We start from the raw sequence: 57087 nt of genomic DNA, 5'->3' as shown, positions 1-57087 counted from the left end.
TCGCCGAACAGACTAACCTCTTAGCACTGAATGCCGCGATTGAAGCGGCACGTGCGGGAGAACACGGGCGCGGATTTGCCGTCGTGGCCGATGAGGTTCGAAAGTTGGCGGAACGGACTCAAAAAAGTCTTGTGGAGATACAGTCGACGATCAATGTGATCGTGCAGGCTATTATCGAGGCGAGCGAAGAGATGAATGAAAACTCGAAAAAGATGGAGCACCTCTCTATTATCTCGGATGAGGCGGAAGCCGAAATCGCGTCGGTAGCATCCGCTATGGTCGAAGCGACGCAAACGACGGAAACTACTGTGGGCGTATTCAACCATACGGCCGGTATGATAGAGGACATAGCCAAAGAGGTAAAAACGATCAATGATCTCGGAGTTTCAAATGCACGGAGTGTCGAAGAGATTGCATCGGCAGCGGAACACTTAAGCACGATGACACAAAACCTAAACGGGCAGCTTTCAAAGTTTAAATCGTAAGAATTTCTTTTTTTTGCTTTCAAATATGAAAGTTGTGAACACTTTTTGCTATATTGTCGCCAGAAGATTATCAAACATGTTTTCAAAGGGTTAGTTTGCTCGATTTTTTTAAAAAGAAAACCGAAGAGACTCCTGTCGCTATTGTCGAGGAGGCTCCCCGAGATTTTACCAATTCGATCGGGATGGAATTTCTCTACATCGACGGCGGAGAGTTTTCGATGGGACGCAATCCGCAGTATAACGAAGGGGGTGACGTCGAAGCCCCTGTTCATACGGTGAAAGTGGGAGGATTTTGGATTTCAAAATATCCGGTCACCCAAGAACAGTATTTTAAACTGACACGTCTCAACCCTTCGTATTTTAAAAACGATAAGGTCGAAGAAGAGAGTTCCCGTCGTCATCCGGTCGAACAGGTGAGCTGGTTTGATGCCAAAGCCTATGTCGAACTGCTCAACCGCTACGAAGGGAAAACCCGATTTTATGCGTTACCGACTGAGGCGCAATGGGAATACGTCGCTAAAGCGGGGGGGAATACCCGATTTACTTTCGGCGATTCGGAAGCGTTGTTGGACGAATATGCCATTTATGAATACAGCTCCAACGGAAAAACGGCGGTCGTAGACAGTAAGTCTCCGAACCGTCTGGGAATCTACGGATTGCTCGGTAATGTCTGGGAGTGGTGCGAAGACGACTTTTTTGCCAACTATAACGGAGCCCCGAGCGATGGGAGCCCGCGTATCGGCGGAGCGGAAGGGGAATCGTTCAAGGTGCGCCGCGGCGGAAGCTATAAAACCGGCTATTTGTGTTTGCGCAGTTCGTTTCGCGGCTATTCGCGCCCCGATCTGGTTGCGAACGATATCGGATTTCGTCTCGTGATTAACGGCGATCCGTTTAAATAATATTATTGAAACTCGCCGCTTTCGTATAACCATTTGCCGTTCTCTTTGAGAAAACGGCTTTTCTCCCGAAACGGAGTGTCGTTGAGTATCGCTTCGAATGTGACGTAAGCAACGCTTTCTCCATCGACAAATTCTATGATCTTCAATCCCGAAAATCGGGTGTTCAGACTAAATTCCCGAATGCTTTCTTTCCACGCAGCGGTCTCTTCCGTATAATCGATATTCGCACGATGGGTCGTCGCAATAATATAGTGGGGCAGATCCAACGCATAGGCGCAATAACGCGAGCGCATCAGTTTAAGAACATCGGAAGGGAGCATCCCTTTATGATAGGGGAAACAGCACCGTTTGTATTTTTCACCGCTATGACACGGGCAGGGGGCATTTGCAGATAATTTCATGGCGCAATAATAGTGTAGATACTCTTGGTTTATTCTGATGAAAATTTATGTATCAGGAGAGCATAAGGGGGATCAATGTACTCTTGTTGAAACACAAAAGGATCGCCATGTCGTATTATATTTGGCTGATACTCGGAGTACTCGCGTTTGTCATCGAAATGATGCTTCCGACATTTTTTGCGTTATTCGCGGGAGTCGGCTTCATATCGGCGGCATTGGTCGCATTTTGGCTTCCGGAATCGCTGTTTTGGCAGTTGGTCATTGCGGCAGTTTTTATGATTATCGGTGCCGTTGTCTTTAAAAAACGGGGAGTTGGGGACGATGAACGCGATACGGTAGGGACCCATAACGAATTCGTAGGGATTTTGGGGGTGGCGATAACTCCCCTATCACCCCATCGTGAGGGCGAGATAGAGTTATACGAACCGATCGTAGGGACGCGCCGATGGCCGGCAATCACCGAAGAAGGTGATATCGATATCCAAACGGAAGTTCGCGTCGTCAAACTCAACGGCAACACGGTTGTCGTCGAAAAAACTACATTAGAGGGATAAATATGGATGTAAGTATCGTTTTTTCTTTAGTTTTAGTCGCCGCGGTGGTATATACCCTCTCGCAAATGGTTCGGATCGTTCCGCAGGGGGAAGAATGGGTAGTCGAACGGCTCGGAAAGTATCACAAGACTCTATTGCCGGGACTTCATCTGCTGATACCGATTGTAGACATCGTCGCGTATAAAATTGTGACCAAAGAGTTGATACAGCAAACCAGAGAGCAGGAAGTCATCACGAAAGACAATGCCGTCGTCATTATCAGTGCGGTCGTATTTTACAGGGTCACCGATCCGGGAAAAGCATCGTATTCGATCAGTAATTTCGAAAGTGCGGTCGCCAACATGACGACGACGACACTCCGCGCCGTAATCGGGGGGATGACATTGAACGAATCGCTCTCGCAACGCGATCAGATCAAAGCCCAGGTAGCCGGGAAAATCCGCGATTCGCTGAGCGGATGGGGATTGACGCTCGGAAATTTGGAAGTGCAGGATATCCGTCCGAGCCAAAACCTTCAAGAAGCGATGGAACGCCAAGCGGCGGCCGACCGTGAACGTGAAGCGGCGATTTTGATCGCTGACGGGCAGAAGAGGGCGGCTATCGCACAGGCGGAAGGTTTGAAAGAGTCGGTGATTTTGGAGGCGCAAGGGCGATTGGAAGCGGCAAAATTGGAAGCTCAGGCAAAAGTAGAGTTGGCAGAGGGGGATCGCAAAGCGATGGTGATGATAGCTCAAGGGCTCGTAAGCGGGGAAGCGGCTCCTCACTATTTGTTGGCGCAGCGCTATATCGACAGTGTGAAAAAACTGAGCGAAGCGGACAATTCCAAGGTGGTCTTTATGCCTGCGGATTGGCAGCAAAGTCTTGCCGGAGCAGTCGGATCGCTGGGATATTTGGGAAATATACTCGGTGAGAAAAAATAGGGCAATCTGTCATCTATTTCGACAGCTAAGGCTAAATTGTTATAATGGCTTAAAAAGTTGACAGCCATGCTTTATCCGATTCTCTTTATCGCGGCACTCTTAAGTACCGTAATTACGGGGTGGGCGCTGATGCGTTCGCGCCAAAATCTTCTTTATCTCCAATCTCAAAATGAGCAGCTTCAAAATGCTGTTTCCCAAGAATATACGGCACGGATGGAAATCCAAACGAAACATGAGGTTCTTAACCGTGATTACCATGCGCTTGAACGCGATTACGCGATTTTGCATACGCGTCATGAAGAATCCTCCCGTTCTTTTGAAGAGAAAATCCGCCTCCTCGACGAAGCTAAAGCCCAGATGAAAGTGCAGTTCGAACAGCTCGCCGCGCAGATCTTCGAGCAAAAAGCAAAAACGTTTGACGAAGCCCATACCAAAGGACTGGACCTCCTTCTTAAACCTTTCCGCGAACAGATCGCACAGTTTGCGACACAGAGTAAAGAGCAGTTTATCCATGATGCCAAAGAGCGCCAAAGCATCAAAGACGAAATCCTCCGCCTCAAAACCCTCAACGAACGGCTCAGCCAAGATGCAATCAATCTCACCCAAGCTCTTAAGGGAGAGAATAAAACCCAGGGTAACTGGGGGGAGATCGTTCTTGAACGGATTTTGGAAGAGTCGGGGCTTCGTGAAGGGCATGAGTACGAAGTGCAAAGCACCCTCAGTGACGAAGAGGGGAAAAAGTTTCGTCCCGATGTCATCGTCCATCTTCCGCAGAACAAAGACATTATTATCGATTCGAAAGTCTCATTGGTTGCGTATGATGCGTTTGTCCGCGCGGAAAACGACGAAGAACGCTCTCAAGCGCTAAAACAGCATCTACTCTCGATCCACGCGCATATCAAAGGGCTGAGCGGGAAACGGTATGAACAGCTTAGCGGAGTACGTACTCTCGATTTCGTCTTGCTCTTTATGCCGATTGAAGGGGCTTTTCTTCTGGCCTTGGAACAGGATAATACCTTCTTCAAAACGGCGTATGAACAAAACATCGTCGTCGTCTCTCCCTCAACCCTTCTTGTCACGCTCCGCACCATTGAACATATCTGGCGAAGCGAGTATCAGGAGCGCAATGCGAAAGCGATTGCGGAATCGGCCGAAGCGCTGTACGATAAATTGGTAGGATTCGTAGATGACATGGAAAAAATCGGTGATCAGATCGGACGAACCCAAAAAAGCTATGAGAGTGCAATGACTAAACTATCAGGCAAAGGAAGTCTTATCCGTCGAGTTGAAGCAATGCGGAAACTCGGATTAAAACCGAAGAAATTGCTTCCAACTTCACTAACCGATGCCGAAGAAGATGAAGAGATACTATAAATAACATTTATTGTTGTTTTAAACCTATAAAAATTATTTTAATTGTGAGTTAAAACTATAATTTTTAGATAAAATAAACTTAAATTAATCGAAAAAGATAAATGGGTTCTTATGGGTGAAAAATCATCGTCGCTAAATTTAAAATATATTGACATATTTTCAGGCTGTGGCGGCCTTGCATTAGGCTTGCATAATGCAGGATGGCAAGGTACATTTGCTATCGAAAAAAGTGCTGATGCCTTTTCAACTCTCAAATACAATTTAATAGATAAAAAGAATAATTTTGATTGGCCTGACTGGTTACCTAAAACCAATCATGATATTAATGCAATCATTGCTACATATTCGAAAGAACTTGAATCATTGAGAGGTAAAATATCTTTAATCGCAGGTGGCCCACCTTGCCAAGGTTTTTCTATGGCAGGGCGAAGACGTGAAGATGATGAACGCAATAAACTAATCGATTCTTATATCCAATTTGTCAAATTTGTCGAACCCGAAATCTTGTTTTTTGAAAATGTAAAAGGTTTTACGATTGGATTTAAAAAAGACAATAAACGCGGCGAAGCGTATTCTGTCTATGTTGTTAAAAAACTAGAAGAATTGGGTTATGATGTAAAAGGTCAGATTATCGATTTTTCTGAATACGGAGTTCCTCAAAAAAGACAGCGTTATATCTTAGTCGGGACGAAGAAAGGAAAATCTGATTTCTTTTTTGATTCAATCGTACAGAACAGAGCCAAGTTCTTTAAAAGTAAAAAGCTTGATGATAAGACATCGTTAAGTGATGCGATTTCCGATATCTTACAATCAAACGGCAGTGTTGATTCACCTGATAGCAAGAATTTCAAAGCAGGTGTGTATTCAGAGGCAAATAGCAACTATCAAAAGCTTATGAGAAAAGGTGTTAAGTCATCAAGTACAGTTGTTGACAGTCATCGTTTTGCAAATCATAAAGAGGATATTGTTCAACGGTTTAATTATGTAATTAAGCATGGTAAACCAAATAAATCGTTTTCAGATGAACTCAACAAAATGTTTGGGCTAAAGAAACATACAGTAGTTCCACTGTGTGAAAAATCTTGTACGCCAACTCTTACGACTCACCCCGATGACTATATACATTACAGTGAACCAAGAATCTTAACAGTTCGAGAATATGCACGAATACAATCTTTTCCAGATAGTTATGAGTTTAAAGGTAAATATACGACAGGTGGTTTGCGGCGAAGAGTAGAAGTTCCACGATATACGCAGATAGGTAATGCCATTCCTCCGCTTTTTGGTGAGCAAGCCGGACTTGTACTCAAGGATATGATTTAATGGAATTTAGGATCAGTTCAGAATTAAAAAACATTATTGGAAAAGATTTAATTATTAACGATGAAGTAGCTATTTTTGAATTGGTTAAAAATGCTTATGATGCACATGCTACACGAGTCGATATAACGTTTGAAAAAGATAAAATTATTATCCAAGATAACGGTAAAGGTATGGATCTTAATGACATAGAGAATAAATGGCTGTTTGTGGCTTATTCTGCTAAAAAAGACAATACCGAAGATAAAGAGTTAAAAGAAGATACTAGATACCAAGACTATCGAGATAAAATTAATCTAAAAAGAGGTTTTGCTGGAGCTAAGGGGATTGGTAGATTTTCTTGTGATAGACTTGGTTCAAAATTGAAATTAATTTCAAGAAAAGTATCTTCTTCAGATTTTCACCAATTAAATGTTGATTGGGATGATTTTGAACAAGATGCACAAAATGATTTCATAAATATACAAGTAGAATATAGCTCACCGAAAACAGTTCCATATGATCTACAACAGGGCGTAATACTTGAGATTTCTCAGTTACATACAAAATGGGGTGATAAACAAATACAACTACTGAAGCGTTCACTAGGTAAACTTATTAACCCCTTTGAAGTAAATACTGTATCGAATAATTTTCAAATTTATATTAAATCAATAGATTCTATGTTTCCGGTTCCAGTTGTTAATGAAATAATAAAAGTATTAACAATGAAAACAACAAGAATCGATGTAGCGATTAAAGAAGGTTATATTATTACTAGTTTGTCTGATAGGGGCACATTAATTTATAAAATTGGAGAAAAGAGTCACTATAAGCATCTGAAAAATTCTTCTGCAACATTGCTATATTTAAATCAAAAAGCTAAACATAATTTTTCTTCAGTAATGGGTGTAGCACCACTCCGTTTTGGACATGTTCTACTGTTCAATAATGGTTTTAGAGTGTATCCTTATGGAGAAGAAAATGATGATAGCTTTGGTATTAATACAAGGCACCAACAAGGGCATAGTCGATATTTTGCAACAAGGAATATTATTGGTAGTATTAACATCAATGAATATTCTAACCAATTTAAAGAAAAAAGTAGTAGAGATAGTGGATTAATTGCAACAGAAGGTTATTTGGAATTAGAAGAGTTTTTTTGGGAAAAAGTTCTTAAAAGATTAGAAAAGTATGTTGTTGGAATACAGTGGGAATTAGATGGGATCATCAGAGATCGTGATAATGAATCAGAAAATTTAACTGTACTTAATACTTTAGAAAGCAAATCCAAAATTATTCATTTAATAAAAAAACTCGCAGATGCTCCAGATGTTAAAATATTTGAGTTTGCAAGCGATTTCTTAAATATCCTGCAAGAAAAAAATGATCTGACTGATCCTATTGTAAAGAATTTGATTGATATAGCACGAAAATCTAATAACGCCGAATTATTAGATGAGATAGATAAGATTAAAAATCAAATGAATGGATTATCGCAACAAAAAAATGAATTAGAAAAAATTCTTTATGAAGTAGAAGAAAAAAATACGGTACTTTTTCAGGAAAACAAACTAGTAAAAGAAGCTCTAAATTCAGAAAAAGAAAAAGTCGTTGTTGTTTCACAAGCATTAGAACAACAAATGAAAAGAAATATATTCCAAAGCTCAATAATTGGGATGGAAAAAGAACAAATTCTTGGGTTGCAACATCAAATAGATCACTCTTCAAGCCGGATTATTCGGAATGTAAATCTCTTCACCAAATCTTTCGATATAAATACATTGACAGAGAAGCAAAAAAAATATATTAGTGTTATCCTGCATGAAGCTGAAAAAATAGCGTCAATATCAAAATTTGTAACCAAAGCCAATTTTAACCTAACAGCTACAGATGTTCCAGTGGATATAATTAGTTTTATTAGAGAGTATATCAATGAGTTATATCTATCCGATAAAAAAATTATCGATTCTGATATTGAAATTTTAAATATAGGGTCTACGGCTGATAAGTATAATATGACTATTCGACCGCTTGAAATCACAACTCTAATTGATAATTTAATTCAAAATGCAGACAAAGCCGGGGCAAAAAAAATTGTATTTAAGTGTAATATTGATGCTGGTGAATTGGTGCTACATATAGAGGATAATGGTAAGGGTATCTTGAAAGAAAACATTGGTCATATCTTTGAATTAGGTTATACAACTACTGATGGATCAGGAATAGGGCTTTTCAATATATTATCAACCGTAAAACGAATGAAGGGAACTATAGATGTCGATTCTGAAGTTGGTAAGGGCACGATCTTTATAATTAGGGTAAAAAATGCAAATTGAATACAAAATCCTATGGCTTGATGATCAAATTGATTCTTTTATTGACGATGAGTATGTTGATGAAATCAGAACATACTTGGAAAATGAAGGCTTTGAAGCCATTGTACATACCACCAATACTGCTACAGACTTCTTTTCTCAACTTGATGATTCTTATGATTTAATCTTAACGGATTATCATATGGGTGAAATGAATGGCGATAAAGTTGTTGCAAAAATTAGAAATGAAAGCAAAATTTTTGCAGAAATTTTGTTTTACACGGCTAGAGCTGATTTGCAAGATATAATAAAATTAGATCGAATCTCTTTTTTGGAAACTTCTTCTTCTGGTACAACACATGAAAATGCTGTTGTGGAAAAAATTAAAAAACTGATTGATCTTACATTACAAAAATTTCATGATATAGTCGTTATGCGTGGGATGATTATGAATGAAACAAGTGATATGGATAATCAAAAACTCACAATGATTCAACAGTTTATTAAAAAGTATGAAATAGAAAAAACTAGAGATTTAAAAGTAGAAATTTTAGAACAAATAAGTCAACTATTTTCTGATAAGCTTAAGTATGTAGATGGGGATTGGAAAACTAAAGACAATGGTTTTAAAGAGCTAATGAAAGATAATTTTGTATTCAGTGCTGATTACAAAATAAAGACACTTGCATGGATTTTAAATGAATTAAATGAAAAAGATTTTTCTAGTGAGTATCAAGATGAAATTATTAAAATTAGAAATAAGTTTGCCCATGCAAAACTAGAAGAGGATAGAGATGCAGAAGGAAAAGTGATTAGAAAATATTTTAAACATGCTGAAGATGGAATAACATTTGATGCTGAATTGTGTAAAAATATTCGTAAAAATATTCAGAAGCACAAAGCAAATCTTAATAATCTCAAATTAAAGATTAATGAATAAATTAATAATTTATGGCGATATTCATGGATGTTTAGACGAATTTCAAAAACTTCGTCAGCAAATCAACCCTCAAAATAATGATATTGAAGTATGTGTCGGTGATATAATCACTAAAGGCCCTCATTCGATTGAAACACTCCACTATATCCAGAAAAATGGCATCCTCTCAGTCCTCGGTAATCACGAAGACAAAATCATCCGTTATTTAAATCATCAAGAATCCCCTAAAAAAAATCCTATCATTTTAGATAGTGATGAACAGCAGATAATTGATAACTTAATGCCTAAAGATATAGAGTTTCTACGATCTCTTCCGCTCTTTTTACGTTTCGAACACATTACGATTATACATGGTGGATTGCAGAACTCTATGTTTTTAGAAAATCTATCTAAACGTGAACAACAAAAACTGCTTAGGCTTCGTTATTTAGATCAAAATGGTCATTTTGTAGCTCATGGCGAGGAAACAGAAGATTCGATTTTTTGGGCAGATGTGTATGATGGGAATCAAGGATTTATAGTCTACGGTCATCAGTGGTTTGATGAACCAAATATCAGTAAACATGCTATTGGAATCGATACAGGATGTGTTTATGGGAATAAACTCAGTGCAGTAGTTTTTGATTCAAATATGAATGAGAATTTTGTAATAGTTAGTGTGGCAAGCAACAGCATAGCACAATAATAAAGAAAGAAAATTTCCGAAAAAGTTCCTCTTTTTTGATATTACTTTTACAGATACAATTTCCTCATATCATTGTAAAGGAGAAAAACACATGGCTAAATCAGGCGGATGTACACCACCAAATGGACCTAGTACAACAGGTAACCCATCAGGTGGCGGTAGAGGCAATTGCGCTCTAAAAAGATAAGCGATTAGCCAAAGATGCTTTGAGCATCTTTGGTAATCAACTCTTCAATTTCTACATATGCTTCCTCAAAATAATTATCATAGAGTGTTTTTATCCACTTGACTAATTCGCGGTCAGACTTAAAAAGATCAATATCATCAATTTTACTTTTCAAGGAGTCTTGAAAAAGATTATGTAAAAAGAGTGCATAGTAATAGAGTAGGGCCGAATAATTAAGACCAATCTCGTCTAATTCCGGTTCAAGAGTGCGAAGTATATTTTTGATCTCATCATAAGATGCTCGCTTTAGTTTTTTGCTTTCTTTACTCCGCCAAGTTCTAAACTTTCTTTTTTTAGAGGCTAATTGCTCTTTTTCATCTGGATTATTAGTATCGACATTTATCGATTTTGCCATTTCAGTATAAGTAGTTTTATAGTGATCTTTTAGGAGTTTAAAAAATGATTCAATAGGATTGATATAGTTGTCTTGATCGAACTTCGGAAGTATTTTTTTAATAAATGAGAATCGATCTCCTCTGTCCTCTTTTCGGCTGATACCGTATTCGGCATCGATATAGGCAATGCAGTAGAGAAGTATATTAAGGTGTAACTTGGTGATAACGATTTTTTTATTCGTATTGAAATCGCTTCCAGTCGTGATAATGGATATATCATTAGGTGTTAAAAAAGAGTGTATAAAGGGATGATTAAATACAAATTGCATCCGTTCATCTTCTGAAGCGTAATTACGTACTTCTTTGATTATAGATGCTTCTTCAATTGCCAAAGTTGCAAATTTCTTTTTAAAATAGGGAAATGGAAGATCTTCATAACTTGGCGAATAAACAAAAAATTCCCAACCCGTCATATAGTTTGAAAATTCGTGAGTATGATCCCAATCCACAAATGGTATCATCGAGGATAATTTATCGAGCGTCTTAGGAGTTGGCTGTTTTTCCCCATTTAAGAGATTCCGGAATGTTCGCTCGCTTAGCGGTAATTTATCGAGAGCATCTTTTTCAATATTTTTATAAAGTAGAGCGGGGATAGACTCGATTCCGAAGAGATCGGCTATCGATTTTAGTGGGAAAAGAAATAAGTTTGCCATTCAGTATTATAAATGCGGAATCTTTACCTTCGAATTCAGCAACGCTCCGATGATGATCATCAGAGCCAAAACGCCGACCCATCCGATAAATCCCGACCCGAGCCATACAATCCACAATAAAATGGCACCCAGCGGCGTCGGAACTCCCGTAAAATGTTTTGCCACTTCTCCGGCATCGGAGTTGATATTGAACTGAATCAGGCGACGCAGTCCGCTGATGACGTAATAGATCGAGGCGATAGAAGTGATGATAAGCGGCAATCCGGTGAGATGGGAGTACACGCCCTGAAAGATAAAAAACGTCGGGACAAGGACGAAACTCAGAAAATCGGCAAATGAATCGAGCTGAATGCCGAATTCGTTGGAAAGGGCATATTTGCGGGCGATTTTTCCGTCGAAAATATCAAATGCTCCTCCCATCCATGCGAGGACAACGGCATACGTAAAATGGTTTTGGGTAATGAAATAGGTTGCGAGGAGACCGCAGGTGATATTTGCCATCGTAATCAAGTTGGCCAGATTAAAGTGACTGGTAGAACGCCATAAAAAGTGCATTAACGATCCTAGTTTTGGGTAATTTAACTATAATTATAGCGCAGTTCATAAAATAAAGATTCTTTTTGAAAAGAGTTATCATTATTAAGGGGTGTATAAGTTGATAGCTATTATGATTAAAGTATTACTATTAACAGCATGAATGACCCATATTTATCAATATAAGAATGTATAAAGGCAGTTTTATGAAAACCGATACGATGACGCTATTGAGCGCATGTACCAAAGGCGGGGTCGCTACCGTTGTAAAAATCAACGCGACAGGCCCTTTGAAACAACGATTGATCTCTTTTGGGTTGATGAAAGGCGCTGAAGTCAAAATGCTCGAATGCGCACCGGCAAAAAGTACGTTTGAGATCAAGGTGGGAAATGTCGCTTTGGCTTTACGTAAAGAGGAAGCGGCACTGATCGAGGTATGTAATGTCCGATAAAAAAATCAAAGTCGCGCTTGTCGGGCAGCCGAACGTCGGAAAAAGCATGTTGATCAATTCGATCAGCAATGCCCGTTTGCATGTCGGGAATTTCACCGGAGTCACCGTCGATAAAACCGAAGTGATGTTTGAATACGACGGATTCGATTTTAATGTCGTCGATTTGCCGGGAACGTATGCGTTTACCGATTATTCGATCGAAGAGCGGGTCACCCATGAATTTTTGACCAACGAATCGTATGATTTGATTATCAATGTCCTTGATTCAACCAATATGGAGAAAAATCTTCAGCTTACTGCCGAATTGATGACGATGAGCAAAAAAATGGTGATTGCGCTGAATATGAGTGACGAAGCGGAAAAAGAGGGGATAGAGATCAATACCGCGTACCTTTCGCAATTGCTGGGTATTCCGTGCGTATCGGTTTCCGCTGCGGAGAAAAAAGGGCTTGAGCCTTTGATGAAAGCGGTTATAGACGTTCACTTGAGCCCGTTTCAGGAACAAAAACTGATTTTTAGCGAAGCGGTCGAAGAGGAGATCGTTCTCATTGCCGATTATCTCGACAAACATCGGTTTAAGGCGAGCATTACCAATCGAAATATTGCGATCAATTTGTTGCAGCAGGAAAAAAAGACCTATCGAACGTTGCATGACAACCCGATATGGACGGAATTACAGCCGATGTTGATCGAAGCGGATCGCCATATCTCGCTACACCATGACAGCGATGATATCAAAGAGATTTTTGCGGAAGAGTATCTTTCGTTTAACCGCGGTATCATTGCCGAAGCCGTCCGAATCAAATCGAAAGCGTCAGAACAGAAAACGACGACGGAAAAGATCGATTCGGTTCTGATCCATCCGATTTTCGGTATTCCGATTTTTCTCTTTTTCATGTGGGGATTGTTTCAGCTGACATTCGAGATCGGAAGTATTCCGATGGATTGGATTGATGCATTTTTCGGATGGCTCGGCGGAGCTGTCGGTGCCACAATCGCCAATGATGAAGTCCGTTCACTCATCGTTGACGGGGTGATCGCAGGAGTCGGTGCCGTAGTCTTGTTTATCCCTAATATTGTTATTCTCTTTGTTGGTATCGCTTTGCTCGAGGCGACGGGATATATGTCCCGCGTTGCGTTTTTGTTGGACGGATTTTTTCATAAGTTCGGTTTACACGGCCAGTCGTTTATCCCCCTCGTGACGGGTTTCGGATGTTCTATTCCGGCCTATATGTCGGCACGGATTCTAAAAAATGACCGTGATCGCCTGTTGACGCTGTTTGTCATCGGATTTATGAGCTGCGGGGCGCGTTTACCGGTCTATGTCCTCTTTACCGGAGCATTTTTCGGACCGGAAATGGCCGGAAACGTCCTTTTCGGTATTTATATCCTCGGGGCGATCATCGGTCTGATTGCGGCAAAAGCGCTTAAAATGACGGCCTTTAAAGGAATCGATGAACCGTTCGTTATGGAGATGCCGAAATATCGGCTCCCTTCGGTAAAATTGGTGTGGCATACCGTACTGACCAAAACGATGATGTATCTGAAAAAAGCGGGAACGTTTATCGCGGCGGCTTCGCTGCTCGTATGGTTTTTGAGCACTTATCCGAAAAGTGCGCTACTGGATCAAGAATATGCGCAGAAAATCGAGACGGCGGCAACGGAACAAGAAGCTAAAAAATATGAAAATGCTCTTGCCGAAGCGCAGCTATCCCAAAGTTTCTTGGGGCGTATCGGTCATGCGATCGAACCGGTATTCACACCGCTGGGATTTGACTGGAAAATGGCGGTTGCGCTTCAGACGGGATTGGCGGCAAAAGAGGTCGTCGTCTCGACCATCGGTGTATTGTATTCATTGGGAAGCGATGCAACCGAAGAGGATAACTCTTTGATCCGGGCGATAAATTCGCATATCCCTTTTGCTTCGGCCGTCGCGTTTATCGTCGTTATCATGACTTATTTACCGTGTCTTGCCGCATCGGTCGTCTTTACACGCGAAGCGGGGGGGATCAAATATTTCGGTTATTTGTTTCTGTTTACGACAATCGTCGCGTACTCATTGGCGTTTATCGCTTATCATGTGGCACTTTGGCTCAGTTAGGTAATGATTAACTGTTACTAAGCTACAATTGCGGTATGAGTAAAATATTAATGATTGAAGATGATCTCGAACTGGCCGAGATACTGACCGAATTTTTAGAACAGTACGACTTTGAGGTGACGACGGAAGACGATCCGTTTAAGGCATTGAGTATTCTTAAACTCGAAAAATTCGATGCGGTCATTTTAGATTTAACCTTGCCTGGGATGGACGGGTTGGAGGTATGCGAGGCGATCCGTGCCCGGCAAAACATTCCGATTATCATCTCTTCGGCACGTTCGGATGTGACGGATAAAATCAATGCTCTGGAGTTGGGGGCGGACGATTATCTTCCCAAACCGTACGATCCGAGGGAACTCGAAGCCCGCATCCATTCGGTATTGCGCCGTTACGATGCCGCATCGGCGCTTGCTTCCGAGAATGCATGCGATTTCAAACTGAATGAGTCAGCCATGCTGATCAGTTATAAAAACCGTCCGCTGGAGCTTACGAACGCGGAATACGGAATTTTGGCCCACATGATCAAAAAGCAGGGTATGGTCGTCTCCCGTGAAGATTTGATCCATAACGTCAGTGCGATCAACGAGGATTCGTCCAACAAAAGTATTGACGTGATGATGGGACGTATCCGCAATAAACTGGGGGATAAAACTCTGATTGAATCGATCCGCGGGATCGGCTACAAACTCTTAAAATAGTCCCGATGATAAAAAATAATGCCGTTCTCGCGACCGTCGTATTTGCGTTGCTGGTGACGGTATCGAGTGTCAGCTACACCTTCTATCAGCTGTATCAGACCAACCGCGCAAAACATATCGACAACATCTTCTCCAAACATGCCCTTATCAGCCAAATCTATCATACGTATCTTCTTAAACAGCTCTCTCAGCCGATGTTCGAAGCAAATCTGGCATTGTATGATCTGGATGAAATCAGCTCGAAAGAGCGGTATGAAAAGATCATACGTTTCGGGAAAATTCTAAAAACCGACGGAACGACGGATGACCCTGTCGTCAGCAATTATTCAGCATCTATGAATATCTCTTATGACACGCAAAGCGTCCATCCGATTATCACGTCGATGATCGAATATCGGGGAAAAATCTTTTTTTGGGTCGAGTCTTCCCGTCATACGGTATTGCTTGAGGATCACAGTATCGAAGCGTACAGCGGAGTGAATCTCTTGTCGGCATATGGGACGATCATGACGATTCTGATCGTCTCATTTGCATTGATTATTTACCGTTTGAGCCCGTTGCGAAGCCTTCGTCGACAAATCGCCCGTTTCGGAGAAGGGGAGATGAGTGTCAGTTTTAGAATGGAAGGGAGTGACGAGATTGCATTGATCGCGAACGAGTTGGAGAGTACACAGCATAAAATCCGCTCTTTGATCGAATCGCGGACCCTTTTTCTGCGTAACATCATGCATGAGCTCAAAACACCGATTGCCAAAGGACGGATAGCCAGTACAATGCTTGCTGACGAGAAACAGCAGGGGCGTTTTTTAGGGATATTTGAGCGTTTGGAATCGTTGATCGGAGAGTTTGCCCTTATCGAGGAGATCACATCCGGGAATCAGCATTTGGAGAAGAAGGAATACCGTCTAGTCGATATCATCGACGGTGCGATCGATTCAGCCATGGTTGAATACGAATCGGTCGTATGCAACATCGATACGGCGGAGAAGCTTAAAGTCGATTACCGTCTTTTTGTTACAGCGGTGAAGAATTTAATCGATAATGCGATTAAATACTCTCCGGATAAGCAGATGGAGATATCGCTCGAAGGAGCGGAGATCGTTTTCAGCAATACGGGACCGGCATTGAAAAAGCCCCTTTCGTATTACATCGAACCGTTTACGAAAGATCAGCCTACCAAAGACAGTTTCGGATTAGGGCTTTACATCGTGGATGCAATCTTGAAAGAACACGGTTATGTTCTCGCTTACGAAAGACGGGGAGAACGGAACTGTTTTATCTGTGTCCCTCTCAAACCGACGAAAAGGAACCATAAATGAAAGAGATCCTCATCAGTAATGACGATGGATATGAATCTCCGGGACTTCGCGCCCTGATCAGTGCCTTGGAAGGGCTTGGACGCATTACCGTCGTCGCCCCCTCAACCGAAAAGTCGGCATGCGGACACTCGCTGACGTTGACACGACCGCTAAGTTTTATCAGTGTCGAGGATGATTTTTACAAACTCGACGACGGAACACCGAGCGATTGTGTCTATCTGGCATTACACTCGCTTTTTGAAGAGCGCAAACCCGATCTCGTCATCAGCGGGATTAACAAAGGTTCCAATATGGGAGAGGACATTACCTATTCCGGAACGGCCGCTGCGGCAATGGAGGGGGTTTTACAGGGGGTTCCCTCGATCGCGATCTCGCAAGTGATGGATTTCACTCAGCCGATGGGGGATTTCGCATTGGCGAAAAAAGCGATCCGTCATCTGGTAGAGAAAATTTTTGACGGTGAGTTTCCGCTGAATGAGCGGGAATTTTTAAACGTCAATATTCCGTATGACGCGGATGAACTGAATTTTGCCGTAACGTATGCGGGATACCGTTATTATGCGAACGATGCCCATTTACACCGAAATCCGAGAGGATTGGAATATTACTGGCTGGGACTCCATCCTTTGGAGTATAAAGCGCGCGAACACGGACTCGGGCTCTGTGATTTCGAGGCGATCGAACAGGGATTTGTCTCGATCACGCCGATCAAGCTGGATTTGAGTGCGTATGAATCGATGGAAAAATTGCGGGAGTGGCTGTGAGAAATACCCGTACGCGGTTGGTTTTCGGGGAAGAGGCGTTCGGCAGACTCCAAAATGCCAAAATTCTCCTTCTCGGTGTCGGCGGAGTCGGAAGTTTCTGTCTCGATTGCCTCTATCGTTCGGGGGTGCGTGATATTACCATCATCGATTTTGACCGATACGATCTGACCAACCAAAACCGTCAAATGCATTCGGAAGAGCACGAAGGGGAATTGAAAGTCGAAGCGTTGCAAAAACATTATCCCGAAGTGACCGCAATCGCAGAGAAGATTACCCCTGAATGGGTCGAGGCGTTTGATTTCGAACCGTATGATTTGGTGCTTGACGCTATCGACGACATGCGCGCCAAACTTGCCCTTATCCAAAAATGCTATCCGAAACTGATTTCATCGGTCGGTTCGGCGAAACGGCTCGATCCCACTAAGATTGAAGTGCGCTCTATCTGGAAGACCGAAGGGGACCCGTTCGCTTCCAAAATCCGCAATGAATTGCGAAAGCGTAAATTCCGGGGCGATTTCAGCTGTATCTGCTCTTCCGAACTCCCCCGTATCAAAGAAAAAGGGAGTTTTGTGGGAGTAACCGGAGCCTTCGGTTTGGCGATGTGTTCTCTGGCATTGCGGAAGATCGCACTGCAATAGTTAATAGTCTACATAAAATTATAATTACTATAATTTTCACATATAATTAATCTACGCTTGGATACAATCCGCAAAATTTTGTAGGAAAGTTTCCGGTATGTTTTATTTTGCCCTTTTTATCGCATCTCTCTATTTTAAAATCGCCCGCGTTCAAAAAAAAGAGGAGAGACTCTCCTCGGCGGTTTTAGTGCAGTATTTTGTCGTCGGTGCCGCAATCGTCAGTTTGTTGGTATATGGCTTCATGTATGAAAAAAGCGTCGTGTTTTTGCCGTTGTTAGTTCTTTTTGCCGTTATGGCGTCTCTCATGATAACGGCGATTCAATTAGGAATATTTGTGAACGGCAAACCTCTGCTGGGATTAACCCGAATATACCGTTATTTGCCTGTTTTAGGTTTTTTAGTCGTTTTTATGATCTCTTATTTATGGTTCGGACAGATACGATAATGTCAAGTTTAAGCTGTCTCTCCAGCAATTAAAACCGATCTCCTCGGAGATAAAAATACTCTGAAACCCCGCTCTGTCCGCAAGTTTTAAAAAGATGTAAATATCTATGCCCGATTTGCCGTTTTCTTCGTTACAATTGCCCAAGAAATTTATGAAGGAAGCGCTACATGGGTTTATTCGGTAATGATAAAACGTTGGAAGAAAAAGTCTCCAAAATAGAGGCTGAAAACAGAGACCTTAAGTCGCAGATCGAAGCTTTAAATGCAGAACTCTACAAAGCGCGCCAAGAGATCGACGAGCATAAAGAGGACGCCGTATTATTGAAAATCAAAAACGATGTACTTGATACGGTGCTTCTTTCTTATAAAAGCGGTGTCGGATTCGTTCAGGGGATCATGCAGTCTAACGTCGAGGCATTGGAGCACGCGACGACGATGAACATCAGCTCGGCGGCGAGCATCGATGCGGTCAAATCGAAACGTGACAATGTAATTACCAGTGTCGATTCGATTTCAGAAGAGGCGACAAGTCTCGAAAACGGCGCAAACTCGTTAAACAACAGCGTCGGTTCGATCGGCGCTATCATCAGTTTGATCAAAGACATCAGCGATCAAACCAATCTTCTGGCATTAAATGCCGCCATCGAAGCGGCACGTGCCGGCGAACACGGCAGAGGATTCGCCGTCGTTGCCGATGAAGTACGAAAACTTGCCGAACGAACCCAAAAAGCGACGCAGGAAGTCGAGATTAATATTTCGCAACTGAAACAAAACTCGGTCGAAATTTTGGATATGACCCAAAAATTCCGGGAAAACGGAGAGAGTATTTCCAACACATTAAACCTCTTTTTCGATGAGTTGGACAATGTTATCCGAAATTCGGATGCGATCTCGAACATCACTGAAAACATCACGCGCGAGATCGGTATCGGAAACGGAAAAGCCGATCATATTCTTTTCAAATTGACCGGTTACAACTCCTTCATCAACGGCGGTATTCCGACACTGCAAACCGAAAACGAGTGCCGATTCGGGAAATGGTTCGGTGTCAATCAGGAAGTTATCAAAAAAGAGACGGCATTTTTGTCTTCGCTGCATAAACATCATGCCAATGTTCACCAAGGGGTCAAAGAAGCAATTGAGCTATGGGTGAACAAAAAAGACTATAAAGGTGCCTTGGAACGGATGAAAGATGTCGAGAAATCGAGCGAGACCGCGTTCGAAGAGCTTTACGAGGTCTTTAAGCGTTACCGAAAATAGATCCGGATTTCGCACAAGAGCGCGTTTTGTAATCTTGCTGTGACACAGGAGTTTTATACTCCTGACATGGAACCTTTACACCCCTTATATCACCATTTTCTCGAAATACTCGACATTGCTTTTCAACCGATTATTGACATCCATTCCGGAGCGATTTTCGGTGTCGAAGCATTGCTGCGCGGAACCGATACATTGGGCTTTGAAACGATCGAATCGTTTTTCGACCGTCTCTACGAAGAGAATATCCTTTATACGTTCGATCTGCGTTTGCGGGAAAAAGTTCTCGAAAAGTTTTGCATGATTGAGGAGTATAAGGAGCTGAAGCTTTTTTATAACGTGGATAACCGCGTTTTAGAGATGCTCGATTTTTCAAAAGGGAACACTTCGCGTTTGCTAAGACGTTACGGATTGGATTCCAAAGCGATCGTATTTGAACTTTCAGAGCACAATGAAATCGTCAATTTCGACCATTTTACCGATTTGATGCAACATTATTCGGAAGAAGGGTTTTGCATCGCTATCGACGATTTCGGAATAGGACAATCCGGCTACAAACTGCTCTATCACTGTGTTCCCAATATCATTAAAATCGACCGTTTCTTTTTAGCCTCGATTGATACCCATCCGAAAAAAAAGCTCCTTGCCCGTAACATGGTTCAGCTGGCAACGTTGATGGGATGCCGTGTCATCGCCGAAGGGGTAGAGACAGAGCAGGAACTGTTGGTGTGCAAAGAGATCGGCTGTCATATGGTTCAGGGATATTTTATCCAACGCCCGACATTGGATTGTACGCAAATTCAGAGCAAATATACGCAGGTGATGAGTGATTCCGTATTGGATAAACGTTCAAAAAGCGATCAAAATATCATATTGAAACGGTTAGAACCGCTTCGTCCCATTGTCATCGGGGAAAGTATGGAATCGCTGCTGGATCTGCTCAAACAAGATGAGAAGATTTTTTTGGTTCCGGTTGTCGATGCTTCGTATCGGCCGCTGGGAATTATTCATGAACATCGGCTAAAGTCGGTGGTTTATTCACCGTTTGGGCGGTCGTTGATTCAAAACCAATCCTCCAACTTTTCGGTATTGGATACTTACATCGAGTCGATTCCGATCGTCGATTTAACCATGCGTCTGGAAACGATTATCGAACTCTTCTCTCTATCGCATACCGCGCCCGGCGTTATTGTCGTCGAATCTTCCCGTTATATCGGCTATCTCAGTGCGCGCGAAATGATCGAAGTGATCCATGAACGTAATCTGATCCGTGCACGGGATGAAAATCCGCTGACCCGATTGCCGGGAAATTTCAGAATCAATGAATACATCGCCCATACGATCGAACATAACACCGATTCGGTAGTGGCTTATTTTGATTTTGACCATTTCAAGCCCTACAACGATTATTACGGATTCCGCAACGGGGATAGAGTTATTTTGCTGTTTACCGATTTGATGCATAAAAAACTCTCTCCTGAATATTTTAAAGGGCATATCGGAGGCGATGATTTTTTCTTAGGGGTAAATCTAAACGAAAGCTGTACTTTCGAGAGAGTGTGTCGTGAGATTGAAAAGCTGATCGCCGCATTTGAGTACGAGGTTCGCGATTTTTATGAGCCCAAAGACCGTGAACGCGGATGTATCGTAGCCGAAGACCGTGAAGGCAATCAGCGTGAATTTAAACTTCTCGGGGTCAGTTCGGTGGTGATTCGGATGGGGGCTGATTCGTCGATCCGATCGGCAGAGCAATTGCAGCGGACTTTCGCAATCGAGAAGAAAACGGCTAAAAAGTCTCCGAACCATTTGAGTATCATCGGAAATTGAGCCGATACCTTTGGTATAATGTCTCATTATTATTTCTCCGGAGAGAACAGTGGAACAAAAAGAACCGATGACCAAATACGGCTTTCAGCGATTGTCTGATGAGCTAAATACCTTAAAAAACGTCGATTTGCCTGCCGTAAATGCAGAGATCGAACGCGCCAAAGAATACGGCGATCTCAAAGAAAACTCCGAATACCATGCCGCACGCGAAAAGCAGGCGTTTATCGGTACTCGTATCGCGGAGCTCGGAGATATCATTTCACGTGCGCAGATTGTCGACCCGAGTGAACTTGAACATGCCCGTGTCAGTTTCGGTTCTACGGTCGTATTGTGCGATTTGGATACGGATGATGAGGTGACTTACACTATCGTCGGAGGATGCGAGAGCAATCCGGATCGCGGATTGATTTCGTTTAACTCTCCACTGGCCAAACAGCTGCTCGGACGGGAAGAGGGGGATGATTTTAAAGCACGTCTTCCCGGCGGCGAAAAATCGTTCGAAGTGTTGTCGGTGAAATATCAGGAGATCGTTTTTGAAAGCCATTAATGTCGGAATCATCGGAATCAGCGGATATACGGGTCTTGAACTCGTCAAAATGGTGATTGAACATCCTATTTTCCAGCTGACGTATTGTGCGAACACGGAAGGGGCTACTACCTTAGGCGAATTGCATCCCGCATTGGCAGGAGTATGCGATCTGGCGGTTGAAAAGGTGGATTTGGATCGTGCGGCATCGTTATGTACGTTGGTCTTTTTGGCTCTTCCGCATAAAGCGGCGATGAATACGGCCAAAGGGTTGCTGGAACGTAACGTGCGGGTTGTCGATCTCTCTGCCGATTATCGGTTGAATCAAACCAATTATGAAGCATTCTATTGCGAACACGAAGATATAGAAAATTTGGCACATGCGGTCTATTCGATTCCCGAACTTCACGGTAAAGTAGCCGAAGGAGCGCGTCTCATTGCAAATCCGGGATGTCACGTTACGGCATCGCTGATGGCTTTGGCACCGTTTTTGGATAAAATCGATCTAAACGCTCCGATTTTCATCGATTCGAAAACCGGGGTATCGGGAGCGGGTAAATCGCCTTCGGCTACGGTTCATTATGTCAGCGTCAACGACAATATCAACTGTTATAACATCATTAAGCATCGACATGCCACTGAGATCGAGCAGCATGCATCGTCGTTTTGCGGCGGCGACGTGAAAGTGACTTTTATCCCCTCCCTCGTACCGATGACGCGGGGGATGCTCGCATGCGTCTATGCGACACTGAAATCCGAATGCGATCCGCTTTTAGAGATGGAAAGCTTTTATACGTCTAAGCCGTTTGTCCGGGTTCGTAAAGCTCCGCCGCATACGAAAATGACGTCCGGGACCAATTTTGCCGATGTTTATGCCGCCCGTCACGGCAATGCTTTGGTTGCGATGTGTGCAATCGATAATCTGATGCGCGGAGCGAGCTCGCAGGCGATGGTCAATGCCAATATCATGATGGGGTTGGATGAAACATTGGGCATACCGAAAATAGCGTATGTCCCGTAACTCTTCTCTGCTTCCGGGCGCGATACTGATTACAGACGCCCACTGCGCTCCGTGGCGCACCTCTTTCATCGACTTTTTACAGGCGCTAGAGCGAGGAGAGGTTCAAACGCCTCAGCTTATTTTGATGGGGGACGTCTTCGATATGCTTTATGGCCCTATCCGTCGTACTTACGGCTACAACACGGAAGGGATCGAGCTCTTAAATCGTCTTGCCAAACGGTTAGAAATTATCTATCTCGAGGGGAATCACGACTTTCTTCTTGGAGATATTTTCCCCGACATTCATATAATCCGCAGAGAAGATCAGCCTTTGATATTGACGTATGGTGATAAAAAAGTCTCGCTTTCACATGGAGATACGGTTATGGGATGGGGGTATGAACTCTATACGGCTTTGATCCGAAGTCCTTTCGTGTTAGGGATACTTCGCAGAATCGATGACCTCGGAGATGGGTTCATTGTCCGATGGCTGGAAAAAGAGATGAAAAGAAAACACCATTGCCGGACGATCGAAGGATTCGAAGACATGACTCGAAGCCGTTTTAATACGATGAAACGCGACGGAATCGATATCTATATTGAAGGGCATTTCCATCAGAATCGCGAATTTGAGATAGAAGGAAACGACTATATCAATGTCGGTGCTTTTGCTTGCAATGAAAGATACTTTAGTGTACAATCAATCCCAAATCAGCCATTATTGCGTGAAGCAGTTTTTCGTAAGGAGCCCCTATGAAGGGACATGGAGACATATTAAAAGTCGGCACGAACGAGATGGAATTGGTCGATTTTCGTATATTTAAACGTGAAGGCGATGCGATATACGAGGGGATTTACGGGGTCAATGTCGCTAAAGTGCGCGAAATCATCCGTTTTCCGAAATTGACCGAGCTTCCGGGCGTTCCTCCGTTTATCGAGGGAATCTTCGATTTGCGCGGCGTTGTCATTCCCGTTGTCAATTTGGCCAAATGGATGGGAGTGGATGCCCCCGAAGAGATGGCGAGAGAAGCACGGGTGATTATTACCGAGTTTAACAATATTCTGATCGGGTTTGTCGTTCATGAAGCCAAACGTATCCGCCGCATCAACTGGAAAGATATCGAGCCTGCCTCTTTTGTCTCGGCACAGGGGGGAATGGACGGTTCGAAAATCACCGGTGTTACGCGAATCGAAGACGACACGGTATTATTGATTCTCGATTTGGAAGGGGTCGTTCAGGAATTGGGGCTCTTTCAACCTTCCAGCGGTAAACTGGAAGAGGGAAAATACCAATTCAGCGGTTTAGTCCTCCTTTTAGATGACAGCGCGACGGCGCGACGCATTATTAAAGAAGCGCTGGAACAGATGGGCTTTGACGTTATCGAAGGGACCGACGGGGAGCAGGGACTTAAAATTCTCGAAGATCTGTACCAAAAATACGGCAGTGATCTTCCCTCCAGACTTCGACTTATCGCTTCAGATATCGAAATGCCGCTGATGGACGGATTTCATTTTGCCGCAAATGTCAAAGATGACGATCGCTTTAGAATGATACCGATCGTTTTTAACTCGTCTATCAGTGACCATTTCAGTGAAATCCGCGGAAAAGAAGCGGGTGGAGAGGCCTATTTGGTCAAATTCGATTCAAATTTATTTTACGATGAAGTAGCACGTGTCGTACGTGCTCATATTCAATAGGGGTAGCGGAATGGATGAATTTCAAGAGATATTACAAGATTTCCTGGTTGAATCGTTTGAACTGATCGAGCAGCTTGACCAAGATCTTGTCGAGCTGGAATCACGGCCCGACGACTTGGATTTGCTCAACCGTATTTTCCGGGTAGCCCATACGATCAAAGGCGCAAGTTCATTTTTGAACTTTGACGTTTTGACTCATTTGACTCACCATATGGAAAATTTGCTTAATATGGCACGCCACGGGGATTTGGTTATTGACGCGAACGTCATGGACGTTATCCTCGAATCGATCGACTTAATGAAAGCATTGCTGGTGCGAATACGCGACAGCGGTGAAGATGGCGGACTGGATGTCGCAGGTTGTGTTGCCCGTTTGGATGCCGTTGCGAACGGCAAACCGATGGAAAATGCCGCCCCTGTCGCAGAACCGGCACCGCAACCCGAACCGGTGGCTCCGGTCACATCATCTGTCGAAGAGGATGAACCGGATTACTCAGGGATGAGCGATGCCGAGGTGGAAGCGGAGATTGAACGTCTTTTAGCCAAACGTCAGGCTGAAGATGCGGCTAAACGTGCCAATGCAAAACCTCAGACTTCCTCAGCATCTGAGGAAGATGAGCCGAACTATGAGGGGATGAGCGATGCCGAGGTGGAAGCGGAGATCGAACGCCTTTTAGCCAAACGCCAGGCTGAAGATGCCGCAAAACGGGCAAATAAATCGTCTGCGGAGGAGACTCCTGCGCCGGCGGCTCCTGCAGCGGCGGTCGTGCCGGTTACGCCGACACCTGCTCCGCAAGCAGAAGCGGCCCCTCAGCCAAAACCGGCAGCCGCTCCGGTAGCGCGTCGCAGCGAAGCGAAAGAAGAGGGAGACGGAGCCCGCGGTGCGGCCGCAGTCGAGCAGACGATCCGCGTCGATGTCAAACGCCTCGATCACCTTATGAACCTTATCGGGGAATTGGTACTCGGGAAAAACCGTCTGATCAAAATCAACGACGATGTCGAAGAGCGCTACGAAGGGGAAGCTTTCCTCGAAGAGCTTAACCAAGTCGTATCGATCGTCTCTTTGGTCACCACTGATTTGCAAATCGCGGTTATGAAAACCCGTATGCTTCCGATCGGAAAAGTATTTAACAAATTCCCGCGTATGATCCGTGACCTTTCACGGGAGTTGAACAAAAAAATCGAGTTGGAAATTACGGGGGAAGATACCGAGTTGGATAAATCGATCGTCGAAGAGATCGGGGATCCGTTGGTACACATTATCCGTAACTCATGTGACCACGGTGTCGAAACGCCGGAAGTGCGTTTGGCGTCCGGAAAAGAAGAGACCGGAACGGTTCAGCTCAAAGCATACCATGAAGGTAACCATATTGTCATTCAGATTATCGATGACGGTAAGGGACTCGATGCCGATATGCTTAAACGCAAATCGGTTGAAAAAGGGATTATTACCGAGAAAGAAGCCGATTCGATGACCGAGAAAGAGGCATTCGGCCTTATTTTCCGTCCGGGCTTCTCTACCGCGGCACAGGTCACCAGCGTTTCGGGACGCGGTGTCGGAATGGATGTTGTTAAAACCAATATCGAAAAACTAAACGGAATGATCGATATCGATTCGGAAGTGGGACAAGGGACTTCGATGAAGCTCAAAATTCCGCTTACCCTTGCGATTATCCAAGCGTTGCTTGTCGGAGTACAGGAAGAATATTATGCTATTCCGCTTGCTTCGGTACTGGAAACAGTCCGTATAAGCAAGGACGAAATTTATACGGTTGAGAGCCGATCAGTTATGCGTTTGCGTGATGAAGTCCTCTCTCTCGTCCACATCGGCGATATTTTCGAGGTTGAACGCGTATTCGACAACAGCGAACATGCGTATGTCGTCGTACTCGGGCTTGCTGAGAGTAAAATCGGGCTTATCGTCGATTCGTTGGTCGGTCAAGAAGAGATCGTTATCAAATCGCTCGGCGAATATCTCAAAGGGATCGACGGAATCGCCGGTGCAACAATCCGCGGCGATGGAGGTGTTACGTTGATCGTTGACGTTGCAGCCCTAATGCAGATGGCAAAATCGGTTAAATCGACGGTAGGACAAGAGAGTGCAGACGGAAAAGGGCGCGGCGGTGCCAAAACGTCACCGAGCGACTATTGTGTCATGATCGTCGACGACTCTAAAACCGACCGCACGATTATGCGTAAATCGCTTGAACCGATGGGGATAACTCTGGTAGAGGCGACGGACGGAGTCGAGGCATTGAATATCCTCAAACAAGGCGATCACCTTTTCGACGGCATGTTGATCGATATCGAGATGCCGCGTATGGACGGTTATACCCTTGCGGCTGAGATCAAAAAATACAACAAATACAAAAATCTTCCGCTGATTGCCGTCACGTCACGTACCGGTAAAGCCGACCGTATGCGCGGTGTCGAGTCGGGAATGATCGAATATATCACCAAACCATACTCTCCGGAGTATTTGATGAATGTTGTCAAACGTAACATCAAGTTTAATGAGGGGCTATAACAATGAGTGAAAAACTTCAACAAATTATCAACAAACAGCATAAAACCCTCTCAGGAGAAGATACGAAAATCGACGAAGTGATTCAACTCGTCGGTTTCATCGTGGGGGACGAAGAGTTTTCGGTACCCATTTTGAGCATTCAAGAGATCATTAAACCGATCTCATGGACCCGCGTACCACAGACCCCGAATTACATTTTGGGTGTTTTCAACCTGCGCGGTTCGGTTATCCCGTTGATCGATTTGCGTTCACGCTTCGGCCTTGAGATGATCAAACACACCGAAGAGACCCGTTTTATCGTCATGAAAAACGGCGATGATGTCGCAGGATTTGTGATCGATCGTCTTACCGAAGCGATACGTCTTCCGAAAAAAGACGTCGGTCCGGCACCCGATACGATTTCCGAAGAAGAGAGTATGATCGACGGTGTCGGCAAACAAGCCGATCGGATTATTACAATCTTAAAAGTTGGAAAACTGCTCGAACGAAATTTTTAATTAAATAGCATTTATGGCACAATAACGCCATGAATGAAACACACTTTTTACATCGCCGCACCCGACTCCTCGACATAATGGACGAAGGAGTGGCGATCATCACCTCCGCACCTCCGCAAACCCGTTCTAACGATACCGAATATTCATACCGCCAAAACAGCGATTTTTATTATTTAAGCGGCTTTAATGAAGACAATTCTGTTCTGGTCTTGATCAAAACACCCGAATCGACGAAAACAATCCTCTTTGTCGAAGCGTACAATGCCGAACATGCTCTATGGAACGGTGCCCGTTTGGGGGTAGAAGGGGCACGGGAGCGCTTTAGCGTCGATGAAGTGCATGCGACTGTCGAATACGCGGAGCGGATCAAAGAAATTTTGCGAGAGCATATCAGTCTCTATATCGATTTATACAGTGATTCCGAGCGATTGGTCGAAGCTAAAAACGCTGCACAGTCGCTCCACAGTACGCGGGGTATCAAACGGCACATCCGCTCGATCCGCGATGTGACGTATATGATCCGCACGCTGCGTCTCATTAAATCCGAAGATGAGATAGAGACGATCCGTCATGCGATCTCGATCACTGCGGAAGCACATCATGCCGCGATGCGTGAAAGCCGTGCAGGGATGAGGGAGTATCAGCTTCAGGCACATATGAGCTATGTTTTTTTAAACAGCGGTGCGATGAATGAAGCCTACGGTGCAATTGTAGCCGGCGGTAATAACGCTAATACACTCCATTACGTCGATAACCGTGACGAGCTTCATGAGGGTGATTTAGTCCTGATCGATGCAGCATGTGAGTGGGAACTTTATGCAAGCGATATTACCCGCACGTTTCCGGTAAACGGAAAATTCAGCGCTGCGCAACGTGAAGTATATGAAAAAGTTTTAGATGTCCAGCTGCGTGTGATCGATGCGATCAAACCCGGTGTCAAACGCGACTGGCTTCAAAAATACAGTGAAGAGCTTTTATGCGATGCACTGATCGACTTGGGGATATTGAACGGTAAACGTGAGGCGCTGATGGAAGCCAAAGAACATAAAAAATACGCTCCACACGGAATAGGCCACTGGATGGGACTGGATGTCCATGATCCGTGTCCGTATGTCGATGAATCGGGAGAATCGTTGGTATTCGTCCCGGGGATGGTAATGACGATCGAGCCGGGGCTTTATTTTCGCGCTGATGATGAGTCTGTTCCTGAGAAATATCGGGGAATCGGTATCCGCATAGAAGATAATATCCTCGTCACAGAAAACGGATATGAGAATTTATCGGCGATGATTGCCAAGAGTGTGGAGGAGATAGAGGGGATGTACCGAAATTAATTGTGTAAATTTATAGTAAAAAATTTATATCATTTTCAAAAAAGTCGATAGCTTTTTTTTCGGTAACTTTAGCACCATTAAAAATATAATTTTTAAGCTCATTGATAAATATTCTATTAGATTTTTTATCATAATCTTTTAATGATCGTGGAAAGTTTAAATCAATTCTTTTTAATATCGTAAAATAGTCCGACTCTAAAGTATAATAGTCTTTATCAAATAAACCCGTTTCTATATATTCTGAGTATTTTTCTTCAGCTTCATTCTTATTAATAAAACTAAACCCATATGAAGTATTGTCACAATGTAAAAAATATTTTACATAACAGCCATCTTTTGGTTTAATATTTCGGGCTCTTTGATAAACAAAATCAGCTTCTTCTCCATAAGTTCTTTTTAAATAACCATTTTTAAGTTTATATTGATAAAAAAACCAATCAGGATCAATAAATAAAATTTGTGGAAGTGTCTTATTTTGGACTTTATTATTTTTACCAAAATTGATTTTACTCCATATCATTCTTTACTCCATTATTTTTTAATTGATATTAGATAACCTCATACCCCTCTTCAATCACCCCTCTAAATTCCTCCGAAATACTATTCCAGTCGAGTATATCGATCCGTATAGGCAGGGTTGATTCTTGCAACGCTTCTTTGAGACGGCTCATCGTTCGTCGATCAATTGGTGAGCCACATTTGAGAGCGATATCGATGTCCGAGTAGGGTTTTGCCGTTCCATTTACTCGTGAGCCGAAAACGCGTATTTCACACTCTGGGATATACTCGGAGATAATCTTTTTGAGTAGGGTGAGGTTTTCGGTTGAGAGATCAATCATTGCGTGATTGGATGGCATCGAAGAGTGTTTTGACTTCGATTAAAAAAGGTTTGGCATCGGCGAAAACTTCGCTGGCGGTCGCTTGGTCATAGGTATGAGAGGTTTCGTTTCGAGAGGAGTGAAATCTCATCCACAGTTCGACATCGGTGATAAGGCGATTTTCAGCGGCGACACGAAAGAGCTCTCGTCGCGTAACACCATCGACATATGCACTGCCTATATGTGTTTCAATCCACCGTTTCATCATTTTCCATGATTGCTCATAGCACACTTCGAAATTTTGGATCACCCCTGCGCGGATACTTTCGCGTATATCATTGGAAAGGTTTAACTCTTTAGCATCTTCATCGGCTTGGAGAGAACGCTCCAGTGCTTCGATTGCTTTTAAAAAATTGGTGAGGACGAGTGCCATCGGTTTCCTTGAAAATCTGCTAGAATGATTTTAAGGTGAAGCCACTTAATTATAGCTATAACTCCACCCGCTAAGGCCGTCTTTGGCCTCTTTGAATCCGCTCGAATCGCCTAAAAAATCGATGATGTGCATGGGAACCCACGGAATCGTATTGGCTTCGGCAGGATCGATGAGATGGCGGGGCATCGGTGTCTCTTGTGATGTCAGGGCAAAGGCGACCCGTTCGACGTTGCTGAGCAGATGGCTGGTTGCGTTGATCGCATGTTCTTTACAAAATTTCTCCAGAATAAGCGGTTTGATCTCTTCGGGAATCGGATCGGATGTATTTAAAAAGATCGTAAAATGGAGCGGATGTTCCGGCGGTGCCATCAAGGATGGCGCTGCCATGATGATAAATTCCACTCCCTCGAGCAGTTTTTGAATTTCACTTTGGGATAAGTAACTGTGTACTTTGAGCGGTTGCATTTCCTGCATTAGATGTTTCCTTCGAGAATTCTAGTGAGTAGGGATGTCATCCCGATATGGAGATTATAGTTGGTAATCGGAAAATCGATCCATTCGTCGATCAGATTGACGCTGTATCCGCTGAGATAGGTTCCCAGTATTTCCAGATCGATCGGCTGATAGGTATTGCAACGTTCGGATACGAGTTTGGTGCGGACCAGTTTACCCTCTTTATTGCTGGCAGTGAGTATAAAAGCAAGCGTTTTTAGGCTGAGGAGATCACACCAGCGTAAAAACAGTTTAGGGGTTAATACTTCGTGGGAATTTCCCTCGGGATCAAACAATAGGTTTTGTTCTCGCAGAGGAAGGAGAATACTCAAAATAGCTTCGCAAAGCGGCAGACTTTTCTGACGCCAGAACGGTGCTTCGTCACTTCGCTCCAAAGTGGAAGATATCGCTCCTAAAATAGCTTCGGAATTCTCCTGCTTTAGTAGTGTCTCCATGCTGTGCAATTGCATACTACCTCTTTGTTTTTGGGTGTAACTGTAACCTTTTTTGTATAATACACGTATTAACAAAAGGAGATGTTTAGATGGATAAAGGATGGGTAACCAATGCAATCGCTGTCGGATTGGTAGGGGCATCGTATGCAGTGGAAGGAATGGGTTCTTCAGCGCTTCGCAGTGCGGGATTGTTTGCCCTCTCCGGAGCGGTGACAAACCAGCTGGCAATTCATATGCTGTTTGAGAAAGTACCGTTTCTTTACGGTTCGGGAATTATTCTCGATCGGTTTGAATCGATTCGAGAAGCACTGAAAAGTCTCATCATGGAGCAGTTTTTTACTCCTGAAAAAATCGAAAGTTTTATCCAATCCCAGGAGAAAAAGATCGATTTGACTCCGATTATCGAAGAAACCGATTTTACCCCTGCGTATGACGCACTCTTAAAAAGCGTCATGGAGTCTCCGATGGGGGGGATGATCGGTATGTTCGGCGGCGAAGCGCTGATTGCCAAACTTAAAGAGCCGTTTTTGGAAAAAATAAAAGCCTCTACGATTGAGATTTCGCAAAGCGAATCTTTCATGAATGCGCTCAATACCCACTTGCATGAGGGAAGCGGGGCAATGACGGACAACATCGATTCAATCGTTACGGCACGTTTGGCAGAACTGACTCCGGTGATGGTAAAAGAGATGATACATACCCTGATCGAAGAACATTTGGGATGGCTTGTCGTATGGGGAGGGATCTTCGGCGGAGCGATAGGGCTCATCTCTTCATTGCTCCTATGAGAGATTTAACTTAAAAGACTTGACATTAATAGACTCAAAGTATTATAATTCTTGTAACTCAATTTAGGAGAATTTTTATGTCAGCTAATATTTTTGAAAAACTTACCCACCAAATGACCGAGATGATCGAATCGTCGATCTCTTTGGCCCTCCATAATAAAAACAGCGAAGTAGAACCGATCCATTTTCTGTGGGCGTTGTTGGCCAACAGCAATTCGCCTCTAAATCAGATGCTTAATAAGATGAGCATCGATAAAACCGCGATCGAACTCGATGTCAAAAGTGTGGCGGGAAAACTGCCGAGCGCATCACATGTGAGTAAAGAGAATATCCGCCTCTCCAGAGCGTTTGCCCAATCCCTGGAAAACGGTTCAGGCGAAATGGTCAAAAACGGAGATTCATTTTTAGCGATCGATACTTATATTATCGCCAATCTTCAAAACGACCCGTACAAAGCGATTTTAGGCAAATATGTCGATTTACGGGAATTGGCCAAAACATTCGAAGCATCCCGTGCGGGGCAAAAAATCGAATCGCAAACGGCGGATGAGAATCTTGAATCGCTCTCCAAATACGGAATCGACTTGACCAAAGAGGCGATCGAGGGGAAACTCTCTCCGGTCATCGGACGGGATGAAGAGATCGGACGGATGATGCAGATCCTGATCCGTAAAACCAAAAACAATCCGATCCTCCTCGGAGAACCCGGTGTCGGTAAAACGGCATTGGTCGAAGGGTTGGCTCAACGGATCGTCAACAAAGAAGTTCCGCTCAGTCTCCAAAATAAAAAAGTGATTGCATTGGATATGAGTGCATTGATCGCCGGAGCCAAATACCGCGGTGAATTCGAAGACCGTCTTAAAGCGGTTATCGACGAAGTGAAAAAAAGCGCGAATATCATCCTCTTTATCGATGAAATTCACACCATTGTCGGTGCGGGTGTTTCGGAAGGTTCTATGGATGCTGCGAATATTCTCAAACCGGCACTGGCACGCGGAGAGCTCCATACGATCGGGGCGACGACGCTTAAAGAGTATCGCAAATATTTCGAAAAAGATGCGGCGTTGCAGCGCCGTTTCCAACCGGTCAATGTGGATGAACCGAGTGTCAACCAGTCGCTTCAAATCCTTCGCGGATTAAAAGAGCGTCTCGAAGCGCACCATAACGTCACGATCACCGATTCGGCGCTGGTGGCGGCGGCGAAACTCTCCGATCGTTACATCAACGACCGTTTTCTGCCGGACAAAGCGATCGATTTGATCGATGAAGCGGCAGCCGAACTGAAAATGCAGATCGAATCGGAACCGAATGCTCTTGCGAGCGTGAAGCGTAAATTAACACAGCTCCAAGTGGAAAAAGAAGCGCTCAAAATGGAAGAGAGTACCGCCAACACCAAACGTCTCGAAGAGATCGAACGCGAACTTGCCGATGCGGGAGAAGAGAAAAGAAGCCTCGAATCGCAGTTTGCCCATGAAAAAGAGGTTTTTGAACGGGTCGCTAAAATCAAAGGGGAGATCGAAGCCAAACGGCGTGAAGCGGAATCGGCAAAACAAGCGGCCGATTTCAACAAAGCGGCAGAGATCGAATACGGCCAAATTCCGAAACTCTTTGAAGAGGAAAAAGCGCTTCAAGAAAAATGGAAAGAGATGCTTCAATCGGGAACATTGTTGAAAAACAGCGTCGATGAAGCTTCTATCGCCGGGATCGTCAGCCGATGGACGAAGATTCCGGTGAACAAAATGCTCCAAAGCGAAAAAGAGAAAATCCTCCATATCGAAGAGGAACTCAACCGCGAAGTCGTCGGACAGGAACGTGCAACCCATGCCGTAGCGCGGGCGATCAAACGTAATAAAGCGGGTCTATCGGATAAAAGCCGTCCGATCGGATCGTTCCTCTTCCTCGGTCCTACCGGGGTCGGAAAAACGCAGACGGCAAAAACGCTGGCGAAATTCCTCTTCGACAGCAGTGAGTCGATGATCCGTATCGATATGTCCGAGTACATGGAGAAACATGCGGTGTCACGTCTCGTGGGGGCACCTCCGGGGTATGTCGGATTTGATGAAGGGGGACAGCTTACCGAAGCGGTACGACGCAAACCCTATAGCGTTATTTTGTTCGATGAGGTCGAAAAAGCGCATCCCGATGTTTTCAACGTACTCCTTCAGGTACTCGATGACGGGCGTCTGACCGATAATAAAGGGGTCGTGGTCGATTTCACCAATACCATTATCATTTTGACCTCTAACATCGCTAGCGACAAGATTATGGCGTATCAGGGAGATGCGGGATTGGAAGATATGGTACTCGATGAGCTGAAACGCCATTTCAAACCGGAATTTCTGAACCGTCTGGACGATGTCGTCGTCTTTAATCCGTTGGGCGAAGCACAAATCCTCAGTATCGTCGATCTGTTCTTTGCCGATATCGCAGCCAAAGTGGAAGAGAGAGATATTACCCTTACCCTCACCGATGCAGCGAAACGCTACATCGCAAGTGCGGGATTTGACCCGGTATACGGTGCGCGTCCATTAAAACGGGCATTGTACGAGATCGTCGAAGACCGTCTGGCCGATTTGATTCTCGGCGGCGAGGTTGAAGAGGGCTCATCGGTCACCTTTGATGCTTCAGGAGACGAGATTAACGTAACTGTGGCATAATCCGAGTTATGAAACGTTTACTCTTTTTTGTATGTGTATGGACTTTGCCGATGTGGGGGTGTACGGGAGACTGTATGACTTGCCATCCGGCATTGCTCAAAAATATCGATGCCGATAAACGGCATAAACCGATGACCACCTGTATCAAATGCCATGCGGCGAATCCTGAAAAAATGGCCGATTGCGGAAGCGACTGTTTTGCCTGTCATCCTGTTGCGAAGATCGAAGGGGTACGGGTTGCGGAACATGCGGTAATACGTGAATGCCGTGATTGCCATATGAAACTGAAACCCTCTCTCTCTATCGATTCGTTGCCGCAGGGCCAGTCGGTACAGCCAATCCTGAGAGATTTTTTACGCCCTTAGGCGTAAAGAGGTTCGAATGTTTTGTCAAATCCGTCGATGATTTTTTGGAGTAGTTTTTGCGCTTCATCGATCATTTTTTGACTGCTTTCGGTCGTTTTTAGAGCCTTGTCAAATACATCGGTTATCCCTTTTTTGGCGGCATTTTTGACCGGATCGTCACTGTTTTTCAGGTTTCCGATCAGTTTAGTGACGTCGGATGCGACTTTATTGATCGGTGAGGTCTGGTTCTGATCCGCCAACTCTTTCATGAAATTATCGATATACGGCTGTGCCGTTTTCATAAAATTATCGATCTCTTTTTGGTCTTGTTCGGAAATGCCGTTACTGTCTATATCAAACGAAAACGCTTGCATCGACGAATAGGAGAAAGATTGTTCCTGTGAACTATCGGATGATTGTTGATTATACGAGAGCGCTTGTTTATTTTGAAAATTGAGGGAAAGGGTATCGCCGCTGCTCGTTTGCATCTGTATGCTCAGTTCATGCGAACGATAGGCATTGAGTGAAGTGGCAGATGTCATTATGGTACCTTCCGTAGTATGAGATGGTAGTAATATCGGACAATCGGGAAATAAGTTTAGGAAGCTTTTGTGAAGCTTAACCCTTCTTTAAGTAAGATTTGTCTATTATTGCGTGCTAAAAATTTCTAAAGGGAATGGCTATGAAAAGAACATACCAACCGCATAATACGCCACGTAAACGTACTCATGGTTTTCGTGCACGTATGGCGACAAAAAACGGCCGCCGAGTATTGAACGCTCGTCGTGCTAAGGGTAGAAAACGATTGGCTGTCTAAATAGCTTTTCGATGTTGAAGCTCCATGGTGAGTTTCAACGTGTTTATCAGCGTGGAAAGAGTGCTCACAGCACTTCGATTGCGTTGTTTTATCTCCCTTTAACGGGAGAAAAAAGAGTTGGATATACGGCCAGTAAAAAAGTCGGAAATGCAATCGTGAGAAACCGGTGTAAACGGCGCTTAAGAGCTGTTTTTTCCGAATTCTCATCGAATGTGCCGGACGGATGGTACGTTTTCGTCGCCAAAAGGGTGTTGTTTGACGCTCCGTTTGATACTGTGCGACGCGACTGCAAATATGTTTTGAAACGGACAGGTGCAATGAGTGGAATGGACGATGGTAAGAATCTTCTTTCTTAAGCTCCTCTGGCTCTATCGGCACTCTTTCTCCTTGGTGACACGCGGCGCGTGCCGCCATTACCCTTCATGCTCCGAATATGCCCTATGGCAGTTTGAACGAAATACTCTCCCCCGTGCGTTTATGTCTACTTTTTTACGAATCTTGCGGTGCAATCAGCTGTTTGACGGTGGAATTGATTATCCAATCATCAGTAAACCGGCGATAAAACCCTCAGAACTCTCTATAAATACGATAAAATACTGGTTCGTTCCATACCAACAGAATTATTTTCTGATCAAAAATTTTAAGTTTAAAGGGTCACAGTGCTAGAAAAATTTACTCCCAATCAGCGGCTTCTTGTTGCCGTTGCTTTATCTTTTGCCTTTTTTATAGGTTATACCACTATTTTTCCTCCGAAAGCCTCCAATAACGATACTAATGTTACAAAAGCCCTAGTGGCTAAAGAAGCATCCGTTTCCAAACCCTCAACAGAACCGATCCAAAGCGCATCGAGTGCACCGGTAGATGTTAAAACGGTTTCGACCGATACTTTGACGACGATTACGGCAAAAGAGTTTACTCTCAAAATCGATACGCTTGGTCGTATCGCATCGGTTATCCTCAGTGACAAAAAGCACAACGGAAAAGACGGAAAACTCTCCGAATTGATTCCTGCCGTCGGTGCAAAACCGCTTCAAATCCGTTTTGCCGACGAAGCATTGGAAGCCGCTGCCGCAAAAACACCGTATACGACTAATACGACAAATATCGTCTTAGGGGAAAACGGAAAATCGACGTTGACATTGACGCAAAATCTTCCGGAAATGACGGTTGTAAAAACAGTAACGTTTTTTGCGGACGGCCATTATGAGGCTAAAATCTCTCTTTCTAACGAAAAACGTTATTCGCTCTATTTGGGGCAACACCCTCAGATTATCGAACAAATGATGACGGTTGTCGGCGGTATGGTCTATTCAGGAGATAACCTGACGACGATATTTAAAGACGGGGATGTCGAGGGACGATCTTTATTCACTGACGTTCATCTGATTTCTGCATTCGATCAGTATTACGCGACGATGATGTACGGATTTGACCCGGCGACACAGATTACGGTGGAACGTGATGTTAAAAATAACCCTTTGATTTATTTGGAAGGGACGCAAAACTTTACATTTAACGGTTACATCGGACCAAAAGACCATAAAGCGCTTGCTGCGATCGATCCGGTATTGCCACATGCGATTGAGTACGGCTGGTTCACGTTTGTAGCGGCTCCGATTTTTAAAGTTTTGATGTGGCTGCACGGAATTTTCGGAAACTGGGGATGGTCGATTATCGCTCTTACGATTTTAATCCGTATTCTCCTCTACCCTTTGACCTACAAAGGGATGGTTTCAATGCAAAAAATCAAAGAGATCGCTCCACGTATCAAAGAAGTTCAGGAAAAATATAAAGGTGATCCGGCACGCATGAATGCGGCGGTCATGGAGATGTATAAAAAACACGGGGCGAATCCGCTCGGAGGGTGTTTGCCGTTGATCCTGCAAATCCCGGTTTTCTTTGCGATTTACCGCGTATTGCTCAATGCGGTTGAGTTGCAGGGAGCTCCTTGGATGTTATGGGTTACCGATTTGTCCCGTATGGACCCATACTTCATCCTTCCGATTTTGATGGGTGCGACAATGTACTATCAGCAAAAAATTACACCGAGCAATTTTACCGATCCGTTGCAGGAAAAAATCTTTAAATTCCTGCCGATTATTTTTACCTTCTTCTTCTTCACTTTCCCGGCAGGGTTGGTGTTGTACTGGTTTGTGAACAACTTGTTCTCGATCGGACAGCAATATCTGGTCAACAAACAATTCGAGGCGGCACGTGCGGCACGTCATGAAGCCCATCTTGCGGAAAAGCATCATGAAAAAGATTGAAGCTCCTACCTTAGAGCTTGCGTACGCGCAGGCGGCGGCAGAGTTCGGATGTTCCGTCACGATGTTACAAGTCGAAATTATGCAGTTCCCTTCCAAAGGGGTTCTGGGACTTTTTAAAAAATCGGCGATTATTATCGCTAATCTTCCTCAACATGCCTCTTCCGTCTCTTCCGATATTACACCGAGTATCGACGAATCACCCAAAACTACTCAGATCGAAATGGAAGAGCTGGTTTTAGGAGATGAGTTTTATGAGCAGGCCGATGATTTCGTCGAAGAGATCGGGGATGAAGAATTTTATGAAATCTCTGCCGATGAGTGTGCCGATGAAGTGCGTGAACAGATCAACCATCTGTTTAAAGACATATGTTTCGATATCAATGCCGTAGAAGTAAGCGTATACGATGAAAACACGCTCTTGATCGAATTTACGGGTCCGGATGCCGCCTTGATGATCGGTAAGGAAGGGTATCGGTATAAAGCGCTTTCGTATATGCTCTTCAACTGGATCAATGCTGTTTACGGGATGCAGCTGAGATTGGAAATCGCCGAATTTTTGAAAAATCAGGAAGAATCCATTTCCCGTTATCTGATCGGCGTTTGTGAAAATATCGACAGAGAAGGGCGCGCACAGACGAAAGTCCTCGATGGCGTATTGGTGCAGATCGCCTTGAAACAGCTTCGTGACCGTTATCCGGATCGTTATGTTGCTATCCGCTCCACCCGTGACGGCGGTAAATTTATCGTTATCAACAGTTACCACGAATATTAATGAATGAGACTATTGCCGCCATCGCCACCGCAAACGGCGTAGGCTCCGTATCGATTGTACGTCTCAGCGGTCCCCAAGCGCTAGAAATCGCCCTCTCAGTTACCCGAAAACCTTCCCTCGAACCCCGATATGCGACACTGACATCCCTTCATGATCATGAGGGAATACTGATCGATGAAGCGCTGGTTATCTATTTTCAGGCCCCGCGCAGTTTCACCGGCGAAGAGGTGGTCGAATTTCAGTGTCACGGCGGATTTATGGTCGCGGAGGGGGTGTTGCAAACTCTGCTCAAAGCCGGTGCGAGACTCGCCGAGCCGGGAGAATTCAGCAAACGGGCTTTCTTAAACGGTCGGATGGACCTGACGCAGGCCGAGGCGATTGCGGCGTTGATCGAGGCGAAAAGCGACGATGCCGCGCGGATTCTGGCACGTCAGATGAAAGGTGAATTGCGCGGGTATATTGAAGATATCCGCGATTCTCTTCTCGAAATTCTCGCTTATTCGGAAGTGGTGATCGATTATGCCGAGGAAGATTTGCCCGCAGACGTCGTGGACCAGATTGGCGTGAAACTGGCAAACATAAAAGCCACCCTTTCTAGAACGCTGGAATCGAGTCGCAGACGCAGCGGATTGATGCAGGGATATCGGGTTGCTATTATCGGTAAGCCCAATGTCGGAAAGAGCTCGCTTCTCAATGCTTTACTTGATTATGAGCGGGCAATCGTCAGCGACATCGCAGGAACGACCCGCGATACGATCGAGGAACAGGTACGGTTGGGAACCCATTTGATCCGGCTGGTCGACACAGCAGGAATACGTAACGCTTCCGACGAGATCGAACGTATCGGGATAGAGCGCTCTATAGCGGCGATCGAAAATGCCGATGTAGTAATTGCGCTCTTTGACCAAAGCCGCAAAGCCGATGACGAAGACCGTTCCATTGTCGAGCTGATCGAGCGCTACCAAAGCGACAAACCGTTTATTGCAGTCCTCAACAAAGCCGATTTGGCTGAAGTATTCGAATCGGAATTGATTTCTCCGTATGCACCGATTCCGCTAAGCTGTAAACACGATACCCAGATACTGATCGATGCCCTGGTCCATCTGATGGATCACGATAACGAAAGCGATGAAATGATGCTGATTTCCCAGCGTCAGATCGGTGCGACTCAAGCGGCGGTAAGCGCTATTGAAGAGGCTTATGAACCATTGCACAGCGGAGAACTGGAGTTCTTTTCGTTTCATATCAATGCAGCGATACGCGCTATCTCTTCGATCAGCCGTCCTTACGAGCTCGATGAGATGTTCGACCGGATGTTCGGACAATTTTGTCTGGGGAAATGATGGGTGCCGTTATTGCCATTGATTTGGGACTCAAACGGATTGGATTAGCGCTGAGCTATGGCAATGGCCTGGTTACGCCATTGAATGCTATCGAGCGAAAAAATCGTAATCAGGCGGCTAACGATGTCAAAAAAGTGTTGGATGAATACGAAGCGACGACAGTGGTCATCGGCATTCCGATGGGGAGTACGACCGAAGATGAGATGCGTCGCAGAGTTGAGCATTTTATGAATTTGGTAAAGTTTGACGGAGAGATCGTGTATCAGGATGAATCCCACAGTTCCCAAGAAGCCGAAGAGCTAATGAAGGGGGAAATTCGCTACAAACGTGACGGACGGATCGATTCACTTTCGGCGAAAATTATTTTGGAACGCTATCTTACAACGCTTTGAAATATTCCGCCGCTTCTTGCTCGTCATCGCTCAGGGTGGCAAACTCTTCATCATTCGCAATTTTTTCTTTGATTAATGAGGCACAATAGTCATATCCGAGGCGACGTGCGTGATCGATATCAAACACGAAGCCGAGCCCGCTGAATTGATAGGGCTCTTCTTGCTCGATACAAAGCAAAATCCCCGCACACTCTCTTTCAAACTGTTCGACGATGTCGCGGTAACCGATCGAAAATTCAGTCGCATGCCAACCGGTATTTTCAAGTGTTCTGTCAGAAAACTCAGCGATCCCGTCTCCGGAAGTGTCATCGTATAAAGCACGTTTACGATTCCACTGAATAATGTTCTGCCATGCACCTGACGCTTTAATTAGGAGCCGTTCGTCGTCTTCCACGACACGATAGCTGTCCCCGAGCATAGTGGCAATCGGGCGTGAAAGCGTCGTAGCAAGAGGAGAAAGCGGTGGAACCAAACCCTCATAAATCGAGATCAAGTCGGAGGGGAACGGCTCGTAAACGATTTGCCCATCGTATGTGATCGCAAATGTTTTTGCAGAGTTTGCAGCGCGGATAAAGTCTGCTTTATCGGCAACGATGATCTCTTTAAAAAGGTTCATTTTTTTCATAGGTGTTCCCGGTTTTTGGGTGAATTGTAGCATGCGATCGTACCAAAATCCTTAGGCATCTATTTAGGCAGACGATATAAGTGTCCGCTAATTTTAGTTTATGCAAAAATGGGGTATAATCCGCGAAATTTTAAGCATTTCGAACGCTTACTCTAAGGATACCTTTATGGCATTGAACGTCTACTACGATAAAGATTGTAATACAGCTCTCATCAAAAGCAAAATCGTCGCAATGATCGGTTTTGGATCACAAGGTCACGCACACGCGGAAAACCTTCGCGACAGCGGTGTCGAAGTCGTTATCGGTCTTCGCAAAGAGGGAAGCTCATGGGCAAAAGCGGAAGCAAAAGGGTTCAAAGTTATGACGGTAGCCGATGCGTCTGCTTATGCGGATGTCGTTATGATCCTTCTTCCGGATGAAAACCAAGCGGAAATTTACAAAAATGAAATCGCTCCTAACCTCAAAGCGGGTGCGACGATCGCATTCGGTCACGGTTTCAGCATCCATTACGGACGCATCAAACCGGCGGCAAACATCAACGTTATGATGGTTGCTCCTAAAGCACCGGGACATACGGTTCGTTCAGAATTTGTTAAAGGTGGAGGGATTCCTGATTTGATCGCTATCGAAGCGGATCCGAGCGGAAACACAAAAGAGCTTGCTCTTTCATACGCATCGGCTATCGGCGGAGGGCGCACCGGAATCATCGAAACAACGTTTAAAGACGAAACTGAAACCGACCTTTTCGGAGAACAAGCAGTTCTTTGCGGCGGTGTTTCTGCATTGATCCAAGCCGGTTTCGAAACGTTGACCGAAGCGGGTTATCCGGAAGAGATGGCATATTTCGAGTGTCTTCATGAAATGAAATTGATCGTTGACTTGATTTTCGAAGGCGGTATCAAAGATATGCGTTATTCGATCTCTAATACTGCTGAGTACGGCGATATGGTTTCCGGACCGCGCGTTATCAACGAAGAGTCTAAAAAAGCGATGAAACAAGTTCTTAAAGAGATCCAAAACGGTCAATTCGCAAAAGATTTCGTACTTGAAGGGCAAGCGGGTTATCCGCGCATGAACGCTGAGCGTAAAAACCTTGCGGCACATCCGGTAGAAGTTACGGGTGAACGTCTCCGTGCTATGATGCCATGGATCAAAGCAAACAAAATCGTCGACCAAAGCAAAAACTAATTCTCTTTGTTCAGGGCCTTCGGCTCTGAAATCCCCTGTGAAAGTGGGTTCTTCTTCTCGTGAACAAACGGTTTTCTTCCCGACAATCATCATTAATGAAATGGCTTATCCGAGGATTGCTCGGTGCAATCGTAATTCTCTCTTCCGTATTAATTGGGTATTTTGTCGGATTTAACCAAGCCGAAGAGGATTTGGCTGCCGAGCGGGCACAAACCAAACAGCTCGTCGATCAGATACAGCAGATCGCCTCTATCGATGAGAACTACACTTCGATCGTCCATACAAGCCGCACGCAGGATGAAGAGATACGTAAACTCAAAATCCGCCTCAAAGAGCTATTGGATCAAGAGGGGGGTGAGAGTCTGAAACCGCAGCACGAATATGCCCCGAAAGATCAGCATGCGCTTCCGCCGCCGAGTCCTAGCCGACCTTTGCGCAGTGATGGGACGACGCCGAAGTTGGTGATTATCATCGATGACGTATCGTACCCGCGCGACGTGCGGGTGATCAAATCGACGGGGTTGCCGTTGGTGATGTCGTTCTTGCCTCCGAGTCCGCGTCATCCCGATTCGGCATTATTAGCACAGCAAGAAGCAAAATACATGGTTCATCTGCCGATGGAAGCGCTCGATTATGATGCCGAGGAACCTTCTACTCTCAGAGTAGACGATTCGGAAGAATCGATTACGAAAAGGATCGAAGCGCTCAAGCGTCTCTATCCTAACGTCCGATACATGAATAATCATACGGGTTCCAAATTCACCTCCGACACCGAGGCGATGGAAAAACTGATCCATGTAATGAAAAAAGAGGGGATTCAGTTCGTCGACAGCCGAACGACGGCACAAACCAAAGTACCCGAAGTCTCACGCGAACAAGGTGTCACTTATATTGGGCGGGATGTCTTTTTAGATCATCAAGACGGTGTGGAAAATGTCAAAAAACAGATCGCAGAAGCGGTAGAAAAAGCTAAAAAGCACGGCAGCGCCATCGCGATCGGACATCCGCGTCCCGATACGATTCAAGCACTCAAAGAATCCAAGGCCCTACTTAACGAAGTCGAACTCGTAGGGATTGAACAAATCTGATATCCCCTCATTCCGGAGTGGGGCTTCCTAAATTGAATATGTCGTAAAAAAGTATGAACGATTTATGCATAAACACTTTCGTAGCATCATTATATCAAAAAAGATATAATGAAATTTATCGCAAAGGGTTTCTTATGAAAAGTCGCGTTCTTCTTAAAGCGGTTACGATTTCGTTGATGATGGGGAGTGTGTTGACGATCCTCTTTACAGTTGCGATGCAATGGCTGCAATGGTATCCGGTCGATTTAATGGCGTATCATATGACGGCGGGAGGATTGTTTTTGAGTATTTTGCCGATTCACGTCTATATGATGCGCCAAAAACTTAAAAAACTTTCGGAGCAGCTCGTTACGCTGGCCACGAGTGGAGAAGTGAGTAGCGCGTGCAGTTCCCAACTCTTGCCGAATGCACTTCATTCGAAAAGTCTGAGCGAATTTTGCCGCTTTTTGGGTTTGGATTGTCCTGCCGCGCGAATGAAATTGAATCGCGAGGGGATTTTGGTTGTCAGTACGGAAATTTCCATCGAGGCCATTGCAACGGCGAACCGAACGGATGCGGCGAGAATCTTTGCGATTATGCTGCAAAAAGAGTCTGCTGTTTCGGCCGTGCCGGAGTCGTATAACAACAAACTAGTATTTGCGGCATAGCACCCTCTTATTTTCTCTGTTTCATAAAGACGGGTGTGAGAGTATGAGCGGCTTTTCCGTCGTGCTCGAAACTTAAATGTTTGATCGCAATACCGTACAGCCTCATCAGATTTTCTTCACAAAGTGTTTCACCGATTGTTCCGAACGTATAGTCGTCATGTTTAAACATCAGCAAGGCATGATCTGCGACGGAGAGTGCATGATGCGGATGGTGGGTTGTAAAAAGGATTGTGAGCCCTTCCTCTTTGGAGAGGCGATGGATCCATTGTAAGATAAGATCTTGATTTTTCAGATCCAGTGCCGAGGTGGGTTCATCGAGGATTAATATCTGCGCTTCAGCGACCAAAGCACGGGCGATGATGACGAGTTGACGTTGTCCTCCAGACAGATCGCTAAAAGGACGTTCTGCCAACTCCTCGAGCCCGAACCGTTTAAGTGCTTCGTATGCCGAGCCGTAATCGGCTTTGGAAGGTTGAGAGAACAGACCGATCTGCTTGGCTCTTCCCATAACCACCATATCCAGTACACTGTAGGCAAAGGTGACCGAGAAAAGTTGGGGAACGAAAGCACTTTGTCCTCTAAGAATAACGCTCCCTTCCTGCGGGGAGAGAAGCCCCAGGATACTTTTGAGCAACGTCGTCTTCCCCTTACCGTTGGGGCCTAAAATTGCAAAGACACTTCCCGGAGCTATCGAGAAGTTCAGATCGCGAAAAATCCATTGCTCTTTCTTATAGGCAAATCCCATATTCTTTACGTCGATTGCATTAATCATTACTCCAGCCCTTCCCCGACATTTTCCAAAAGACGACGGCGAAGATCGGCGTACCGATCAATGCGGTGAGTAATCCGATAGGAATCTCTTGGGGCATAAGCGAACGGGAGAGGTCATCTACCAACAAGAGATAAATTCCCCCTATCAATGCCGATACGGGAAGGAGTCTCGTATGATCGGCTCCCACGATCATACGGGCGAAATGGGGGATCACCAGCCCAACCCATCCCACACCGCCGCTCACTGAGACTTGTGCTGCGACAATCAATGACACTAGTGCCACGACTCCCCAACGGAGTATTTCGACGTTCACCCCCAATGAAGCTGCATCGCTTTCTCCGAGGGAGAGGAGATTAAGTCTCCATCGCAGTGAAATTAATATTCCTCCGGCGATAAGAGTGATGAGGGAAACGACTGAGACTTTTTCATATGTCGCTTCGGCGAAGCTTCCCATCAGCCAGTAGACCATGGCGGGAAGTTTCGTTTCGGGATCGGCCATATAATGCATCACTCCTGAGAGTGCACCGAAAAATGCCGAGATAATCACACCGGAGAGAACAATCCCCAGAATACTCGCGCGACCTGATAATTTGGCCAACAAAAATGCTGTGACAAGTGCCGCCGTCCCAAATACGAATGCTGATGAGACAATCCCCCATGCCGACCATCCGATCATAATGGCTAAAATTCCACCGAACGTTGCTCCCGCACTTACACCGACGACTTCGGGACCTACGAGAGGATTACGAAATACCCCCTGCATTGCGGCACCAGCGAGAGCCAGCCCCATACCGCACAGCACGACGAGCAGTATTCGCGGCAGTCGGACGATCTCGACGATTACCCACGGAGAATCGGCGGAAGAGTGGATACTTCCCGGAGGGGTACTCAGCACGATGCGGATCACCTCTGCGGCAGGTATCGGATAGCGCCCGATAGTCAGGGAAAATACCATTAACGCCAGCATAATCAACAGCAGTATCGGCATTATCAGTGCGTTTAATATTTCAGTTGTTTTTGTGTGACTCATAAGTCTCCTTTTTAAAACGCTTCTCCGTGGAGTAGTACGGAGAAGCTTAACTTAAGGAATGAAATGAAACCTGAGGTACCAATGCATAAAGCCCCTATGCTCCCTGAATGTTTCATTATCTTCCGAAATGGGTTAATGCTCTTTCAAACGATGTCGGGTTCTCTTTGAGATAGCGATCCATCCACAAACATTCCATGTCCCATAAAAACATATAGATTTTGTTATTATCGGGATCGGAGTATTTGTCTGCTAACTCATCGCGGCTGGGTACGCTGTTATAAGCATCTTGTGTTCGTTTAGTCAAGTTTTCCAATATCTCTTCACAACTCATTGCCTCAATCTGATCGATGTTTTGATCGGTCAAGGTGAGAGTAACGGAGCCGCTTTCATACTTCGGTCCGGCAGTACGGGAAAATTCGATCCAATCGCGTTCACTTTTCCAGTTTGCCTTATCGCCTCGATAGATTGCCTGTACCCGTTCGGATTGGGCATCGAGGATTTCCATCGTTACTCTTTCGTTTTCATATCGGCGTGCCAAACCACTATAAAAGAGAGGATACCCCTCCCGTTTTCTGACATCCGGAATTTCGGTATCAAGTTTGTCGAGCAGCTGTTCCATGATCGGAAGGGTCGAATTCGTCAAAAAAAGGCGCTGTTCATTATAGAGACCCGCTTTGACGGCAACTTTTTGGGCATTGATCAGAAAGTCAAAATTCCCTTTCATATTGTTCCAGTAATCATGCATCTCTCCGTATCCAAAATACGATGCAGAGGCAAATTCGCTCCCGATCGCTTTTCTGTCCGAAAACCATTTTTCAAGAACGCTATCGGACATATGCGGTATCCCTCCGAGAAGGAGGATTTTAAGCTCCCAGTCACCGATCTTCTTATGTAGATCTAGCTCTTTTTGAAAATCGCAAAGGCTGCAATCGTATGAATAGCCGTTCCAAAAACTGATATCAAATTCGATTAATTTATGGCTATCTTTATAGTCAAGGAACTTTTCAACTACCCCTACAAATCTATTCATTCCGAATGTCGTCGGTTTGATATGGACGAGCTGACAATAGCGGCAGTGGTAGGCACAAGATGCGAGTCCCGAATTTATATAAATTCCAGTTGTATTAAATCGGCGTGGCATGTGTTTCCTTTATCGAGTGTGATTTTGAAAGATATCGTAATGGGCGGATTGCATGTTTTCTTTAAGATGCAGTAGTTTGTCGATTTCTTTCTGAGAGAGGTTATATCCGTAAACATCGTTATATGTTGTCCGTACGGTTTCTCGGAGGTGAAAAGAAGAGGATAACTCCGGATGCAGCAGTACTGCCATCCATTCAAGCAATATAGGAGTCTCAATCGGGCCCTCCATCCTCGATGCTCCACTCGGGATGAGATAAACACGATGATTCTTGACAGCATTTATGGAGATGAGTTTCGGATCGGAATAGATATCATGCGGAGTTATCAAATCATCTGTATACGAGGGAAGGAAGAGAACATCCGGATTATAGTGAATCAGGGTTTCGACATTGATGGAAGCGTTGGAGGCTTTCATCGTCTCAGCAAGATTGACTCCGTGAATCCGTTTGAGATTGTCATTGAAATCGATTGCCTTGGCATTCCACATAGAAAAGTTGCGTAAATTACCTAAAACGATAATAGACGTATAAGAAGTATCGTGCGGAATATGCTGTTCGATCATATGAATCTGCTTTTGCTCACGTTGGAGCAACCATTGAACTCTTGATTCTTTATCAGTTATTTTTCCGAGAATATCAAAAAGTTCGGATTTGTTTTCATATTCTTTCGTAGTGATAGTTACTAATCCTTGATAATTGATCGCTTTGAGTTTAGATGAAAAATGTTCCCATGATAGGATGCGACTAGGATGCAAAAATAAGATTTGCTCCACACCTAACGGAACGGCACCAACGCTGGTAAGAGCTTCATTTTTGGTAATAATGCGGGGATAGAGTTTGCTTAAAAGAGTCGTATTCGCTTCTTCTTTCATATATCTGGCTATTGCGGTTATATGCGTATCGGTTTCATCTACACTCAAATAGTGCCAAAGTAAAGGGATAAAGAGCATAACACTCGAAGCTTGTTTATCGGTTGAGTCTATTTCTGATACTGTAACTAGTTTTGGAGGATTAAATGCATAGCTTAGTACACATAGCAAACAACCTACAACTATTCCGAAAACGAATCGTTCAATACTCATTCAAAACCCATATATTTTTTAGTTATCATAAAGCGGTCTGCTAAGACCGCTTTGTAGCTAGAATTGTAAACCGGCAGAGAATGCAACGGTTCTAGGTGAACCGACAATTTGACTGTTGAGCCAATATTTTTCATCTGTCAGATTTTTTACCATCATTTTGAACGTTGCTTTATTGCTGTAGAAAGATGTAGTGTATCTCAGGCCTATGTCTTCTGTGACGTAATCGTTCAATTTATATTGGTTTAAATCGTCTGCATATTGTTCGCCTATGTAATAGACTCCACCTGTTAAGGTCAATCCGACGATTTCCGGTATCTCATACTCGGCATACAATTTAAACATTTGATTCGGAATATTGGTCGGAGTTTTCCCTTCTAAAGCAGTGTTGTCTTCTTGTTTTTTTAATGTTGCATCGATATAGCTGTACCCTCCCATCAATGTGAGGTTTTGCATCGCTTTTCCGGTTGCGGTGATTTCAATCCCTTTGTGGGTTTGCAATCCGTCATCTACATAGGTGGATGTACCGTCACCATTATCTTTCGCATATTGGTTCGATTTTTCAATTTGGAAGAGAGCGGCGCTCAACAACATACCGCCTATTTCGGATTTAACACCTACTTCATATTCTTCACTGATTTTAGGTTTCATGGTAGTATTTTGATTTGTGATTGTCTGACCCCCGTGTCCCCAGTCTAAAGTACCGACGACGTCCCCTTCTTCAAGGCCTTGAATGTAGGTAGCGTAGGTGCTGATATACGAAATAGGTTTATAGACCAACGATAGGTTTGGGACAATTTTTGTTTTTTCATAATCTACCGCATTCCAAATTGAAGATGAATCGATTTTATTTTTTGCTAAGCCTACAAGAGCGCTAAACTGCTGGTTGAATATGATTTCGTCGCCTATACTCAACTTCACGTTTTTTGTATCCATGTATTTACGCAACGGCAAAGTATTATAAACACCGAATGAGGGCTTGGCGGCATTATTGACTTCATTTAAATTATATGTTCCTGACAATCCGGGATACGATCCACCATCCGGAGCGCTGTACCACGAAATCCAATCGGTCGATATACCGATATTTGTTTTATGCTTGATACCGGCTGTTTCAAAGCTTGAATCTAAATAAGTATAGAAAGTTTTATTGTAGTTGTAAAAAGGGGCATTTGTACCACAATAGGAAATTGTATAGTCACCCGCACTATTGATGATATTCGCCCCCATAAATATGTTTTCGCGTTCATGTTTCGCATATGTATAGGATGATCTTAGAGAAAACGTATCATTGATTTTCCATTGAATCCGTGCACCGCCTTCATCCGTTACCATTTTGTCAAATGCCCATTCGGGAGCAGCATTTGCAGTATTACTTGAAATATTTGCAATGTCGACGTTGGATGCATAACTGAAACTGAGTGTCGGCGCATTTACTTTATAATAACTATGAGCGGCATCTAGCTGTAATAGAAGACGATCTGTTATATGCCAGTCAAAAGCTCCACTTATTAGATTTCTCTCAATGCTTTGATTGGTTAGTTCTGTATCACCGTTTTGTACTACAGCGTTTAATCGATATGCGAATTTACCGTCCTGATCGATCGGTGCACTGATATCCATATGGGCATAATATTGATCTCCTCCATAATTACCTACCGTTAACTCATGATACGGTGTAATCGTTGGACGTTTTAGGACATAATTGACTGTCCCTCCAGGATTTGCGACTCCGTAAATAAAACCTGATGAGCCCGTAAGGATCTCGACGCGTTCTTTATCTTCGAGGGCCATTGCTAAATCATAGTTCCGATTTCCATCTAAAGCTTGATTGCCGTTTACGGGGTATTGTCTGAAACCACGCAGTTCAATATCAGTCGCACCGGAAGATTTTGGAGAGAGTATTTGTACAGATGGAGTTACTCTAAATAATTCAGAGGCATCATAGGTATTGATATTTGATACTAAGTCACTGCTGATGACATTAATGGAGTAGGGAGTATCAAGCAATTTCTTCTCGCCCCACGGTCCTACATTTTTAACCGTATCAACTTTATATCCAGCTTCAGCCGAGCCTTCTTTTGGTTTTACAACAGCCTCTTGTGTCCCAGCTAGTGTAATCTTTTCTAATGATTGCTCTGATGCTCCCTCTGCTTTACGCACAGTGATCGTACCGTCTTTGGTACTCGCTTCGAGATCAGTCCCTGCGAGCAGTTTTGCCAACGCAGCAGATGGCTCCATAGCTCCTTTGAGTGCAGGTGCCGTTTTACCCGCTACAACATCCTGCGAGACCAATAACGACATCCCGCTTTGTTCAGCAAGTTTGGACAATGCTGAGGATAGTGGTTGCGAAGCGATGTCAAGTTCGACGCTTTTCGCATAACTTTGGGCACTTAGAGCGATAATCGCACTCAATGCCAACGGTATCATTCTCTTTTTCATTCTCAAGCTCCTACATTTTTTCTTCTACGATATATCATAATAGACATAACGATGGATAGGCGTTTATACGAAAGGACTTACATCAAAGTACAGCATCAAAATAAACCCGTTAAATAGAAGACGTTTGAGTATTCGAAATCCCTACCTGTGTTTGAAAAATTCGTAAAAGAATTTGATTTTTTGTGAAATATGGCGTGGTTTTATAGATAAATTGCTTCTCTACAACAACACTTGCAGAGAAGTTTTCATTAGGTGGTTGGGTCCGGAGGTATTTACGCACAAGCTACTATGCTCCCTGAATCGGATTATCCTCAATATATCATCGCGGTACGATGCAGATATGTTCTCCTTGCTGTTCATATCGGATCGGGACAACTTTCGGAAGTGTTTTTACAAAACTGTCGCTTCCGGTGATGTCAAAATTTCCGGTGATCCGTATATGGGAGGTTTCAGGAGACGCGATAAGCCGCTTTTCTCCATAGCGTTCGAACTCTCTAATCGCTTCTTCCATGGAAGCGTTCTCGAAGGATATTCGTCCGTATTGCCATGCCCCGACATTTTTAGGTTGGACGTGGATCGATTTAATGTTGTTGGTAATAGCCTGAATAATCACTCCATCGGATAGGAAAAGATTATGTATTTGCGGATTCCCATCGGTTTGCACCCGAACATGCCCCTCTTGTACCGCGACTTTAACATCACCGTCGATATTACGGACTGAAAAACGGGTACCGACTACCGTAATACGGGTGCTTTCGGCATCTACGGTAAAAGGTTTGTGTGCATTAGACGCGACTTTAAACATCACCTGACCGTATATCAATCGTGTTTCACGTTTATGGGTGTAATAGATCACTTCAAGTTTCGTATCGGTGTCGAGCGCGATACGGGTGCCATCGGGGAGTTTGCCCTCTACCATTTCACCCGGTCGGCTGATAAAGGTACGGGTGAATACCGGGGTAGAGGTATAGCGCTCATACAGCCCGTAGCTCCCCAAAGCGGCAATGGCAGAAGCTGCGGTATATAAAAAGGCGCGTCGGGACATCAACGTTACATTGGCGGAGGATTTGGGTTTCGGCGCGATGGTATCGAGTGCATCCCATGTCGATTTTACCTCCTCATACACCGAGAGATGTTCCGGATGGGATAGCCATGCTTGCATCTCTTCTCTCTCCCCTGGAGTCATCGGCTCTTGCGAACGCAAAAACCACTGGATTGCGATATCTTCTAATTCATCATACATAGGGTTTAACTCTTCGCGTGCCATTATTCTTCGATCTCTTTCAGACATTTTTTGCACACTTTCATCGCATTCATAATATGTTTTTCGACCATTTTACGGGATATCCCCATCGCTTCGGCGATTTGAGCCTGTGGCATCCCCTCGAATTTAAAGAGGATAAACGCCTCTTTACATTTGGGCGGAAGGGTATCGATCGCGCATTGGAGTTTTCTCATCCGTTCATCCGATGCGATCACCTCCAGCGGCTGTTCCGACTCGTGCGACGTTAAGACGACATCGTCGATATTGACGTTGATATATCGGACATTTTTACGGTGCTCATCAACAAGGATATTGCGTACCGTCTGATACAAAAACGCTCTGGGTTCTTGGATGGGAGGATAACCCGGGACATTCGCCAATACACGGCTATAACATTCGTGCACCGCATCGTGGGCGCGGTCGCGGTCTTTCAGTGTTTTAGAAAAGTAGGCGATGAGTTCATTGTAATAGTGCTCAAACATCTTTATGCCGCCTTATTCGTTACCGTAAATTCAATCGATAGCCGGATATTAATCCGCTTTTCGACAGAGCGAAGCTGTTCACCTTGAAGCGCATGTGCCGCTTTTAGTACGATTTCATCGAGGTCAGGATAGCCGGTGCTATGTTCAAGTACAATAGATTCCACCACGCCTGCTTCAGAGAGTTTATAGATTACGGTTGCTGTCCCTTCCTTGAGAGCATTTTGTGCATCCTGCGGATAGTAAAGACGCTCAAAGGTCTTTTTACGAATGATCTCAAAATTTGCTTTTAGATTGGGATCGATCGGTGTGGATGCCGCGGGTACAGTCGGTGAATGTGCTTGAGACAGTGTATCAGATTCAGGTTGTACGGGTGCGGATGTAGCTGGTTCAGATATGGCTTCGGAGAGAGCCGATGGGGCAGTTTGGGTTTGAACGATATTTTCAGTATGCGTTTGAGGCTGTGCCGATGGAGCAGTATGTACGGTATGTGCGGCAATCGGATGTGGAGTATGGATCTCTTTGGGTCTAGCTGCGGGCTTTTGAATCGACTCAGGGGTCGGATCGCTTAGCGTGGCTGTTTCAAAAGCCATCGGCATAGTAAGCGGGATCGTGACGGTTTCGACATCATAGGGTTTGTGGATTAATCCGATCGCACCAAGTACGAGGAGGAGATGAACCAGCAATGACCCTAAGAATGATTTTTTCATTTATACAGCGGTTTTGGTTTTAATGACGACTTTGGTAAATCCTGATTCGTTTAATAGACTCATCATATCGGTCAAGTCTTCGACCATCACCGTTTTATCGGCATAGATTTCGCATAAATCTTCACGACTAAACTGTGTCAGCTGCGCTGATATATCCTTTTGTGCGATCTCTTTGTCGTTGATGTAATAGGTATGATCTTTTGTGATTGTCAGACGGATCACCTTCGGGGCTTCTCGGGTTTGAGCTTTCGCTGAGGGGAGATCGACAGACAATGCCCCCTCTTTTACAAAGGTGGCCGTAGTGAGGGCAATGGTCAACAAGACTAGCATCACGTCCACAAGAGGGACGGCATTGATGTAGCCGATCTCTTTTTCATTCATGGATCGTTTTCCATTCGACGACTTTATTTTTGACGCTGCGTAGCAGAAGGTTGTAGATGAAAATCGTCGGTATTGCGACGGCTAGTCCTAATGCCGTCGCAAAGAGTGCCGAGCTGAGCGCTTCCATTACACCGTTGGCATTGGTACCATTTGCTCCCATCTCGTGAAACGTTGCCATAATCCCCAATACCGTACCGAGCATACCGACATAGGGGGCATTGGAACCGATACTTGCGAGCAAATGGAGATATTCGGTCAGCGAATTTTCGAGCTGATCGAGAGAACTAAAGTCCGTTACTTCGGTACGGCGAATCGAAAAATAGCGTTCAAAGATAATACTGAGCGCAATAACGCTCATTATGCCTAAAACGGCTACGACACCGATATCGACCAACAGTCTTGTTTCACCCATTACAGAATCCTTCAAAAATTTACGTAGTATATGAAAAGATATAACGAATGTCAATTGCTGAACTGATTTAAAAATAGGCAATAGTGTAAAATATAGCACTATGTCATAATTTATTTGGATTCTCACACGTATGGTAAACTCAAAAAAAACAAAATGAGACGGGTATCATGAACAGTATCGATTTTGCGATTTCCGAATTGGAAGCGATGAAAAAAAAACCGGATTTTTTGTTTTATAAAGGAAATACCGATTTGTTATATCGCCGGAAAGTATCGATCATCGGCAGCCGTAAACCGTATCAGTACACTCAGCAGATGACACATGCCATTGCACACGAACTCTCGCGCGTAGGTACCTGTATTGTCAGCGGCGGAGCGATGGGGGTTGATGCGATTGCTCATCGGGGTGCCGGAAGCGCTAATACAATCGCCGTATTGCCCTGCGGTATAGACCTACACTATCCCGCAGTCAATAAGTCGTTATTGGGAAGTATCGAGGCCGAGGGTCTGACTCTCAGCCAGTTTGAAGCCGGGTTTGCAGCGACAAACTGGAGTTTTGTCGTCCGAAACGAATTGGTCGTGGCTCTGGGAGAGGTGCTCATCGTAACTCAGGCGGATGAGGAGAGCGGGAGCATGCGCAGTGTCGAGTATGCGTTGGAGATGGGGAAAAAAATATATGTACTCCCTCATCATATCGGTGAGAGCGAGGGGACGAACCGACTATTGGCCGAAGGAAAAGCCGAAGCGATTTATGATATCAGTATGTTTGTCGGAAGATTCGGCAAAGTTCGATCGGCAATCGACGTCAGTGATCCGTTTTTACGTTTTTGCGCGATGCGTCCGGTCTATGAAGATGCGGTGCAAAAATACGGTGAAAAGATTTTTGAGGCTGAACTAAACGGAGTGATCGAAGTTCAAAACGGCAGAGTCGTATTGACGTGAGGCGAAACCGGGCTTAGTGTTGCCCGGTACTCTCATATCCGTAGTGTTTTACGAGATAATTGATGATAATTTGCTGATCCTCTTTCGGGATAGGCGCTTTAAATTCATTGACCATTTTAGCGACGGTTCCGGTCCAGTATGGACGGCTCTTTTTCCCTTGGTTCAAAATGTATCCGAATGAGTGACAGATCAGGCAGTACTGCTGCGCCACTTCGTCGTGATCTCCTTTTTCCATCGGATAATCGTAATACGGCATTTCGATCGGTTTGCTAACCTGTGCGAAGAGTGCCGATGAGCCGAGTAAAAGGGCGCTTATCAAAAGTGTTTTTTTCATGGTTGGCCCCTTAGACGATTTTCACGTTGACGATATCAACGGCATTGTATTGGTATCCTCCGGCATTCCAGCCGATCTCATCCGCCATAGGTTGAATATTTCCGATGCGGTTGATCGCACGGACCATGATGGTATATTCCCCTTTGGCTTTCGGTTCCCATTGGTAGACCCATTGGCGATAAGCGTATTTGCCTAAATCTTTTTGGAGTGCCGTTGTACTCCAGCTTTTACCGCCGTCGGTAGAGATCATAACTTCTTTGATCCCTTTTCCCTGATCGAACGCCATCCCGGTGACACGAACACGGGAGCCTTTTTTGATCACGGTACCCGGCGTCGGATAACCGATAACCGATTTGACTTTCATCTGGGCGATCGGTTTGCGTTTATATTCGAAATCGCTTCCTGAAATGACGCATTCGCAGTCGTTATCCGGAACGGTGTAGGCGACGTCCATGAAGAAACTTTTGCGGTATTGATCCATAACGGTGATTTCGGAGAGCATTTTGACCCAGCTATCCGAGAAGTGGCCAGGAATGACGAGACGGAGCGGGAAGCCGTTAAGGTACGGTAGATCTTCGCCGTTCATCTCATAGGCGACGATCAGCTCGCCGCTAAGTGCTTCATCGATCTCCATTTCGCGGAAAAATTTCGGAGTTGCGTCTACGGCCGGTTTTTCGAGACCGTTGACACCGACATAGCGCGCGTCACCTTTGACGCCGGCCATATTTAGAATATCTTTGAGGCGTGCCCCTTTCCATACGGCACATCCCATCGCTCCGTGTCCCCATTGGACACCGTGGGTTGCCTGACCGCTGGAAGCATAATACTTGCGGCTGTTTCCGCCGCATTGGAGGACGGAGGTGATCTCTACCGGCTCGAATTTGCTTTTGAGATCATCGACGCTGAGTGAAAGGGGTTGTTCGACGGAACCTTGCACCTGCAGACGAAATTCGTTCAAATCGATGTAGGTCGGGATATCCGGCATATGCCAGCGGACGAAAAATTGATCGTTCGGAGTGATCGGCTGGGTGAAGATGTCACGCGGAGACTCCAATAACGGAGGACGGTCTGAAATGACTTTCAGCGGTTTTTTCTCAGGAAAAGCGATAACAGGAGGAACGAATTCTTTTGTTTCGGTTACGATTTTGGGAGAAGTCTCTTTTCCCACCAGGGTAGAAGCGCCGAGAAGCAAACCGGCACTCAGAAATTGTCTGCGGTTTATGTGATCCATTACAATGCCTTTTGAAGGAATATCACTATTTTATCATAATTGGGAGTAATTTAGAGTATAAGAAGAGCATCTCCATACGAAAAAAAGCGGTATTTTTGAACGATTGCTTCGTTGTAAATACGGTGGGTCTCTTCCAGCCCTACAAACGATGCTACCAGCATTAATAGCGTCGATTGAGGAAGGTGAAAATTAGTGAGAAGATGGTTGACGCGAAGGGGCGGATTATGAGGATGTAAGAAAAGGTTAGCTTCTCCGCTGCGCTGGTTGCTGCGCACGTAATATTCGATAGTTCGGGTCGAAGTGGTTCCGATGCAGAGAAGGGGGATATCGTTGCGGATCAGTTCATATGCCGCGTCGCTAATGGCAAAATATTCCGAATGCATCGGATGATCGGTAATGACGGCCGCTTCTACCGGCTTGAAAGTACCTGATCCGACATGCAAGGTGACGAAGGCATGCGGATGGGCTGCACACACGGCATCAAAAAGTTCGTCGGTGAAGTGCAGCGAAGCGGTGGGAGCGGCGACTGCCCCTTCGTGCCGAGCGAAAACGCTTTGATATTCCCTTTCGTCTTCCGCATCGTCTTCACGTCCGAGATAAGGGGGGAGGGGAATATGGCCGATGGTATCGAGGATGGGGAGCAGCTCTTCAAATCGGATCGGAGTGTCGAGATGAAAAAAACGGACATCCCTCGATCCGTCATCATGCAGAGTGATGACGCGGGCATGGATATGTTCGGCGAAATGGAGGATCGTATCTGTTTTGACACGTCCTTTGATATATACATTAATAGTGTAGGCGTCAAGAGCCCTGTTAATGAGCAACTCGATCGCACCTCCGCTGCTCTTATGGCCGTAAAGACGTGCTTTGATCACTTTGGTATCGTTAAAAATAATGCCGCATTTTTCAGGTAGAAAGGTTTCTATAGCATCAAGATCGGAAGAGCACACGTCTGAACTCCAGTCACATTCCTTTATCTCG

Annotated in this window: 61 protein-coding genes (1 of these 61 only partly in view); 39 read left to right on the top strand and 22 right to left on the bottom strand. The window is 44.6% G+C overall.

The annotated features are described in order from the left end of the window. Both Q0389_RS03850 and Q0389_RS03845 read left to right on the top strand, forming a co-directional pair. Positions 1 to 485: the 3' end of a methyl-accepting chemotaxis protein gene (locus tag Q0389_RS03850; protein ID WP_298691806.1), read on the top strand. Its footprint begins 1090 nt before the window's first position; 485 of the gene's 1575 nt are visible here — the last part of the coding sequence; the start codon falls outside the window, past its left edge; its stop codon occupies positions 483 to 485. A 95-nt stretch (positions 486 to 580) separates the two neighbouring features. Beyond that, positions 581 to 1384 carry a formylglycine-generating enzyme family protein gene (locus Q0389_RS03845; protein ID WP_298691804.1) on the top strand — a complete coding sequence of 268 codons (804 nt, stop codon included), beginning with the start codon at positions 581 to 583 and terminating at the stop codon, positions 1382 to 1384. Between the two features lie 2 nt (positions 1385 to 1386). On the opposite strand, the gene Q0389_RS03840 is transcribed toward Q0389_RS03845, so the two are convergent. Next, positions 1387 to 1785, bottom strand: a complete 399-nt coding sequence (locus Q0389_RS03840; RefSeq protein WP_298691802.1) for a YchJ family metal-binding protein — start codon at positions 1783 to 1785, stop codon at positions 1387 to 1389. 107 nt (positions 1786 to 1892) lie between these two features. On the opposite strand from Q0389_RS03840, the gene Q0389_RS03835 reads away from it, so the two are divergent. The 7 genes from Q0389_RS03835 (at position 1893) to Q0389_RS03805 (ending at position 9875) form a co-directional block, all read left to right on the top strand. Continuing rightward, positions 1893 to 2339 (top strand): NfeD family protein, encoded by a 447-nt coding sequence (locus tag Q0389_RS03835; RefSeq protein ID WP_298691800.1) that lies wholly within the window; start codon positions 1893 to 1895, stop codon positions 2337 to 2339. A 2-nt stretch (positions 2340 to 2341) separates the two neighbouring features. Next, positions 2342 to 3259: an SPFH domain-containing protein gene (locus Q0389_RS03830; RefSeq protein ID WP_298691798.1), complete on the top strand. Its 918-nt coding sequence runs from the start codon at positions 2342 to 2344 to the stop codon at positions 3257 to 3259. Positions 3260 to 3325: 66 nt separating this feature from the next. Beyond that, entirely contained in the window at positions 3326 to 4633 is a 1308-nt protein-coding gene (locus Q0389_RS03825) for a DNA recombination protein RmuC (protein ID WP_298691796.1), read from the top strand. Positions 4634 to 4744: 111 nt separating this feature from the next. Beyond that, the gene (locus Q0389_RS03820; RefSeq protein ID WP_298691793.1) at positions 4745 to 5956 is read left to right on the top strand and encodes a DNA cytosine methyltransferase; all 1212 of its coding nucleotides are present in this window, start codon (positions 4745 to 4747) and stop codon (positions 5954 to 5956) included. Beyond that, positions 5956 to 8271 carry an ATP-binding protein gene (locus tag Q0389_RS03815; RefSeq protein ID WP_298691791.1) on the top strand — a complete coding sequence of 772 codons (2316 nt, stop codon included), beginning with the start codon at positions 5956 to 5958 and terminating at the stop codon, positions 8269 to 8271. Before Q0389_RS03820 ends, Q0389_RS03815 begins: the two co-directional genes overlap by 1 nt. After that, the gene (locus Q0389_RS03810; RefSeq protein ID WP_298691789.1) at positions 8261 to 9190 is read left to right on the top strand and encodes a response regulator; all 930 of its coding nucleotides are present in this window, start codon (positions 8261 to 8263) and stop codon (positions 9188 to 9190) included. The genes Q0389_RS03815 and Q0389_RS03810 overlap by 11 nt, the downstream gene beginning before the upstream one ends. Continuing rightward, positions 9183 to 9875 carry a metallophosphoesterase gene (locus Q0389_RS03805; protein WP_298691787.1) on the top strand — a complete coding sequence of 231 codons (693 nt, stop codon included), beginning with the start codon at positions 9183 to 9185 and terminating at the stop codon, positions 9873 to 9875. Before Q0389_RS03810 ends, Q0389_RS03805 begins: the two co-directional genes overlap by 8 nt. A 191-nt stretch (positions 9876 to 10066) precedes the next feature. On the opposite strand, the gene Q0389_RS03800 is transcribed toward Q0389_RS03805, so the two are convergent. Continuing rightward, positions 10067 to 11149, bottom strand: coding sequence for a hypothetical protein (locus tag Q0389_RS03800; RefSeq protein ID WP_298691785.1), 1083 nt, complete (start codon positions 11147 to 11149; stop codon positions 10067 to 10069). Between the two features lie 6 nt (positions 11150 to 11155). Next, positions 11156 to 11704, bottom strand: a complete 549-nt coding sequence (locus Q0389_RS03795; protein ID WP_298691783.1) for a CDP-alcohol phosphatidyltransferase family protein — start codon at positions 11702 to 11704, stop codon at positions 11156 to 11158. 185 nt (positions 11705 to 11889) lie between these two features. On the opposite strand from Q0389_RS03795, the gene Q0389_RS03790 reads away from it, so the two are divergent. The 16 genes from Q0389_RS03790 to Q0389_RS03715 all read left to right on the top strand — a co-directional run bounded on the left by Q0389_RS03790 (position 11890) and on the right by Q0389_RS03715 (position 28765). Beyond that, on the top strand, positions 11890 to 12135 hold the full coding sequence (locus Q0389_RS03790; protein WP_298691781.1) for a FeoA family protein: 246 nt from the start codon (positions 11890 to 11892) through the stop codon (positions 12133 to 12135). Further along, a complete protein-coding gene (gene feoB, locus Q0389_RS03785; RefSeq protein WP_298691779.1) occupies positions 12125 to 14236 on the top strand; it encodes a ferrous iron transport protein B in 2112 nt (703 codons plus the stop codon). The genes Q0389_RS03790 and feoB overlap by 11 nt, the downstream gene beginning before the upstream one ends. A 35-nt stretch (positions 14237 to 14271) precedes the next feature. Beyond that, positions 14272 to 14934 carry a response regulator transcription factor gene (locus Q0389_RS03780; protein ID WP_298691776.1) on the top strand — a complete coding sequence of 221 codons (663 nt, stop codon included), beginning with the start codon at positions 14272 to 14274 and terminating at the stop codon, positions 14932 to 14934. Between the two features lie 5 nt (positions 14935 to 14939). Beyond that, positions 14940 to 16253 carry an ArsS family sensor histidine kinase gene (locus Q0389_RS03775; RefSeq protein ID WP_298691774.1) on the top strand — a complete coding sequence of 438 codons (1314 nt, stop codon included), beginning with the start codon at positions 14940 to 14942 and terminating at the stop codon, positions 16251 to 16253. Then, a complete protein-coding gene (surE, locus tag Q0389_RS03770) occupies positions 16250 to 17017 on the top strand; it encodes a 5'/3'-nucleotidase SurE (RefSeq protein WP_298691772.1) in 768 nt (255 codons plus the stop codon). Before Q0389_RS03775 ends, surE begins: the two co-directional genes overlap by 4 nt. Next, positions 17014 to 17655 carry a tRNA threonylcarbamoyladenosine dehydratase gene (locus Q0389_RS03765; RefSeq protein WP_298691770.1) on the top strand — a complete coding sequence of 214 codons (642 nt, stop codon included), beginning with the start codon at positions 17014 to 17016 and terminating at the stop codon, positions 17653 to 17655. The genes surE and Q0389_RS03765 overlap by 4 nt, the downstream gene beginning before the upstream one ends. Positions 17656 to 17752: 97 nt before the next feature. Continuing rightward, entirely contained in the window at positions 17753 to 18100 is a 348-nt protein-coding gene (locus tag Q0389_RS03760; protein WP_298691768.1) for a hypothetical protein, read from the top strand. Between the two features lie 167 nt (positions 18101 to 18267). Beyond that, on the top strand, positions 18268 to 19359 hold the full coding sequence (locus tag Q0389_RS03755; RefSeq protein ID WP_298691766.1) for a methyl-accepting chemotaxis protein: 1092 nt from the start codon (positions 18268 to 18270) through the stop codon (positions 19357 to 19359). A 66-nt stretch (positions 19360 to 19425) separates the two neighbouring features. Further along, positions 19426 to 21183, top strand: a complete 1758-nt coding sequence (locus Q0389_RS03750) for a GGDEF domain-containing protein (RefSeq protein WP_298691764.1) — start codon at positions 19426 to 19428, stop codon at positions 21181 to 21183. Between the two features lie 49 nt (positions 21184 to 21232). Further along, positions 21233 to 21730: a transcription elongation factor GreA gene (gene greA / locus Q0389_RS03745; protein WP_298691762.1), complete on the top strand. Its 498-nt coding sequence runs from the start codon at positions 21233 to 21235 to the stop codon at positions 21728 to 21730. Beyond that, positions 21717 to 22730, top strand: a complete 1014-nt coding sequence (gene argC / locus Q0389_RS03740) for an N-acetyl-gamma-glutamyl-phosphate reductase (protein WP_298691760.1) — start codon at positions 21717 to 21719, stop codon at positions 22728 to 22730. Before greA ends, argC begins: the two co-directional genes overlap by 14 nt. Beyond that, a complete protein-coding gene (locus tag Q0389_RS03735) occupies positions 22720 to 23466 on the top strand; it encodes a metallophosphoesterase (RefSeq protein WP_298691758.1) in 747 nt (248 codons plus the stop codon). Before argC ends, Q0389_RS03735 begins: the two co-directional genes overlap by 11 nt. Then, positions 23463 to 24407 (top strand): chemotaxis protein, encoded by a 945-nt coding sequence (locus tag Q0389_RS03730; RefSeq protein ID WP_298691756.1) that lies wholly within the window; start codon positions 23463 to 23465, stop codon positions 24405 to 24407. The genes Q0389_RS03735 and Q0389_RS03730 overlap by 4 nt, the downstream gene beginning before the upstream one ends. Before the next feature lie 10 nt (positions 24408 to 24417). Continuing rightward, entirely contained in the window at positions 24418 to 26934 is a 2517-nt protein-coding gene (locus Q0389_RS03725) for a chemotaxis protein CheW (protein WP_298691754.1), read from the top strand. Between the two features lie 2 nt (positions 26935 to 26936). Further along, positions 26937 to 27431, top strand: a complete 495-nt coding sequence (locus Q0389_RS03720; RefSeq protein WP_298691752.1) for a chemotaxis protein CheW — start codon at positions 26937 to 26939, stop codon at positions 27429 to 27431. Between the two features lie 29 nt (positions 27432 to 27460). Further along, on the top strand, positions 27461 to 28765 hold the full coding sequence (locus tag Q0389_RS03715; protein WP_298691750.1) for an aminopeptidase P N-terminal domain-containing protein: 1305 nt from the start codon (positions 27461 to 27463) through the stop codon (positions 28763 to 28765). A gap of 10 nt (positions 28766 to 28775) precedes the next feature. Here the strand turns inward: Q0389_RS03715 and Q0389_RS03710 are convergent, their stop codons facing one another. The 5 genes from Q0389_RS03710 to Q0389_RS03690 are packed head-to-tail and all read right to left on the bottom strand — an operon-like array spanning position 28776 to position 30978. Next, entirely contained in the window at positions 28776 to 29285 is a 510-nt protein-coding gene (locus Q0389_RS03710) for a hypothetical protein (RefSeq protein WP_298691748.1), read from the bottom strand. Positions 29286 to 29313: 28 nt separating this feature from the next. After that, complete coding sequence (locus Q0389_RS03705) at positions 29314 to 29604, bottom strand: nucleotidyltransferase family protein (RefSeq protein ID WP_298691746.1); 291 nt, start codon at positions 29602 to 29604, stop codon at positions 29314 to 29316. After that, a complete protein-coding gene (locus Q0389_RS03700) occupies positions 29597 to 30016 on the bottom strand; it encodes a nucleotidyltransferase substrate binding protein (RefSeq protein ID WP_298691744.1) in 420 nt (139 codons plus the stop codon). Before Q0389_RS03700 ends, Q0389_RS03705 begins: the two co-directional genes overlap by 8 nt. 45 nt (positions 30017 to 30061) lie before the next feature. Next, the gene (locus Q0389_RS03695; protein ID WP_298691742.1) at positions 30062 to 30490 is read right to left on the bottom strand and encodes a hypothetical protein; all 429 of its coding nucleotides are present in this window, start codon (positions 30488 to 30490) and stop codon (positions 30062 to 30064) included. Continuing rightward, the gene (locus Q0389_RS03690; RefSeq protein ID WP_298691740.1) at positions 30490 to 30978 is read right to left on the bottom strand and encodes a hypothetical protein; all 489 of its coding nucleotides are present in this window, start codon (positions 30976 to 30978) and stop codon (positions 30490 to 30492) included. The genes Q0389_RS03695 and Q0389_RS03690 overlap by 1 nt, the downstream gene beginning before the upstream one ends. A 74-nt stretch (positions 30979 to 31052) precedes the next feature. Here Q0389_RS03690 and Q0389_RS03685 point away from each other — a divergent pair, with 74 nt between their 5' ends. The 3 genes from Q0389_RS03685 to Q0389_RS03675 all read left to right on the top strand — a co-directional run bounded on the left by Q0389_RS03685 (position 31053) and on the right by Q0389_RS03675 (position 34773). After that, a complete protein-coding gene (locus Q0389_RS03685; RefSeq protein WP_298691738.1) occupies positions 31053 to 31751 on the top strand; it encodes a DUF445 domain-containing protein in 699 nt (232 codons plus the stop codon). 77 nt (positions 31752 to 31828) lie between these two features. Beyond that, positions 31829 to 34408 (top strand): AAA family ATPase, encoded by a 2580-nt coding sequence (locus Q0389_RS03680; RefSeq protein ID WP_298691736.1) that lies wholly within the window; start codon positions 31829 to 31831, stop codon positions 34406 to 34408. An 8-nt stretch (positions 34409 to 34416) separates the two neighbouring features. After that, a complete protein-coding gene (locus Q0389_RS03675) occupies positions 34417 to 34773 on the top strand; it encodes a hypothetical protein (RefSeq protein WP_298691734.1) in 357 nt (118 codons plus the stop codon). Here Q0389_RS03675 and Q0389_RS03670 read toward each other — a convergent pair. Then, on the bottom strand, positions 34770 to 35294 hold the full coding sequence (locus Q0389_RS03670; RefSeq protein WP_298691732.1) for a hypothetical protein: 525 nt from the start codon (positions 35292 to 35294) through the stop codon (positions 34770 to 34772). The two genes, Q0389_RS03675 and Q0389_RS03670, sit on opposite strands and share 4 nt — an antisense overlap. 140 nt (positions 35295 to 35434) lie before the next feature. Here Q0389_RS03670 and rpmH point away from each other — a divergent pair, with 140 nt between their 5' ends. The 7 genes from rpmH to ruvX are packed head-to-tail and all read left to right on the top strand — an operon-like array spanning position 35435 to position 40343. Further along, a complete protein-coding gene (rpmH, locus tag Q0389_RS03665; RefSeq protein WP_013459438.1) occupies positions 35435 to 35569 on the top strand; it encodes a 50S ribosomal protein L34 in 135 nt (44 codons plus the stop codon). A gap of 11 nt (positions 35570 to 35580) precedes the next feature. After that, entirely contained in the window at positions 35581 to 35925 is a 345-nt protein-coding gene (gene rnpA / locus Q0389_RS03660) for a ribonuclease P protein component (protein ID WP_298691730.1), read from the top strand. Then, on the top strand, positions 35903 to 36235 hold the full coding sequence (gene yidD / locus Q0389_RS03655; protein WP_298691728.1) for a membrane protein insertion efficiency factor YidD: 333 nt from the start codon (positions 35903 to 35905) through the stop codon (positions 36233 to 36235). The genes rnpA and yidD overlap by 23 nt, the downstream gene beginning before the upstream one ends. Further along, complete coding sequence (gene yidC / locus Q0389_RS03650) at positions 36229 to 37836, top strand: membrane protein insertase YidC (protein ID WP_298691726.1); 1608 nt, start codon at positions 36229 to 36231, stop codon at positions 37834 to 37836. The genes yidD and yidC overlap by 7 nt, the downstream gene beginning before the upstream one ends. Next, complete coding sequence (locus Q0389_RS03645) at positions 37823 to 38608, top strand: Jag N-terminal domain-containing protein (protein ID WP_298691724.1); 786 nt, start codon at positions 37823 to 37825, stop codon at positions 38606 to 38608. Before yidC ends, Q0389_RS03645 begins: the two co-directional genes overlap by 14 nt. Continuing rightward, a complete protein-coding gene (gene mnmE, locus Q0389_RS03640; protein WP_298691858.1) occupies positions 38602 to 39951 on the top strand; it encodes a tRNA uridine-5-carboxymethylaminomethyl(34) synthesis GTPase MnmE in 1350 nt (449 codons plus the stop codon). The genes Q0389_RS03645 and mnmE overlap by 7 nt, the downstream gene beginning before the upstream one ends. Further along, the gene (gene ruvX / locus Q0389_RS03635; RefSeq protein WP_298691856.1) at positions 39951 to 40343 is read left to right on the top strand and encodes a Holliday junction resolvase RuvX; all 393 of its coding nucleotides are present in this window, start codon (positions 39951 to 39953) and stop codon (positions 40341 to 40343) included. The genes mnmE and ruvX overlap by 1 nt, the downstream gene beginning before the upstream one ends. Here the strand turns inward: ruvX and Q0389_RS03630 are convergent. Continuing rightward, complete coding sequence (locus Q0389_RS03630; RefSeq protein WP_298691722.1) at positions 40330 to 41001, bottom strand: hypothetical protein; 672 nt, start codon at positions 40999 to 41001, stop codon at positions 40330 to 40332. The genes ruvX and Q0389_RS03630 overlap by 14 nt on opposite strands. A gap of 133 nt (positions 41002 to 41134) precedes the next feature. On the opposite strand from Q0389_RS03630, the gene ilvC reads away from it, so the two are divergent. The 3 genes from ilvC to Q0389_RS03615 all read left to right on the top strand — a co-directional run bounded on the left by ilvC (position 41135) and on the right by Q0389_RS03615 (position 43892). Next, entirely contained in the window at positions 41135 to 42157 is a 1023-nt protein-coding gene (ilvC, locus tag Q0389_RS03625; protein WP_298691720.1) for a ketol-acid reductoisomerase, read from the top strand. Between the two features lie 95 nt (positions 42158 to 42252). Next, complete coding sequence (locus Q0389_RS03620; protein ID WP_298691718.1) at positions 42253 to 43245, top strand: divergent polysaccharide deacetylase family protein; 993 nt, start codon at positions 42253 to 42255, stop codon at positions 43243 to 43245. Between the two features lie 134 nt (positions 43246 to 43379). Next, positions 43380 to 43892 (top strand): hypothetical protein, encoded by a 513-nt coding sequence (locus Q0389_RS03615; protein WP_298691716.1) that lies wholly within the window; start codon positions 43380 to 43382, stop codon positions 43890 to 43892. Between the two features lie 7 nt (positions 43893 to 43899). Here Q0389_RS03615 and Q0389_RS03610 read toward each other — a convergent pair whose 3' ends face one another. The 10 genes from Q0389_RS03610 to Q0389_RS03565 all read right to left on the bottom strand — a co-directional run bounded on the left by Q0389_RS03610 (position 43900) and on the right by Q0389_RS03565 (position 53600). Beyond that, the gene (locus tag Q0389_RS03610) at positions 43900 to 44664 is read right to left on the bottom strand and encodes an ABC transporter ATP-binding protein (protein ID WP_298691714.1); all 765 of its coding nucleotides are present in this window, start codon (positions 44662 to 44664) and stop codon (positions 43900 to 43902) included. Then, entirely contained in the window at positions 44657 to 45694 is a 1038-nt protein-coding gene (locus tag Q0389_RS03605; protein WP_298691711.1) for an iron ABC transporter permease, read from the bottom strand. Before Q0389_RS03605 ends, Q0389_RS03610 begins: the two co-directional genes overlap by 8 nt. Before the next feature lie 115 nt (positions 45695 to 45809). Then, positions 45810 to 46835: a hypothetical protein gene (locus Q0389_RS03600; protein WP_298691710.1), complete on the bottom strand. Its 1026-nt coding sequence runs from the start codon at positions 46833 to 46835 to the stop codon at positions 45810 to 45812. 9 nt (positions 46836 to 46844) lie between these two features. Next, positions 46845 to 47705: an ABC transporter substrate-binding protein gene (locus tag Q0389_RS03595; protein ID WP_298691708.1), complete on the bottom strand. Its 861-nt coding sequence runs from the start codon at positions 47703 to 47705 to the stop codon at positions 46845 to 46847. Positions 47706 to 47972: 267 nt separating this feature from the next. Next, entirely contained in the window at positions 47973 to 50354 is a 2382-nt protein-coding gene (locus tag Q0389_RS03590) for a TonB-dependent receptor (protein ID WP_298691706.1), read from the bottom strand. A gap of 319 nt (positions 50355 to 50673) precedes the next feature. After that, positions 50674 to 51621, bottom strand: a complete 948-nt coding sequence (locus Q0389_RS03585) for a FecR family protein (RefSeq protein ID WP_298691704.1) — start codon at positions 51619 to 51621, stop codon at positions 50674 to 50676. Continuing rightward, positions 51621 to 52100 carry a sigma-70 family RNA polymerase sigma factor gene (locus Q0389_RS03580; RefSeq protein WP_298691702.1) on the bottom strand — a complete coding sequence of 160 codons (480 nt, stop codon included), beginning with the start codon at positions 52098 to 52100 and terminating at the stop codon, positions 51621 to 51623. Before Q0389_RS03580 ends, Q0389_RS03585 begins: the two co-directional genes overlap by 1 nt. Before the next feature lie 2 nt (positions 52101 to 52102). Beyond that, positions 52103 to 52807, bottom strand: coding sequence for a TonB family protein (locus Q0389_RS03575; protein WP_298691700.1), 705 nt, complete (start codon positions 52805 to 52807; stop codon positions 52103 to 52105). Further along, a complete protein-coding gene (locus Q0389_RS03570; protein ID WP_298691698.1) occupies positions 52808 to 53188 on the bottom strand; it encodes a biopolymer transporter ExbD in 381 nt (126 codons plus the stop codon). Then, on the bottom strand, positions 53181 to 53600 hold the full coding sequence (locus Q0389_RS03565; RefSeq protein ID WP_298691696.1) for a MotA/TolQ/ExbB proton channel family protein: 420 nt from the start codon (positions 53598 to 53600) through the stop codon (positions 53181 to 53183). The genes Q0389_RS03570 and Q0389_RS03565 overlap by 8 nt, the downstream gene beginning before the upstream one ends. 167 nt (positions 53601 to 53767) lie before the next feature. Between Q0389_RS03565 and Q0389_RS03560 the strand changes: the two genes are divergently transcribed. Continuing rightward, positions 53768 to 54541, top strand: coding sequence for a DNA-processing protein DprA (locus Q0389_RS03560; protein WP_298691694.1), 774 nt, complete (start codon positions 53768 to 53770; stop codon positions 54539 to 54541). Between the two features lie 13 nt (positions 54542 to 54554). Here the strand turns inward: Q0389_RS03560 and Q0389_RS03555 are convergent, their stop codons facing one another. Both Q0389_RS03555 and Q0389_RS03550 read right to left on the bottom strand, forming a co-directional pair. Next, entirely contained in the window at positions 54555 to 54875 is a 321-nt protein-coding gene (locus tag Q0389_RS03555; RefSeq protein ID WP_298691692.1) for a sulfite:cytochrome C oxidoreductase subunit B, read from the bottom strand. 10 nt (positions 54876 to 54885) lie between these two features. Further along, entirely contained in the window at positions 54886 to 56106 is a 1221-nt protein-coding gene (locus Q0389_RS03550; RefSeq protein WP_298691690.1) for a molybdopterin-dependent oxidoreductase, read from the bottom strand. Positions 56107 to 57087: the final 981 nt, after the last annotated feature.

This window comes from uncultured Sulfuricurvum sp., assembly GCF_937936435.1.
Classification (GTDB): domain Bacteria; phylum Campylobacterota; class Campylobacteria; order Campylobacterales; family Sulfurimonadaceae; genus Sulfuricurvum.
The sequence above is the reverse complement of the archived record's forward strand: the minus strand, read 5'-3'. Positions and strand labels throughout refer to the sequence as shown.

What these genes read in the sequence shown, in the direction of transcription:
- Q0389_RS03565 (WP_298691696.1), bottom strand. Translation starts at nt 53,600, where the DNA reads ATGGGTGAAACAAGACTGTTGGTCGATATCGGTGTCGTAGCCGTTTTA.
- Q0389_RS03750 (WP_298691764.1), top strand. Translation starts at nt 19,426, where the DNA reads ATGGAACCTTTACACCCCTTATATCACCATTTTCTCGAAATACTCGAC.
- Q0389_RS03840 (WP_298691802.1), bottom strand. Translation starts at nt 1,785, where the DNA reads ATGAAATTATCTGCAAATGCCCCCTGCCCGTGTCATAGCGGTGAAAAA.
- Q0389_RS03725 (WP_298691754.1), top strand. Translation starts at nt 24,418, where the DNA reads ATGGATGAATTTCAAGAGATATTACAAGATTTCCTGGTTGAATCGTTT.
- Q0389_RS03685 (WP_298691738.1), top strand. Translation starts at nt 31,053, where the DNA reads ATGGATAAAGGATGGGTAACCAATGCAATCGCTGTCGGATTGGTAGGG.
- Q0389_RS03645 (WP_298691724.1), top strand. Translation starts at nt 37,823, where the DNA reads ATGAAAAAGATTGAAGCTCCTACCTTAGAGCTTGCGTACGCGCAGGCG.
- Q0389_RS03780 (WP_298691776.1), top strand. Translation starts at nt 14,272, where the DNA reads ATGAGTAAAATATTAATGATTGAAGATGATCTCGAACTGGCCGAGATA.
- Q0389_RS03560 (WP_298691694.1), top strand. Translation starts at nt 53,768, where the DNA reads ATGAACAGTATCGATTTTGCGATTTCCGAATTGGAAGCGATGAAAAAA.
- feoB (WP_298691779.1), top strand. Translation starts at nt 12,125, where the DNA reads ATGTCCGATAAAAAAATCAAAGTCGCGCTTGTCGGGCAGCCGAACGTC.
- Q0389_RS03710 (WP_298691748.1), bottom strand. Translation starts at nt 29,285, where the DNA reads ATGATATGGAGTAAAATCAATTTTGGTAAAAATAATAAAGTCCAAAAT.
- Q0389_RS03620 (WP_298691718.1), top strand. Translation starts at nt 42,253, where the DNA reads ATGAAATGGCTTATCCGAGGATTGCTCGGTGCAATCGTAATTCTCTCT.
- Q0389_RS03755 (WP_298691766.1), top strand. Translation starts at nt 18,268, where the DNA reads ATGGGTTTATTCGGTAATGATAAAACGTTGGAAGAAAAAGTCTCCAAA.
- Q0389_RS03835 (WP_298691800.1), top strand. Translation starts at nt 1,893, where the DNA reads ATGTCGTATTATATTTGGCTGATACTCGGAGTACTCGCGTTTGTCATC.
- Q0389_RS03590 (WP_298691706.1), bottom strand. Translation starts at nt 50,354, where the DNA reads ATGAAAAAGAGAATGATACCGTTGGCATTGAGTGCGATTATCGCTCTA.
- Q0389_RS03585 (WP_298691704.1), bottom strand. Translation starts at nt 51,621, where the DNA reads ATGGCACGCGAAGAGTTAAACCCTATGTATGATGAATTAGAAGATATC.
- Q0389_RS03575 (WP_298691700.1), bottom strand. Translation starts at nt 52,807, where the DNA reads ATGAAAAAATCATTCTTAGGGTCATTGCTGGTTCATCTCCTCCTCGTA.
- rnpA (WP_298691730.1), top strand. Translation starts at nt 35,581, where the DNA reads ATGTTGAAGCTCCATGGTGAGTTTCAACGTGTTTATCAGCGTGGAAAG.
- Q0389_RS03730 (WP_298691756.1), top strand. Translation starts at nt 23,463, where the DNA reads ATGAAGGGACATGGAGACATATTAAAAGTCGGCACGAACGAGATGGAA.
- Q0389_RS03790 (WP_298691781.1), top strand. Translation starts at nt 11,890, where the DNA reads ATGAAAACCGATACGATGACGCTATTGAGCGCATGTACCAAAGGCGGG.
- Q0389_RS03570 (WP_298691698.1), bottom strand. Translation starts at nt 53,188, where the DNA reads ATGAATGAAAAAGAGATCGGCTACATCAATGCCGTCCCTCTTGTGGAC.
- Q0389_RS03800 (WP_298691785.1), bottom strand. Translation starts at nt 11,149, where the DNA reads ATGGCAAACTTATTTCTTTTCCCACTAAAATCGATAGCCGATCTCTTC.
- Q0389_RS03680 (WP_298691736.1), top strand. Translation starts at nt 31,829, where the DNA reads ATGTCAGCTAATATTTTTGAAAAACTTACCCACCAAATGACCGAGATG.
- Q0389_RS03805 (WP_298691787.1), top strand. Translation starts at nt 9,183, where the DNA reads ATGAATAAATTAATAATTTATGGCGATATTCATGGATGTTTAGACGAA.
- Q0389_RS03760 (WP_298691768.1), top strand. Translation starts at nt 17,753, where the DNA reads ATGTTTTATTTTGCCCTTTTTATCGCATCTCTCTATTTTAAAATCGCC.
- rpmH (WP_013459438.1), top strand. Translation starts at nt 35,435, where the DNA reads ATGAAAAGAACATACCAACCGCATAATACGCCACGTAAACGTACTCAT.
- Q0389_RS03815 (WP_298691791.1), top strand. Translation starts at nt 5,956, where the DNA reads ATGGAATTTAGGATCAGTTCAGAATTAAAAAACATTATTGGAAAAGAT.
- Q0389_RS03825 (WP_298691796.1), top strand. Translation starts at nt 3,326, where the DNA reads ATGCTTTATCCGATTCTCTTTATCGCGGCACTCTTAAGTACCGTAATT.
- Q0389_RS03630 (WP_298691722.1), bottom strand. Translation starts at nt 41,001, where the DNA reads ATGCTACAATTCACCCAAAAACCGGGAACACCTATGAAAAAAATGAAC.
- Q0389_RS03820 (WP_298691793.1), top strand. Translation starts at nt 4,745, where the DNA reads ATGGGTGAAAAATCATCGTCGCTAAATTTAAAATATATTGACATATTT.
- Q0389_RS03700 (WP_298691744.1), bottom strand. Translation starts at nt 30,016, where the DNA reads ATGGCACTCGTCCTCACCAATTTTTTAAAAGCAATCGAAGCACTGGAG.
- ilvC (WP_298691720.1), top strand. Translation starts at nt 41,135, where the DNA reads ATGGCATTGAACGTCTACTACGATAAAGATTGTAATACAGCTCTCATC.
- Q0389_RS03695 (WP_298691742.1), bottom strand. Translation starts at nt 30,490, where the DNA reads ATGCAGGAAATGCAACCGCTCAAAGTACACAGTTACTTATCCCAAAGT.
- Q0389_RS03550 (WP_298691690.1), bottom strand. Translation starts at nt 56,106, where the DNA reads ATGGATCACATAAACCGCAGACAATTTCTGAGTGCCGGTTTGCTTCTC.
- Q0389_RS03605 (WP_298691711.1), bottom strand. Translation starts at nt 45,694, where the DNA reads ATGAGTCACACAAAAACAACTGAAATATTAAACGCACTGATAATGCCG.
- Q0389_RS03615 (WP_298691716.1), top strand. Translation starts at nt 43,380, where the DNA reads ATGAAAAGTCGCGTTCTTCTTAAAGCGGTTACGATTTCGTTGATGATG.
- Q0389_RS03610 (WP_298691714.1), bottom strand. Translation starts at nt 44,664, where the DNA reads ATGATTAATGCAATCGACGTAAAGAATATGGGATTTGCCTATAAGAAA.
- Q0389_RS03795 (WP_298691783.1), bottom strand. Translation starts at nt 11,704, where the DNA reads ATGCACTTTTTATGGCGTTCTACCAGTCACTTTAATCTGGCCAACTTG.
- ruvX (WP_298691856.1), top strand. Translation starts at nt 39,951, where the DNA reads ATGGGTGCCGTTATTGCCATTGATTTGGGACTCAAACGGATTGGATTA.
- Q0389_RS03595 (WP_298691708.1), bottom strand. Translation starts at nt 47,705, where the DNA reads ATGAAAGAAGAAGCGAATACGACTCTTTTAAGCAAACTCTATCCCCGC.
- Q0389_RS03775 (WP_298691774.1), top strand. Translation starts at nt 14,940, where the DNA reads ATGATAAAAAATAATGCCGTTCTCGCGACCGTCGTATTTGCGTTGCTG.
- Q0389_RS03720 (WP_298691752.1), top strand. Translation starts at nt 26,937, where the DNA reads ATGAGTGAAAAACTTCAACAAATTATCAACAAACAGCATAAAACCCTC.
- Q0389_RS03715 (WP_298691750.1), top strand. Translation starts at nt 27,461, where the DNA reads ATGAATGAAACACACTTTTTACATCGCCGCACCCGACTCCTCGACATA.
- yidD (WP_298691728.1), top strand. Translation starts at nt 35,903, where the DNA reads ATGGTAAGAATCTTCTTTCTTAAGCTCCTCTGGCTCTATCGGCACTCT.
- surE (WP_298691772.1), top strand. Translation starts at nt 16,250, where the DNA reads ATGAAAGAGATCCTCATCAGTAATGACGATGGATATGAATCTCCGGGA.
- Q0389_RS03705 (WP_298691746.1), bottom strand. Translation starts at nt 29,604, where the DNA reads ATGATTGATCTCTCAACCGAAAACCTCACCCTACTCAAAAAGATTATC.
- Q0389_RS03555 (WP_298691692.1), bottom strand. Translation starts at nt 54,875, where the DNA reads ATGAAAAAAACACTTTTGATAAGCGCCCTTTTACTCGGCTCATCGGCA.
- Q0389_RS03735 (WP_298691758.1), top strand. Translation starts at nt 22,720, where the DNA reads ATGTCCCGTAACTCTTCTCTGCTTCCGGGCGCGATACTGATTACAGAC.
- Q0389_RS03810 (WP_298691789.1), top strand. Translation starts at nt 8,261, where the DNA reads ATGCAAATTGAATACAAAATCCTATGGCTTGATGATCAAATTGATTCT.
- Q0389_RS03675 (WP_298691734.1), top strand. Translation starts at nt 34,417, where the DNA reads ATGAAACGTTTACTCTTTTTTGTATGTGTATGGACTTTGCCGATGTGG.
- Q0389_RS03690 (WP_298691740.1), bottom strand. Translation starts at nt 30,978, where the DNA reads ATGCAATTGCACAGCATGGAGACACTACTAAAGCAGGAGAATTCCGAA.
- Q0389_RS03580 (WP_298691702.1), bottom strand. Translation starts at nt 52,100, where the DNA reads ATGTTTGAGCACTATTACAATGAACTCATCGCCTACTTTTCTAAAACA.
- Q0389_RS03830 (WP_298691798.1), top strand. Translation starts at nt 2,342, where the DNA reads ATGGATGTAAGTATCGTTTTTTCTTTAGTTTTAGTCGCCGCGGTGGTA.
- Q0389_RS03600 (WP_298691710.1), bottom strand. Translation starts at nt 46,835, where the DNA reads ATGCCACGCCGATTTAATACAACTGGAATTTATATAAATTCGGGACTC.
- Q0389_RS03670 (WP_298691732.1), bottom strand. Translation starts at nt 35,294, where the DNA reads ATGACATCTGCCACTTCACTCAATGCCTATCGTTCGCATGAACTGAGC.